Source organism: Sphingopyxis sp. GW821-FHT12F08 (assembly GCF_058806755.1).
The window spans coordinates 1-56,391 of the sequence record NZ_JBXAQA010000010.1 but is presented as its reverse complement, the minus strand read 5'-3'; the positions used below and the strand labels follow the sequence as shown (position 1 = coordinate 56,391).

Annotated in this window: 52 protein-coding genes, 1 tRNA gene and 1 pseudogene (1 of these 54 only partly in view); 26 read left to right on the top strand and 28 right to left on the bottom strand. The window is 66.8% G+C overall.

Translation table 11 applies throughout. The features are described from left to right. The 3 genes from cysK to AC1RNQ_RS21355 form a co-directional block, all read right to left on the bottom strand. Positions 1–548 carry the 5' portion of a cysteine synthase A gene (gene cysK, locus AC1RNQ_RS21365; RefSeq protein WP_493174518.1) on the bottom strand. It extends 373 nt beyond the left edge of the window, so only the first 548 of its 921 coding nucleotides appear in the window; the start codon lies at positions 546–548; its stop codon lies off the left edge, out of view. Continuing rightward, positions 545–1,213 (bottom strand): RBBP9/YdeN family alpha/beta hydrolase, encoded by a 669-nt coding sequence (locus tag AC1RNQ_RS21360; RefSeq protein ID WP_493174516.1) that lies wholly within the window; start codon positions 1,211–1,213, stop codon positions 545–547. Before AC1RNQ_RS21360 ends, cysK begins: the two co-directional genes overlap by 4 nt. 150 nt (positions 1,214–1,363) lie before the next feature. Beyond that, positions 1,364–2,674: an MFS transporter gene (locus AC1RNQ_RS21355; protein WP_493174514.1), complete on the bottom strand. Its 1,311-nt coding sequence runs from the start codon at positions 2,672–2,674 to the stop codon at positions 1,364–1,366. 306 nt (positions 2,675–2,980) lie between these two features. On the opposite strand from AC1RNQ_RS21355, the gene AC1RNQ_RS21350 reads away from it, so the two are divergent. The 3 genes from AC1RNQ_RS21350 (at position 2,981) to AC1RNQ_RS21340 (ending at position 7,877) form a co-directional block, all read left to right on the top strand. Then, positions 2,981–4,699: a DUF885 domain-containing protein gene (locus AC1RNQ_RS21350; RefSeq protein WP_493174512.1), complete on the top strand. Its 1,719-nt coding sequence runs from the start codon at positions 2,981–2,983 to the stop codon at positions 4,697–4,699. Positions 4,700–4,899: 200 nt separating this feature from the next. Continuing rightward, the gene (locus AC1RNQ_RS21345; protein WP_493174510.1) at positions 4,900–6,102 is read left to right on the top strand and encodes a TIR domain-containing protein; all 1,203 of its coding nucleotides are present in this window, start codon (positions 4,900–4,902) and stop codon (positions 6,100–6,102) included. Next, entirely contained in the window at positions 6,099–7,877 is a 1,779-nt protein-coding gene (locus AC1RNQ_RS21340) for a tetratricopeptide repeat-containing protein (RefSeq protein ID WP_493174508.1), read from the top strand. Before AC1RNQ_RS21345 ends, AC1RNQ_RS21340 begins: the two co-directional genes overlap by 4 nt. Positions 7,878–8,142: 265 nt before the next feature. Here the strand turns inward: AC1RNQ_RS21340 and AC1RNQ_RS21335 are convergent, their stop codons facing one another. After that, on the bottom strand, positions 8,143–9,444 hold the full coding sequence (locus tag AC1RNQ_RS21335) for an RsmB/NOP family class I SAM-dependent RNA methyltransferase (RefSeq protein WP_493174506.1): 1,302 nt from the start codon (positions 9,442–9,444) through the stop codon (positions 8,143–8,145). 37 nt (positions 9,445–9,481) lie between these two features. Between AC1RNQ_RS21335 and AC1RNQ_RS21330 the strand changes: the two genes are divergently transcribed. Then, entirely contained in the window at positions 9,482–9,691 is a 210-nt protein-coding gene (locus tag AC1RNQ_RS21330; RefSeq protein WP_493174504.1) for a DUF1674 domain-containing protein, read from the top strand. A 56-nt stretch (positions 9,692–9,747) separates the two neighbouring features. On the opposite strand, the gene AC1RNQ_RS21325 is transcribed toward AC1RNQ_RS21330, so the two are convergent. Both AC1RNQ_RS21325 and AC1RNQ_RS21320 read right to left on the bottom strand, forming a co-directional pair. Next, a complete protein-coding gene (locus tag AC1RNQ_RS21325) occupies positions 9,748–10,524 on the bottom strand; it encodes a SapC family protein (protein ID WP_493174502.1) in 777 nt (258 codons plus the stop codon). Between the two features lie 369 nt (positions 10,525–10,893). Continuing rightward, a complete protein-coding gene (locus AC1RNQ_RS21320) occupies positions 10,894–12,321 on the bottom strand; it encodes an FAD-binding oxidoreductase (protein ID WP_493174501.1) in 1,428 nt (475 codons plus the stop codon). 193 nt (positions 12,322–12,514) lie between these two features. Between AC1RNQ_RS21320 and AC1RNQ_RS21315 the strand changes: the two genes are divergently transcribed. Together AC1RNQ_RS21315 and AC1RNQ_RS21310 are read left to right on the top strand one after the other, a co-directional pair. Next, complete coding sequence (locus tag AC1RNQ_RS21315) at positions 12,515–13,036, top strand: hypothetical protein (RefSeq protein WP_493174499.1); 522 nt, start codon at positions 12,515–12,517, stop codon at positions 13,034–13,036. Positions 13,037–13,149: 113 nt separating this feature from the next. Beyond that, positions 13,150–14,547: a DEAD/DEAH box helicase gene (locus AC1RNQ_RS21310; RefSeq protein ID WP_493174497.1), complete on the top strand. Its 1,398-nt coding sequence runs from the start codon at positions 13,150–13,152 to the stop codon at positions 14,545–14,547. Positions 14,548–14,703: 156 nt separating this feature from the next. Here the strand turns inward: AC1RNQ_RS21310 and AC1RNQ_RS21305 are convergent, their stop codons facing one another. Continuing rightward, complete coding sequence (locus AC1RNQ_RS21305; protein WP_493174495.1) at positions 14,704–15,720, bottom strand: NADP-dependent oxidoreductase; 1,017 nt, start codon at positions 15,718–15,720, stop codon at positions 14,704–14,706. Positions 15,721–15,806: 86 nt separating this feature from the next. Between AC1RNQ_RS21305 and AC1RNQ_RS21300 the strand changes: the two genes are divergently transcribed. From AC1RNQ_RS21300 to AC1RNQ_RS21245, 12 genes and pseudogenes are all read left to right on the top strand, one after another. Further along, a tRNA-Ala gene (locus tag AC1RNQ_RS21300) sits at positions 15,807–15,882 on the top strand. A gap of 156 nt (positions 15,883–16,038) precedes the next feature. Further along, positions 16,039–16,281, top strand: a pseudogene (locus AC1RNQ_RS21295) (DUF6538 domain-containing protein); the annotation flags it as partial. Between the two features lie 737 nt (positions 16,282–17,018). Beyond that, positions 17,019–18,386 (top strand): CmpA/NrtA family ABC transporter substrate-binding protein, encoded by a 1,368-nt coding sequence (locus tag AC1RNQ_RS21290; protein WP_493174493.1) that lies wholly within the window; start codon positions 17,019–17,021, stop codon positions 18,384–18,386. Positions 18,387–18,420: 34 nt separating this feature from the next. Then, a complete protein-coding gene (locus AC1RNQ_RS21285; protein ID WP_493174491.1) occupies positions 18,421–19,416 on the top strand; it encodes an ABC transporter permease in 996 nt (331 codons plus the stop codon). Positions 19,417–19,421: 5 nt separating this feature from the next. After that, on the top strand, positions 19,422–21,110 hold the full coding sequence (locus AC1RNQ_RS21280) for an ABC transporter ATP-binding protein (protein WP_493174489.1): 1,689 nt from the start codon (positions 19,422–19,424) through the stop codon (positions 21,108–21,110). A 53-nt stretch (positions 21,111–21,163) separates the two neighbouring features. Next, a complete protein-coding gene (locus AC1RNQ_RS21275; RefSeq protein WP_493174487.1) occupies positions 21,164–22,372 on the top strand; it encodes an alginate export family protein in 1,209 nt (402 codons plus the stop codon). Positions 22,373–22,656: 284 nt separating this feature from the next. Beyond that, complete coding sequence (locus AC1RNQ_RS21270; RefSeq protein ID WP_493174485.1) at positions 22,657–22,923, top strand: hypothetical protein; 267 nt, start codon at positions 22,657–22,659, stop codon at positions 22,921–22,923. Then, positions 22,920–23,666, top strand: a complete 747-nt coding sequence (locus tag AC1RNQ_RS21265; protein ID WP_493174483.1) for an HAD-IIB family hydrolase — start codon at positions 22,920–22,922, stop codon at positions 23,664–23,666. Before AC1RNQ_RS21270 ends, AC1RNQ_RS21265 begins: the two co-directional genes overlap by 4 nt. A 193-nt stretch (positions 23,667–23,859) precedes the next feature. Beyond that, positions 23,860–26,130, top strand: coding sequence for a glycosyltransferase family 4 protein (locus AC1RNQ_RS21260; protein ID WP_493174481.1), 2,271 nt, complete (start codon positions 23,860–23,862; stop codon positions 26,128–26,130). Between the two features lie 12 nt (positions 26,131–26,142). Beyond that, on the top strand, positions 26,143–27,444 hold the full coding sequence (locus tag AC1RNQ_RS21255; protein WP_493174480.1) for a glycoside hydrolase family 130 protein: 1,302 nt from the start codon (positions 26,143–26,145) through the stop codon (positions 27,442–27,444). Then, a complete protein-coding gene (locus tag AC1RNQ_RS21250; protein ID WP_493174479.1) occupies positions 27,441–27,758 on the top strand; it encodes an NAD(P)/FAD-dependent oxidoreductase in 318 nt (105 codons plus the stop codon). Before AC1RNQ_RS21255 ends, AC1RNQ_RS21250 begins: the two co-directional genes overlap by 4 nt. Next, positions 27,703–28,179, top strand: a complete 477-nt coding sequence (locus tag AC1RNQ_RS21245) for a recombinase family protein (protein WP_493174478.1) — start codon at positions 27,703–27,705, stop codon at positions 28,177–28,179. The genes AC1RNQ_RS21250 and AC1RNQ_RS21245 overlap by 56 nt, the downstream gene beginning before the upstream one ends. Here the strand turns inward: AC1RNQ_RS21245 and AC1RNQ_RS21240 are convergent. The 9 genes from AC1RNQ_RS21240 to AC1RNQ_RS21200 form a co-directional block, all read right to left on the bottom strand. Beyond that, positions 28,138–29,301, bottom strand: coding sequence for an acyl-CoA dehydrogenase family protein (locus AC1RNQ_RS21240; protein WP_493174477.1), 1,164 nt, complete (start codon positions 29,299–29,301; stop codon positions 28,138–28,140). The two genes, AC1RNQ_RS21245 and AC1RNQ_RS21240, sit on opposite strands and share 42 nt — an antisense overlap. 294 nt (positions 29,302–29,595) lie before the next feature. Next, the gene (locus AC1RNQ_RS21235; protein WP_493174476.1) at positions 29,596–30,654 is read right to left on the bottom strand and encodes an aspartyl/asparaginyl beta-hydroxylase domain-containing protein; all 1,059 of its coding nucleotides are present in this window, start codon (positions 30,652–30,654) and stop codon (positions 29,596–29,598) included. Positions 30,655–30,696: 42 nt separating this feature from the next. Continuing rightward, positions 30,697–31,617: a DUF4349 domain-containing protein gene (locus AC1RNQ_RS21230; protein WP_493174474.1), complete on the bottom strand. Its 921-nt coding sequence runs from the start codon at positions 31,615–31,617 to the stop codon at positions 30,697–30,699. A gap of 136 nt (positions 31,618–31,753) precedes the next feature. Next, positions 31,754–34,045 carry an ATP-dependent helicase gene (locus AC1RNQ_RS21225; protein ID WP_493174522.1) on the bottom strand — a complete coding sequence of 764 codons (2,292 nt, stop codon included), beginning with the start codon at positions 34,043–34,045 and terminating at the stop codon, positions 31,754–31,756. Positions 34,046–34,129: 84 nt separating this feature from the next. Further along, on the bottom strand, positions 34,130–34,330 hold the full coding sequence (locus AC1RNQ_RS21220) for a DUF6961 family protein (protein WP_493174472.1): 201 nt from the start codon (positions 34,328–34,330) through the stop codon (positions 34,130–34,132). Between the two features lie 102 nt (positions 34,331–34,432). Beyond that, positions 34,433–34,636, bottom strand: coding sequence for a hypothetical protein (locus AC1RNQ_RS21215; RefSeq protein ID WP_493174470.1), 204 nt, complete (start codon positions 34,634–34,636; stop codon positions 34,433–34,435). A 53-nt stretch (positions 34,637–34,689) separates the two neighbouring features. Continuing rightward, entirely contained in the window at positions 34,690–34,833 is a 144-nt protein-coding gene (locus AC1RNQ_RS21210) for a hypothetical protein (RefSeq protein WP_493174468.1), read from the bottom strand. A gap of 34 nt (positions 34,834–34,867) precedes the next feature. Beyond that, positions 34,868–35,122 (bottom strand): translation initiation factor IF-1, encoded by a 255-nt coding sequence (gene infA / locus AC1RNQ_RS21205; protein WP_077029791.1) that lies wholly within the window; start codon positions 35,120–35,122, stop codon positions 34,868–34,870. Positions 35,123–35,125: 3 nt separating this feature from the next. Next, positions 35,126–35,332, bottom strand: coding sequence for a cold-shock protein (locus AC1RNQ_RS21200; RefSeq protein WP_493174465.1), 207 nt, complete (start codon positions 35,330–35,332; stop codon positions 35,126–35,128). A gap of 442 nt (positions 35,333–35,774) precedes the next feature. Between AC1RNQ_RS21200 and AC1RNQ_RS21195 the strand changes: the two genes are divergently transcribed. Then, entirely contained in the window at positions 35,775–37,043 is a 1,269-nt protein-coding gene (locus AC1RNQ_RS21195; protein ID WP_493174463.1) for an MFS transporter, read from the top strand. A gap of 168 nt (positions 37,044–37,211) precedes the next feature. On the opposite strand, the gene rsmD is transcribed toward AC1RNQ_RS21195, so the two are convergent. Next, entirely contained in the window at positions 37,212–37,754 is a 543-nt protein-coding gene (gene rsmD, locus AC1RNQ_RS21190; protein ID WP_493174462.1) for a 16S rRNA (guanine(966)-N(2))-methyltransferase RsmD, read from the bottom strand. Next, positions 37,754–38,611 carry a pseudouridine synthase gene (locus AC1RNQ_RS21185; protein ID WP_493174461.1) on the bottom strand — a complete coding sequence of 286 codons (858 nt, stop codon included), beginning with the start codon at positions 38,609–38,611 and terminating at the stop codon, positions 37,754–37,756. Before AC1RNQ_RS21185 ends, rsmD begins: the two co-directional genes overlap by 1 nt. Before the next feature lie 155 nt (positions 38,612–38,766). On the opposite strand from AC1RNQ_RS21185, the gene AC1RNQ_RS21180 reads away from it, so the two are divergent. The 3 genes from AC1RNQ_RS21180 to AC1RNQ_RS21170 all read left to right on the top strand — a co-directional run bounded on the left by AC1RNQ_RS21180 (position 38,767) and on the right by AC1RNQ_RS21170 (position 41,594). Then, the gene (locus AC1RNQ_RS21180; RefSeq protein WP_493174459.1) at positions 38,767–39,204 is read left to right on the top strand and encodes a response regulator; all 438 of its coding nucleotides are present in this window, start codon (positions 38,767–38,769) and stop codon (positions 39,202–39,204) included. Positions 39,205–39,434: 230 nt separating this feature from the next. Next, positions 39,435–40,847 (top strand): MFS transporter, encoded by a 1,413-nt coding sequence (locus AC1RNQ_RS21175; protein WP_493174457.1) that lies wholly within the window; start codon positions 39,435–39,437, stop codon positions 40,845–40,847. A 3-nt stretch (positions 40,848–40,850) separates the two neighbouring features. After that, positions 40,851–41,594, top strand: coding sequence for a tetratricopeptide repeat protein (locus AC1RNQ_RS21170; RefSeq protein ID WP_493174455.1), 744 nt, complete (start codon positions 40,851–40,853; stop codon positions 41,592–41,594). 148 nt (positions 41,595–41,742) lie between these two features. On the opposite strand, the gene AC1RNQ_RS21165 is transcribed toward AC1RNQ_RS21170, so the two are convergent. From AC1RNQ_RS21165 to purB, 8 genes are all read right to left on the bottom strand, one after another. Continuing rightward, the gene (locus AC1RNQ_RS21165) at positions 41,743–43,083 is read right to left on the bottom strand and encodes a bifunctional folylpolyglutamate synthase/dihydrofolate synthase (protein ID WP_493174453.1); all 1,341 of its coding nucleotides are present in this window, start codon (positions 43,081–43,083) and stop codon (positions 41,743–41,745) included. A gap of 149 nt (positions 43,084–43,232) precedes the next feature. Further along, positions 43,233–44,084, bottom strand: a complete 852-nt coding sequence (accD, locus tag AC1RNQ_RS21160) for an acetyl-CoA carboxylase, carboxyltransferase subunit beta (protein WP_493174451.1) — start codon at positions 44,082–44,084, stop codon at positions 43,233–43,235. Continuing rightward, on the bottom strand, positions 44,081–44,875 hold the full coding sequence (gene trpA, locus AC1RNQ_RS21155; protein WP_493174449.1) for a tryptophan synthase subunit alpha: 795 nt from the start codon (positions 44,873–44,875) through the stop codon (positions 44,081–44,083). Before trpA ends, accD begins: the two co-directional genes overlap by 4 nt. A gap of 199 nt (positions 44,876–45,074) precedes the next feature. Next, positions 45,075–46,295 (bottom strand): tryptophan synthase subunit beta, encoded by a 1,221-nt coding sequence (gene trpB, locus AC1RNQ_RS21150; protein WP_493174447.1) that lies wholly within the window; start codon positions 46,293–46,295, stop codon positions 45,075–45,077. Between the two features lie 102 nt (positions 46,296–46,397). Further along, positions 46,398–47,030, bottom strand: coding sequence for a phosphoribosylanthranilate isomerase (locus AC1RNQ_RS21145; protein ID WP_493174445.1), 633 nt, complete (start codon positions 47,028–47,030; stop codon positions 46,398–46,400). Positions 47,031–47,156: 126 nt separating this feature from the next. Next, on the bottom strand, positions 47,157–47,831 hold the full coding sequence (gene pyrF / locus AC1RNQ_RS21140; protein ID WP_493174443.1) for an orotidine-5'-phosphate decarboxylase: 675 nt from the start codon (positions 47,829–47,831) through the stop codon (positions 47,157–47,159). After that, complete coding sequence (locus tag AC1RNQ_RS21135) at positions 47,828–48,172, bottom strand: LapA family protein (protein ID WP_493174441.1); 345 nt, start codon at positions 48,170–48,172, stop codon at positions 47,828–47,830. Before AC1RNQ_RS21135 ends, pyrF begins: the two co-directional genes overlap by 4 nt. 267 nt (positions 48,173–48,439) lie before the next feature. After that, positions 48,440–49,753 carry an adenylosuccinate lyase gene (gene purB, locus AC1RNQ_RS21130; RefSeq protein WP_493174439.1) on the bottom strand — a complete coding sequence of 438 codons (1,314 nt, stop codon included), beginning with the start codon at positions 49,751–49,753 and terminating at the stop codon, positions 48,440–48,442. A gap of 197 nt (positions 49,754–49,950) precedes the next feature. Between purB and AC1RNQ_RS21125 the strand changes: the two genes are divergently transcribed. Further along, positions 49,951–50,511, top strand: a complete 561-nt coding sequence (locus AC1RNQ_RS21125; RefSeq protein ID WP_493174437.1) for an EF-hand domain-containing protein — start codon at positions 49,951–49,953, stop codon at positions 50,509–50,511. Positions 50,512–50,719: 208 nt separating this feature from the next. Here the strand turns inward: AC1RNQ_RS21125 and rnk are convergent, their stop codons facing one another. Both rnk and radC read right to left on the bottom strand, forming a co-directional pair. After that, a complete protein-coding gene (gene rnk / locus AC1RNQ_RS21120; protein WP_493174435.1) occupies positions 50,720–51,124 on the bottom strand; it encodes a nucleoside diphosphate kinase regulator in 405 nt (134 codons plus the stop codon). 421 nt (positions 51,125–51,545) lie between these two features. After that, a complete protein-coding gene (radC, locus tag AC1RNQ_RS21115; RefSeq protein WP_493174433.1) occupies positions 51,546–52,226 on the bottom strand; it encodes a RadC family protein in 681 nt (226 codons plus the stop codon). Positions 52,227–52,383: 157 nt separating this feature from the next. Between radC and AC1RNQ_RS21110 the strand changes: the two genes are divergently transcribed. Genes AC1RNQ_RS21110 through AC1RNQ_RS21100 form a run of 3 tightly spaced genes read left to right on the top strand, consistent with a single transcriptional unit; the run spans position 52,384 to position 56,180 of the window. Beyond that, the gene (locus AC1RNQ_RS21110; protein WP_493174431.1) at positions 52,384–55,542 is read left to right on the top strand and encodes an intermembrane phospholipid transport YdbH family protein; all 3,159 of its coding nucleotides are present in this window, start codon (positions 52,384–52,386) and stop codon (positions 55,540–55,542) included. 44 nt (positions 55,543–55,586) lie between these two features. Further along, on the top strand, positions 55,587–55,754 hold the full coding sequence (locus AC1RNQ_RS21105) for a YnbE family lipoprotein (RefSeq protein WP_493174429.1): 168 nt from the start codon (positions 55,587–55,589) through the stop codon (positions 55,752–55,754). Positions 55,755–55,778: 24 nt separating this feature from the next. Then, positions 55,779–56,180 carry a YdbL family probable chaperone protein gene (locus AC1RNQ_RS21100; protein ID WP_493174427.1) on the top strand — a complete coding sequence of 134 codons (402 nt, stop codon included), beginning with the start codon at positions 55,779–55,781 and terminating at the stop codon, positions 56,178–56,180. Positions 56,181–56,391: the final 211 nt, after the last annotated feature.

Below are 56,391 nucleotides of genomic sequence, written 5' to 3'. Positions count from 1 at the left end.
CCGGTGATATGGCCGCCGGTGCCGACCCCGGTGATCAGCACGTCGATCGGGCTGTCCTTGAAATCCTCGTAGATTTCGGGGCCGGTGGTGCGGACATGGACGTCGATATTGGCCTCATTCTCGAACTGCTGCGGCATCCACGCGCCGGGCGTGGTCTCGACCAGCTCGATCGCACGCTCGATCGCGCCCTTCATGCCCTTTTCGCGCGGGGTCAGGTCGAAGGTCGCGCCATAGGCGAGCATCAGCCGGCGGCGTTCGAGCGACATGCTCTCGGGCATCACGAGCACCAGCTTGTAGCCCTTGACCGCGGCAGCCATCGCGAGGCCGATGCCGGTGTTGCCCGACGTCGGCTCGACGATGGTGCCGCCCTGCTTGAGACTGCCGTCGCGTTCGGCCGCCTCGATCATCGCGAGGCCGATTCGATCCTTGATCGACCCGCCCGGGTTGCTGCGTTCCGACTTCACCCAGACCTCGGCGTCGGGGAACAGCTTGGCGACCCGGATATGCGGGGTGTTGCCGATGGTATCGAGGATCGAATTGGCTTTCATGGTCGGAATGCACTTTCCCTATGTTCGAAGCGCGGATCGCGGCGGACCCGGTTGGGCCAGTCGCCGGCCCGGACCCACAGCTTTTCATCGGCCAGGGCGGGCACGGGCGCGGGTTGTAACGAGGCGAGCAGATACTGTCCATAAGGCCAGTCGCCGATCCCCGAGTCGGCGTTGATATGCCCGAACGGTCCCGCGTTGACGAAGCGCGCATCCCATTGCCGCGACAGGCGCCACACATGCGCGGTCTTGGCATAGGGGTCGTTGTCGCTGGCGACGACGATCATCGGCGTGCGCGAGGTAAAGCTCGCGGGATCGGTGAAGCTCTGCGCGCGATTGTCGCGGCGCAGGTCGCCGAGGTCGGGCGGCGCGACGAGCAAGGCGCCGAGCACGCGCGCCCGCGCCAGCCCGCCCGCCGAGGCGAACCAGTCGGCGAAGGCGTGGCAGCCCAGGCTGTGCGCGGCGATCAGCACCGGCTCGTTCTCGGCGTCGATCGCGTCGGCGATGCGGCGCTTCCATGCGTCGCGGTCGGGGGCGCTCCAGTCGCCAAGGTCGATTCGCTCGCAATCGGCGAATTTATGCTCCCACAGGCTCTGCCAGTGGCGCGGGCCGCTGTTGTCGAGCCCCGGAATTGTCAGGATTTTGTGGCGGATCGGGGAAAATTGCATCTCGGATTCTCCATTGGTTGGGCCAGGGGAACCGCGGTGACGGGTGCAATCGAGATAACTCAACTAAAAAAATTGACAATCACTTTGTGGCGAAAGGAAGGCGACTTGCGACGAGTTGAAATCGCGCCTTCGGGCGGGCGCGAAAATGCGTCACTCGGCCTTTTTGAACTGCGGTTCGAAGGTGCGCGCGCGGCGCAGCTCGGGGAAGAGCCACGCCCAGAGCGCGGTGACGCCGACCGCCGCCGCGCCGCCCGCGACGACCGCGAAAACGGGACCGAAGGCCGCCGCCATCGACCCCGCGCGCATCTCGCCGAGCTCGTTCGACGCCGAAATCGCCAGCCCCGACACTGCGCTGACGCGCCCGCGCATATGGTCGGGGGTGTTGAGCTGGATCAGCGTGCCGCGCACGAAGACCGAGAACATGTCGGCGGCACCGAGCAGTGCCAGCATCGCCAGCGACAGCAGGAAGTTGGTCGACAGCCCGAAGGCCATCGTCGCGAGGCCGAAGACGACCACCGCCCACAGCATCTTGACCCCGACGTTGCGCTCGATCGGTCGCCAGGCGAGGCCGAGCGCGACGATAGCGGCGCCGACTGCGGGGGCGGCGCGCAGGAAGCCGAGCCCTTCGGAGCCGGTCATCAAGATATCGCGCGCATAGACCGGCAGCATCGCGGTCGCGCCCGACAGGATCACCGCGAACAGGTCGAGCGTGATCGTGCCGAGCAGGAAGCGCTCGCGCCAGGTGAATTGTAACCCGTCGGCCATTTCGCGCAGCGGGTGGCGGCGCACTTCGGTCGGCGGCGGCAGCACCGGGCGCACGCGGCTGATCGTGAAGGCCGAGATGGCGAGCAGCACCGCCGCGAAGATATAGACCGAGGTCGGGTGCGCGGCGTAGATCAGCCCGCCCGCGGCGGGGCCGATCACCGAGGCCGACTGCCACGCGATGCTGCTCATCGCGATCGCGCGCGGCAGCACCGCGGGCGGTACGATATTCGGCGCGATCGCGCTCATTGCCGGGCCGGAGAAGACGCGCGCGACGCCGTGCAGCGCGGCCAAGCCGAAAAGCAGGGGCAGGGTGAGCGCGTCGGTATAGGTGAACCAGCCGAGCGCGGCGGCGATGACGAGGTCGATGAGGTTCGAGAAGATCGCGACCCCGCGCCGCTCGAAGCGGTCGGCGACCCAGCCCGCGACGGGCGTGAGCACCGCGAGCGGCACGAACTGGAACAGCCCGAGCAGCCCCAATTGGAACGATGCCTCCTTGATCGACATGCCGTAATCGGTGCGCGCGGTGTCGTAGAGCTGATAACCGATCACCACCACCATCGCGATCGTCGCCATCACCGCGGTGAAGCGCGCGAGCCAATAATAGCGGTAGTCGGGGAAGCTGAGCGGCGAGGGGGCTTTGGACGGGGTTTCGGGCAGAACCGGTTCGTCGCTGTCGGGAGGAAGGATCGTCGCCATTGCCTTTCGCCCTAGCGGGCTTTGCGGGGGTGTCTAGGCCGATTGTGGGGAGGGGGAGGGCGGGGTGGGCGTAAGCGATCCTTCCCGGAACGGGGAGGGGGACCACCCGAAGGGTGGTGGAGGGGTACAGGAGATCATGCGCCGCGCCAGACTGCACGTGCCCCTCCACCATGCTTCGCATGGTCCCCCTCCCCCTGCGGGGGAGGATCGGCGACCACCCCAAACCCGCCGTTCGTCGATAAACAAGTGCCACCCATCCCCCATGGTGGCAGTACCCCGTCATCGTCATCGGGGGGGATACAGGATATGACACGCAAATTCGCAAGCGTCGGCACCGCCATGGCCGCAACATTGCTCGTCCTCAGCGGCTGCAACGCGTCGGACAACAAGTCGGCCTCGGCGCCGAGCGCCAAGACCTGGACCGCGTTCCGCGACCAGTTCCTCGCGGGCTATTTCCCGCTCAATCCCAATTTCGCGGTCTACCAGGGCAAGCACGAGTTTGACGGTAAGCTCCCCGACTGGTCGCCCGAGGGACTCGAGAAGCAGGCCGCCTTCCTCGAAAAGACCATCGCCGACGCCAAGGCCTTCGACGCCGAGATGACCGACGCCGAGAAATTCGAGCGCGACTATCTGATCAAGGTCGCCGAGGGGCAGCTCTTCTTCCTCCGCGATACCGATTTCGCGGCGAAGAACCCGTCCTTCTACACCGGCGCGCTCGACCCCAATGTCTATATCGCGCGCCCCTATGGCACCCCCGAGCAGCGGATGAAGGCGTTCATCGCCTATGCCGAGAATGTCCCCGCCGCCGCGGCGCAGATCAAGGCGAATTTGAAGCTCCCGCTCCCCGCGACCTTCGTCAAATATGGCACCGCAGGCTTCGGCGGCTTCGCCGATTATTACAAGGGCGACGCCAAGGCCGCCTTCGCCTCGGTCAAGGACGAAGCGCTGCAGAAGCAGTTCGACGAAGCCGTCGCCAAGGCCGGCGCGGCGATGACCGACCTCGCGAAATATGTCGGCTCGCAGCCGGGCACCGCCGACGGCTATGCACTCGGCGCCGACAAATTCGCCAAGATGATCCTGACCAATGAGGGTGTCGACACGTCGCTCGAGGAGCTCGAGCGGATCGGCCAGGCCGATCTCAAGCGCAATCAGGATGCGCTCAAGGCCGCCTGCGCCACCTATGCCGCGGGGATGACGATCGCCGAGTGCATGGCGAAGATGAACGCCGACAAGCCGACCGACGGCCCCGTCGCCGAGGCGCGGCGCCAGCTGCCCGCGCTCCGCGCCTTCCTCGTCGAAAAGGACCTCGTCACCATCCCCGGCACCGAACAGGCGCTGGTCGAGGAATCGCCGCCGTACAACCGCCAGAACAGCGCCTATATCGACATCCCCGGGCCCTATGAGAAAGGCCTGCCGTCGGTCTATTATATCTCGCCGCCCGATCCCGCGTGGGACCAGGCGACGCGCGATGGCTTCGTGCCGGGGCGCAAGGATTTGCTCTTCACCTCGGTGCACGAGGTGTGGCCGGGCCATTTCCTGAACTTCCTCCACTCGAACCGCGCGACAAGCATCTTCGGCAAATTGTTCGTCGGCTACGCCTTCGCCGAGGGCTGGGCGCATTATACCGAGGAGATGATGTGGGACGCGGGGCTGGGCGCGGGCGACCCCGAGACGCATATCGGCCAGCTGTCGAACGCGCTGCTCCGCGACTGCCGCTACCTCTCGGCCATCGGCCTGCACACCAAGGGCATGACCGTCGCCGAGTCGGAAAAGCTGTTCAAGGAACAATGCTATCAGGACGAGGGCAATTCCCGCCAGCAGGCGGCGCGCGGCACCTATGATCCCGCCTATCTCAACTACACGATGGGCAAGCTGATGATCCGCAAGCTGCGCGACGACTGGACCAAAGGCGACAAGACGAAGTGGAAGGCCTTCCACGACGAATTCCTCTCCTACGGCGGCCCCCCGATCCCGATGGTCCGCGCGGCGATGATGAAGGAAGCAGCGCCGAAGGCGGTGTTCTGACGCGAAATAGCCCTCTCCCCTTCAGGGGAGAGGGTTGGGAGAGGGGGAAGCATCCAATCCCCTCTTAACTCCGGCTAGCCGGTAAACCGGCAAGCCTGCATATCTCTCCCCTGAAGGGGAGAGAGCCGAGTGTGACCGCCGACACTGGCAATCGCCATCAACCCCCGCTAGCTTCACCCGCACAAACAGGGGGCTAGCCGATGGTCGACGTCTTCATTTCCTATTCGCGCGAGAACAAGGAGCGCGTCGCGCAGATTGCGCATGCGGTCCAGGCGGCGGGTTACGAGCTGTGGTGGGACGCCGAACTGCCGCCGCATCGCAGCTATGGCGACGTGATCACCGAAAAGATCGGCAGCGCCAAGGCGGCGATCGTCGTCTGGTCGCAGCAGTCGGCGCAGTCCGAATGGGTGCGTGCCGAGGCCGATGTCGCGCGCAACCAGAAGAAGCTCGTCCAGACGGCGATCGATGACGTCATGCCGCCGCTGCCCTTCAACCAGATCCAGTTCGCCGAGCTCGCCGACTGGAACGGCGAGGCGGACCATCGCGGCTGGCGCAAGGTGTTGATGAGCCTCGAGGATCTGTGCGGCCGCCCCCCGCTGACCGGCGGCGAGACGTCGGCCGCACCGCCAGCCCCGGCCCCGGCGCCCGTATCGGCTCCGGCAGCCGCACCTGCGCCGCCGCCCGAACCCGCAGCTGCGAAGGCATCGCCGCTCCCGTGGATCATCGGTGCGGTCGCCATCATCGGCGCCGCGCTCGCCTGGTGGCTGCTCCAGCCCACGCCGATGCGCACCATCGAGGGTAGCGGCCCTGCCTCAGGCGCGGGCAGCACGCCCGTCGCTGGCGCACCCGGCCCCGACGCCCCCGCGGCCCCCGGCGAGGCCTTCACCCTCGCCGCGGTGATCGACGATCCCGAGGGCTTCACCAACATCCGCGCCGAACCCTCGTCGCGTTCGGCGATCCTCGGCAAGGTGCTTGAGGGCGAGAAGTTCCTGACCTATCAACAAAGCGGCGCCTGGTGGCGCGTGCGCAAGGCCGACGGCACCACGGGCTATATGTTCCGCAAGCTGATCCGCGTGCTCGACGGCGCGAACCCCGATCCTGCGCCCACCGCAGGCCCGCCCATCGTCGCCCCCACCGGCGTCGGCGGCAGCGGGGTCGTCATCCCCGATTCGTCCGAGCGGCTGCTGACCGCGGACGACATCGCTTATTTTGGCGCCAACGAACTCCGCATCGCGCGCAACGAGATTTTCGCGCGCAACGGTTTCCGCTTCAAGGATCCGTCGCTGCGCGCGCATTTCGGCCGCTTCGCCTGGTACCGGCCCACCACCGACAATGTACAGCTCTCGGCCATCGAAAAGGCGAATGTCGCGCTGCTGAAATCGGCCGAAGCCGCCGCGCAATGAGCGAAGCGCCGGACTGCGCCGCCGCCGAGAAGGAGGTCGCGCTCCGGTTGCGGCACGGCGATGCGCTCAGCGCTTTCGACTGCGCCGCGGCGGCGCGCAAGCGCGGGCTCGAAAGTCCGCGGCTGCGCTACCTGATGGTCCGCGCGCTCGCGGCCTCGGGCGACAGCCTCGGCGCGATGCACCTCTACGAAAAGCTGGAACTCGCCGCGGACGGCGGCGCCGACAGCCTGTCGCTCGCCGGACGCATCTGGAAGGACGAGGCGTTCGATCACGAGGCGGCCGACCGGCGCCCCTGGCTCGAAAAGGCGGCCGCGGCCTATCAGCATGCGAGCGACGTGTCGGGCGAGAGCTTCCCCGCGATCAACGCCGCGAGCGTCTATGCGCTGCTTGGCGAGCGCGAACGCGCCGCGGCGCTGGCGGAACCGATCGCGGCGGCAGGGGCCGCGGGCGATTATTGGGACGCGGTGACGCTGGTCGAGGCGCTGCTGCTGCTCGGGCGGGGCGAGGAGGCCGTGGCGCAGGCCGCGAAAGCGGCGCAAATCCCCGACACGGCAATCGGCGACCGCGCCTCGACGTGCCGCCAGTTCGGGCGGCTCGCCGACAGCGGGGCGATCGACGCCGGCCATGCCGCGGCGGTGATCGCGCTGCTGCGCCCGCCGCCCGTCGCGGTCTATTGCGGGCGCATGTTCCGCGTCGGCGGAGAGGGCGAAGCGGGGGCGCTGCGCACCATTTCGGCCGCGCTCGACGCGCAGCCGCTGTCGGCGCTGATCGGCCCGCTCGCCTGCGGCGCCGACATATTGTTCGCCGAGCAGGCGCTGGCGCGCGGCATCGACCTGACGATCGTGCTGCCCTTTGCCGAGGAGGATTTCATCGCCCAGTCGGTGCGCTCGGGCGGCGACGAATGGGTCGCGCGCTACCGGCGTTGCTACGACGGTGCGGCGATGGTGCATTTCGCGAGCAATTCGCGCTTCGTCAGCGACGATTGCCAGTTCATCCTCGGCTCGCACACTGCGATGGGGATCGCCAAGCTGCGCGCGCGCGAGCTCGAGACCGAGGCGATCCAGCTCGCAGTGGTCGACCCCGCCATCGCCGCGCGCAGCGCCGGGGCGATCGCCGGAACCAACGCCGACATCGCGCTGTGGCAGGCGCGCGGCGGCCGCACCGTCACCATCCCGGTCGGCGGGCTCGACCGCGCGCTCGATTTCCCGCCCGCGCCGCGCCCGCCCGATCAGGTGCGCCGCGGCCTCTATGCGATTCTTTTTGCCGATTTTGCTGGTTTTTCAAAACTTGGCGAGGCGGAGTTGCCGATCTTTGCGCAGGAGGTGATGGGCGGCATCGGGCGCGTGCTCGACAGCTTCGGCGACGCCGTGCTGTTCCGCAACACCTGGGGCGACGCGGTCTATGCGGTCATCGCCGACCCCGCGACCGCCGCCCGAATCGCGCTCGCGATGCAGGAGCAGCTCGAAGTGCTGCCCCCCGCGCTCGGGCTCGAGGGCCACCGCGCGGGGATGCGCACCGGCATCCATTTCGGGCCGATCTACCGCGGGCGCGACCCCGTCGTCGGCAACGAGCTGTGGTACGGCACCGAGGTCACGCGCACCGCGCGGATCGAGCCGGTCACGCTGGTCGGGCAAATCTATTGCACCCAGCCGATGGCCGCGATGCTTGCGCTCGGCAGCGAAGGCGCGTTCAACTGCGACTATGTCGGCAAGGTCCAGCTCGCCAAGGACTATGGCGACCTCGCGCTCTACCGCCTGTCGCGCCGCAGGCGTTGAGTCCGAACTGGGTGTTTCCGCCTATGCCGATGTCTTGAAAGGGACTCGCACAAAGCCACGAAGCCACAAAGGCGTTCTGAATCCGTTCGCCCTGAGCTTGTCGAAGGGCCGTTCTTTCTTTTAGCGGCGCAACAAGAAAAACGGTGCTTCGACAAGCTCAGCACAAACGGTTCTGGAGAGGGTTCCTTCGTGGCCTCGTGGCTTCGTGCGAGATTTTTCGACGGTCCGGGCACGAGCGACGTTGCCCCACACAGCCAATCCCTGATCAGGACGGCGCGCGGAGCCGCGCGACGAAGAAGCCGTCGAGCCCGCCGGCATCGGTCAGCATGTCGGGCAGCGTCCGCACGAAGCCCTCCGCCGTCGGCGCGACCCCCGCGGGCAGTTCGTCGGCGCGCGCCGGCTCGATCGTCCATCCGGGATGCGCCGCGAGGAAGGCCGCGACCTGCTCCTCGCCCTCGGCGCGTTCGAGCGAGCAGGTGGCATAGATCAGCATCCCGCCGGGCTTCACCCACGCCGCCGCGCGGACCAGCAATTCGGCCTGCAGCGCCGCCATCTCGGCGATCTCGCGCGCCGCGATGCGGTGCAGCACGTCGGGGTGGCGACGGAAGATGCCGGTGGCCGAGCAGGGCGCGTCGAGTAGCACCGCGTCGGCGGCCTCGCCGGGTTCCCATTGGCGGATATCGCCCTGCACCACCGCGGCTTCGAGCCCGGTGCGGTCGAGATTTCCCTCGAGTCTCGTCAGTCGCTTGGCGCTCGAATCGACCGCGATCACCGACCAGCCGGCCGCGGCGAGCTGCATCGTCTTGCCTCCCGGCGCGGCGCAAAGGTCGAGCACCGTGCAGCCATCGCCCGCACCGAGCAGCCGCGCGGGGATGCTCGCGGCAAGATCCTGCACCCACCAGCCGCCCTCGCGAAAGCCCGGCAGGCTCTCGATCGCCTGCCCGCGCGGCAGGCGCAGGTGGAGCGATGCAAGGCTCGCGGCGTCTGGCCAGGCTGCCGCATCGGGTTCGGCCGTGAAGCTGAGGTCGAGCGGCGGCGCGGCGCTCCATGCGGCCTCGGCTGCAGACACCATCGCGTTGCCCCACGCCGCCGCCCAGCGTTCGGCGGTGGGCGCGGGCAGAGTGGCGCGTTCGGGCAGCGCCCATTCCTCCTGCTGCGCGCGCGACAATAGCGCATGCACCAGCCGCCGCGGCCCGCCGTCGACGAGCGGCAGCGCGGTCGAGACCACCGCATGCCCCGGGCTCTTCAGCACCAGCAATTGCGCGAGCGCGAGGCGCAGCACCGCGCGCGACTTGACGTCGTCGGGCAGCGGCTGCGCGGTCGCACCGTCGATCAGCGCGTCGATGTCGGTCATCCAGCGCAGCGTCTCGGACACGATCGCCACCGCAAAGGCACGGTCGGCGGGCGCCAGCCCCTGCGTCGCGGCGTGCGATGCGATGTCAAGCGGGTCGCCGCGGCGCAGGATCGCGTCGAGCAGGCGCAGCGCGGCGCGCCGCGGCGCGGTGCCGGGCGGATCGGCATCGGGCCGGCCGCGGCGGGCGTTGGGGCGGGGGCGGCGGTCAACCATGGTTGGCGAAACGGGCGAAAGGGCTTATCATGGCGCGATGACCCAGAGCAGCGATCAGGAGACTATCGGCGGCACCCCGCGCGCGACGAGGCGCCCCGCGCATGTCAAAGCCCCCGCGGGCTGGCAGAACAGCCCGGTTCCCGCGCCCGCGCCGATTGACGAGGAACCCGCCGAGGATCAGCCCGGCGGGCGCAACCCGGTGCGCTACGGCGACTGGGAGCTCAAGGGAATCGCGATCGATTTCTGAAACCGGGCGACGCGGGGCGGCGCGGAGTGCGCGGCCGATCCGCGTCGCCGGTCGCATCAGGCGGTCAGCGTGGCGGCGATCTCGGGCACCTTGCCGGCCTTGATCTGCTCGGCAAAGACTTCGCGCATCAGCTGCAGCGAGAAGAGGTGCGCGAAGATCAGGCCGAGCATGCCGTTCTGCATCATCTTGCGCAGCACGTCGCCGCGCAGTTCGCGCAGCTTGTTCTCGTCGACCATCTGGAAGCCGCGATAGATGAAGGGCTTGTCGCTGCCTTCGGGCTGGATGCTGACTTCGCCGTCCATCAGCAGGTCGGCCTTTTTCAGCTCTTCCATGAAGAAGCCGGTGCGCTGGCCGGCTTCCTCGAAATTCTTGCAGAATTCGAGCACCGCCTTGGTCGGCTCGCTCGGCTCGCCATTTTCGAAGAGCGCGTCGCCCTCGTCGAACTCGCCGAGCGCGCCCGAGGTCGGGTCGAAGCACAGCGACAGCTCGTCGCTGTCGGGGCGCAGCTTGGCGAGCAGGAAGGGATAGCGGCGGACATAGGCCGGGACATAGACCGGGTTGAGCAGCTTGCCGTCGTCGCCGACGAAGGTGTTGACCCCTTCGTTGAGGCCCATCAGCGCCAGCGGCACCGGATTGTCGCCCGCCGAAAAGACGATCGGGTAGAAGCGGCTCGCCGAAACAAATTCGTCGGAGGTCAACGGTACTGCGTGCTGGTTGATCAGGAAGTCGGCCTTGTCGAGCGCGCGCGCCCGGAAATTGGCGTGATCGACGCTCGAAAGCGGCACGAGGTCCTTGTAAAAGAGCGGCAGATTGGCAGCGGGCGCAGTGGCCATGATCGAACTCCGAAAACATTGAGCCCGCATGCGGGCGAAAAAAAGCGATTGCGCGCCTTATTGGCCCCGGCGCTGCGGCGCAAGGGGGCGATGACGGAGTGGGTGTGTTAGGTGGAGGGATTTTGGGGTTTGAGATGCGAGGCGAGGGCGGTTTGGAGCGATCCTCCCCGGAACGGGGAGGGGGACCAGCGAAGCTGGTGGAGGGGCACAGGCGGCTTGCCTTGCCGCTGAAGTGGGGTGCCGCGGTTATGTCGCCGGAAAGAACGGCTCTCGGGTCTGGCGCTGCGCAAACCTCCCGTGCCCCTCCACCACCCTTCGGGTGGTCCCCCTCCCCCGTTGGGGGAGGATCGTTTGCGGTCGCAACCCCACCTAGATCCCAATCAACTTCCCCGGATTGAACAACCCCAAGGGATCCAGCCCCGCCTTGACCCCGCGCAGCGCCGCGAGCCGCGCCGGACTGTCGAGCGCCGCGAAGATATCGCGCTTCATCTGCCCGATGCCATGCTCGGCCGAGATCGAACCGCCCAGCTCGATGACATGGGCATAGACGACCCGGCTCGCCGCCTCGCCATGCTCCGCCAGCCAGGAGGCCCCGTCCACGCCCGCCGGCGGCTGGACATGATGATGGATATTGCCGTCGCCGAGATGCCCGAAGGACAGCGCGCGCGCGCCGGGGAAAGCCGCGGCCAGCCGCGCGGGATTCTCGGCGATGAAGCGCGGCATCGCCGGGACGGGCACGCTGACGTCGTGCTGGATCGCCGGCCCCTCGGCGCGCTCGGCCTCCGAAATCGAATCGCGCAGCCGCCAGAAATCCTCGCTCTCGCGCTCGCTCCGCGCGATGGCGGCGTCGGCGATCAGCCCGCTCTGGAGCGCGATCGCGAGCGCCGCCTCCAGCCGGGCGGGAAGCTCGTCCGCCGCATCGCCCGCCAGCTCGACCAGCGCGTGCCACGGCTGGTCGGCGCCCAGCGGACGGCGCGTCTGCGGGATGTGGCGCAGCACCGCGTCGAGGCACGTCTGCGGCACTATCTCGAATCCTTCGAGCGGGGCGCCGATCGCGGCGTCGAGCTCGCGCAGCAGGACCAGCGCCTTGTCGGGCGAAGCGACCCCGACCCACGCGGTCGCGCGCGCGCCGGCGGCGGGGACGAGGTGCAGCGACGCCGCGGTCACGATCCCCAGCGTGCCCTCGGCCCCGCAGAACAGATGGCGCAGGTCATAGCCGCGATTGTCCTTCTTCAGCGGCGCCAGCCCGTCGAAGATGCTTCCGTCGGGCAGCACCGCCTCGATCCCCGCGACGAGCGCGCGCATGGCCCCGTGGCGCAGCACCTGCGTCCCCCCGGCGTTGGTCGACACCAGGCCGCCGATCGTCGCCGACCCCTTGCCGCCGAGCGTCAGCGGAAAGCGCAGCCCCTCGGCCAGCGCGGCATGGTGGAAATTTTCGAGGATCACCCCCGCCTCGGCGACCGCGATCCGCGCCGCGGCGTCGATGCTCCGAACCCGGTTCAGCCGCCGCGTGCTCAGCAGCAGCTGATCGCCACTCGCATCGGGGGTCGCGCCGCCGACCATGCCGCTGTTGCCGCCCTGCGGCACGATCGCCACCCCCGCCTCGGCGCACAGGCGCACCGCCGCTGCCAGCTCCTCGGTGCTCGCGGGCGACAGCATCGCGGCCGTGCGGCCATGGTAACGCCCGCGCCAGTCGGTGAGCCAGGGGGCGAGGGCATCGGGATCCTGCGCGAACCCCTTGGGGCCCAGCAGCGCCGCCAGCCGGTCCAGCAAGGCTTGCGACGGCGCCGCCGTCATCGCCCGCCGCTCCGGGCGACGTGACGATTCGTCAAAATGGGTCGACAACAGTTCATTTGCTGTTCAATCATAAGCGCTATGGGGGAGCCAATGGACGAGCGGGGCTTGCACGTCCAGCGGTTTGGATTCGGGAGCTTCGGGTGGATTTCGCTGATCTTCGACGTGCCATAGGGGCGACCCACCCGCTGTGGTGATGGTCGCCGCCCTGTTGCTTGCCGCCGCTGCGCCCGCGGCCGATGCGGAAGTGCCCGCCGCCGCGCCCGAGCCGCTGGCCGCGATGGTGCCGCTGCCCGAAAGCCCCGACACCCCGATATTCCAGGTCGTCATCGAGCAACAGCTGATCATCCGCGTCCCCGCGCAGCGCAGCCAGCTCAACAATTTTGCCGCCAGCCGCAGCGAGGCACCGCGCGTGCGCCAGCAGGCGCCCGTCGTGTGGAAAGAGAAAAAGGCGCCCAAATGCGTCGCGATGCGCAACATCGTCGGCATGCAGGCGGTCCAGCGCGACAGCATCGACCTGATCACGCGGCAGAAGGAGCGGCTGCGCGCCCAGCTCAACCGCGGCTGCCGTGCGCTCGATTTCTACGCGGGCTTCTACATGAAGGGCAACAAGGACGGGAAGCTCTGCGAGGATCGCGACGAAATCCACGCCCGCACCGGCGCCAAATGCGAGGTCGACAAGTTCCGCCTGATGGTCGCGGTGCGCGACGACGATTGATCGCGGTTTTCGACCAGCTTTCCTTGACTTTCCACGCTTAGTTCCGCAAGGGCGCCACAGCATCGGCCAGCGTGGGCGGCCGGACGCTCCACCTTTCCGGACACGATGACCCTATGAAATTTGCCGACCTCGGCCTTTCCGACGAACTGATGCGCGCGATCGACGAGTCGGGCTATGACACCCCGACCCCGATCCAGGCGGGGGCGATTCCCTCGGTGCTGATGATGCGCGACATGATCGGCATCGCCCAGACGGGCACGGGCAAGACCGCGTCCTTCGTGCTGCCGATGATCGACATCCTCGCGCACGGCCGTGCCCGCGCTCGCATGCCGCGCTCGCTGATCCTCGAACCGACGCGCGAACTCGCCGCGCAGGTCGCCGAGAATTTCGAGAAATACGGCAAATATCACAAGCTCTCGATGGCGCTCCTCATCGGCGGCGTGCAGATGGGCGACCAGGTCAAGGCGCTCGAAAAGGGCGTCGACGTGCTCATCGCGACCCCCGGCCGCCTGATGGACCTGTTCGAGCGTGGCAAGATCCTGCTCACCGGCTGCAACCTGCTGGTGATCGACGAGGCCGACCGCATGCTCGACATGGGCTTCATCCCCGACATCGAGAATATCTGCACCAAGCTGCCCGCGAATCGCCAGACGCTCTTGTTCTCGGCGACGATGCCGCCGCCGATCAAGAAGCTCGCCGACAAATTCCTCTCGAACCCCAAGACGATCGAGGTCGCGCGCCCCGCGAGCCGCAACGAGAATATCGAGCAGTTCCTCGTCAAGACCAGCGAGCGTGGCAAGCGCGACACGCTGCGCGGGCTGATCGAATCCGAAAAGGTCGGCACGGCGATCGTCTTCTGCAACCGCAAGACCACGGTGCGCGAGCTCGCGAAAGCCTTGCAGCGCGACGGGTATAAGGCCGGCGAGATCCAGGGCGACATGGACCAGTCGAGCCGCACCGCCGAACTCGACCGCTTCAAGACCGGCGTCATCAACATCCTCGTCGCCTCCGACGTCGCGGCGCGCGGGCTTGACGTCAAGGGCGTCAGCCACGTCTTCAACTTCGACGCCCCCTGGCACCCCGACGACTATGTCCACCGGATCGGCCGCACCGGCCGCGCGGGGGCGCAGGGCCGCGCCTTCACGCTGATCACCCCGTCGGACGACGAGGCGATCGACAATATCCAGAAGCTCACCGGCTACAAGATCCCCGTCCACGACACCGGCAAGGCCGACGCCGCCCCGGCAAAGGCCGAGCCGCGCGAAGACCGCGAACCGCGCCGCGAACGCCCGGAACGCGGCGGTCGCGGACGCGCAAAGCCCGCCGCCGAACCGAAGCGCGCCGAAGTGCCGCGCGCCGAACCTGCCGCCGAAAAGCCCGCGGCGCGACCCGCGAAAAAGGCCGACGACCGCAAACCCGCACCGGCGAGACGCCAGCAGGACGACGATGGTCCGGATGACGGCTGGAACGGCCCCATGCCCGACTTCCTGCAGTTCGGTTTCGGTAGCTAGCCGATCCTCCCCGGAACGGGGAGGGGACCATGCGAAGCATGGTGGAGGGGCACGTGCAGTCGGGCGCGGCGTTTGACCTCCCGTGCCCCTCCACCACCCTTCGGGTGGTCCCCCTCCCCCTGCGGGGGAGGAGCGCTTAACGAGCCGCCCGCCCCCTCAAACCCGAACCAGCATCTTCCCCATATTCGCCCCCGCGAACAGCCCCAGGAACGCCTCCGGCGCCGCCTCGACCCCTTCGTGCACCGTCTCGCGCATCGACACCGCGCCGCTGGCGATCAGTCCGCCCATGTCGGCGTAGAATTCCTCCATGCAGTCGAAGAACTGGTCGGTGTAGATGAAGCCTTCCATGCGGATGCGCGCGGGGATGCTGCGGATCAGATATTTCATCTCCTGCGCGCGGCCGTCGTTATAGACGTCGATCATCCCGCAGATCGCAAAGCGCGCGAAGTCGTTCGCCACCGCGAACGCCGCGTCGAGATGCTCGCCGCCGACATTGTCGAAATAGACGTCGATCCCGGGTTTCCCCAGCTTCTCCAGCGCCGCCGCGAGCTGCGGCAATACCGGCCCCGCCTTGTAGTCGATCACCGCATCGGCGCCCAGATCGAGGGCCCACGCGCATTTGTCGGCGCCGCCCGCCGATCCGATCACGGTCATCTCGCGCGCCTTGGCGATCTGCACCACCGCCGAGCCGACCGCGCCCGCCGCCGCCGACACGAACACCGTATCGCCCGGCCTGGCCGCCGCGACGCGCAGCAGCCCGATCCACGCCGTCCCGCCGGTCAGTCCCATATTGTGGAGGAAGGTCTGCGGCGACATGCCCGCGTCGAGCGCCGTGCGCGGCAGCTTGTTCGGCGACATGTCGAGGCCGATCACCCCGCCGTCGCGCCAGCCGCCCATGTGCAGGATCAGGTCGCCGGGGGAAAAGCCGTCCATGCTGCTCTCGACCACCTCGCCGATCGCGCCGCCGGTCATCGGCTGGTCGATCTGGAAGCTCGCCGCATAGCTTTTCGCGTCGTTCATCCGCCCGCGCATATAGGGATCGACCGACAGCCAGCGATTCTCCACGCGCAGCTGGTCGGGCTGGAGCGGCGCATCGGCGATTTCGCGCAGCGCGAAATTGTCCATCGTCGGCAGGCCCGCCGGTCGGCTGGTCAGGTGCCACGCTCGCGCCATCATATCCCCCTCAATCTATGTCGGTCGCCCGATCGTCAGAATATTATTGTCAGTGCGATCCAGTGCGGTTAAGAGCCGCCCGTCGCGGGGCCGTAGCTCAGATGGGAGAGCGCTGCAATCGCACTGCAGAGGTCAGGGGTTCGATTCCCCTCGGCTCCACCAAAACCGCGACCAACCTATTGATAATTCCAATAGGTCAGACAAGTCAGACACTTAGCCTTTTCGCTTGGTCCACACCAATGGTACATAAGGGGCATGAAAGAAGTGGCTGACACATATCGGCTGATGCGCCGGAAAAACATCTGATACTATCGTAGGCGCGTTCCCACTGAGCATGCTCATATCTTTGGGACGGTTATCAAAGAGTCGCTCGGAACGGCTAACAAGATCGAAGCGAAGAAGCGCCGAACCGTAAAGGATTTGGAATGGGACGCGCAGTTCGAGAGCATATCCAAATCTCATGATGCGCAGGGCGACGCCGCGGCGCCTCCTCCGATCACGATTGACCTCGTCATTGAATATCTTAGGCAAGCAGTACGAAGCAGAGACGCCCGCCCATAATTCACCCTGTGGCATTTCACGGGCAAACCACCATTTACCTGCCAAATCGACAACACGCTTAGGCGACCGGCTTGCGCCTGATTTCGGTCGTTGCAAAACTCTCGAGAGGCGCTTGAAAGCAGCCATTCGATAATGGAATGAAACAGCCGCAATCGGCCACGCCGCGACATCAGCAGTCTCGGTTCTGTCCAAATTTTGACATTCGGAGTGGTGGGAACGGAAAAGTAGTCGTGCGACCTGCGGGCTGGCGGCATGAAGCGAACTGACGCAACGTCTCGAACACCGGCTGATCATCGGCGGGAGAATTCCTGATCCATGGCGCCTGCGGACGCCGCTCTGCTCGACGACCGAGCCCGATATTCGATTCGGAATCTTGTTATGCGCTTTGCGAAAATCCCTGCCTCCAACGGAGTTCGCCCGCCATTTCCAATCGCGCTCCCGGGTAACCCACTATGATAAAGCGGGAATAAAAATGTTGCACTGCGCAAAAAATCATCTTGCGCTGCACAAGAATCGGTGACAGCTTTATGGCGTCTTGACGAGAGAGTTGAGACAGAAAATTACCGAAGGCGTCCAATGACGGGCGCCGACGGAGCGCTTCCGGCTTTTCGGGACGCGCAGGCAATGACGCCGCCCGAACCGGTTCTGACCGGATTCGAGGCGGCTTTTTTCATGTCTTTTTTAACCGCGAAGGGGGCGGATCGATGACGGCTGCACGTTTGGTTTCTATTTCGGCGATGGCTGCGGTTTCCTTGGCACTGGCTGCCTGCGGCGGCGGGGCGCCGACCGAAGCGAAGAAGGAGGGCGCGGCGGCGGGCGCGGTCGAAAAGCCGGCGCTCAAGCTCGGCTTCATCAAGCTTACCGACATGGCTCCGCTCGCGATTGCGAAAGAGAAGGGCTTTTTCGCCGAAGAAGGGCTGAGCGTCACGCTCGAGCCGCAGGCGAACTGGAAGGTGCTGCTCGACGGCGTCGTCGGCGGCCAGCTCGACGGCGCGCACATGCTCGCGGGCCAGCCGCTCGCGGCGGGCGCCGGGATTGGCGTGAAGACGAGGCTCGTGACCCCGCTCAGTCTCGACATCAACGGCAAGGGCATCACGCTGTCGAACAAAGTCTATGCGCTGATCGCACCGACCCTGCCCAAGGGGACCGACGGCAAGCCGCAGCACCCGGTCTCGGCCGCCTCGCTCAAACCGGTGGCCGACAAGATGAAGGCGGAGGGCAAGCCCCTCAAAATGGGCATGGTCTTTCCGGTCTCTGGCCATAATTATGTGCTGCGCTACTGGCTGGCGGCCGGCGGGATCAGCCCTGGCTATTACCTGCCCGGCGACACCGCGGGTGTGACAGGCGCCGACGTCCAGCTTTCAGTGACGCCGCCGCCGCAGATGCCCGCGACGATGGAAGCTGGCACAATCGACAGCTATTCGGTCGGCGAGCCGTGGAACCAGGCCTCGGTCGCCAAGAAGATCGGCTATCCGGTCATCGTCGATCCCGATATCGCGGGCCTCACCGGCGACAAGGTGTTCGGCCTGACCGAAGATTTCGTGAAAGCGAACCCCAAGACGGTGAAGGCGCTGCTGCGAGCGATCATCCGCGCGCAGATGTGGCTCGACGCCGATGGCGGCAAGAACCGCCCCGAGGCGATCGAGATCCTCTCGCGGCCCAATTATGTCGGCGCTGAGAAAAAGGTGCTCGCCGCGTCGATGTCGGGCAAGTTCACCTTCGGTCCCGGCGACACGCGCGCGACGCCCGAATTCAACCTCTTCTTCGATCAGGGCGCGAGCTATCCCTGGTATTCGGATGCGATCTGGTTCCTGACCCAGATGCGCCGCTGGGGCCAGATTCCCGAGGCCAAGCCCGACAGCTGGTATCTGGAAACCGCGAAGTCGGTCTATCGCCCCGACCTTTATATGGCGGCGGCGGACTCGCTGGTCGCCGACGGCAAGGCCCCGGCTGGCGCCTTCCCGAAGACCGACGGCTTCCGTGTCTACACCCGCAAGGCAATCGATGGCGTGTCCTTCGATGCGCACAAGCCCGCCGCCTATGCCGCGAGCTTCACGATCGGGCTGAAGCCCGGTCAGACCGTCTCCGCCGCCGGTGTGAAATAGGACCCCAGATAGGACCCCAGATAGGATCAATGTCATGGCAATCCCCGCGCTGAAAATCGTCGAACCGGACATGGACACCGCCGCACCCGCTCCTGTGCCGGAACAACCGTCCCCGCCCGCGCCGGCGTCTTCGGCGCGGGGGCTTGGCCGAAGCTTCGCCGGCCCGCTGGCCAAGGCGTTCGACACGCTCTGGCCGCCGGCCCTTGGCATCGCCGCCTTTCTTGCACTCTGGGCGCTGCTCGCGCCGCAGGTGAAGACCTCGCTCGGCACGCTCCCTGGGCCGGGCGAGGTCTGGACCGCCTTTCTCGCTTTGATGGGCGAGCATGCGGCGGCGCGCGCCGAGGGCGCGGCGGCGATCGCGGCCGGCGGCTTCTATTCGGGCGCGCCCACCTTCATCGACCAGATCTACACCTCGCTGAAGACGGTCGCGATGGGCTTCATTCTCGCGAGCTTCGTCGCGGTGCCGCTCGGCCTTGTCGCCGGCATGTCGCGCCGCGTGAATGCGGCGATCAATCCGCTGGTCCAGGTGATGCGCCCGGTCAGCCCGCTCGCCTGGCTGCCGATCGTGACGATGGTCGTCTCGGCCTCGATCACCAGCGCCGATCCGCTGCTGGCCAAAAGCTTCGTCATCTCGGCGGTCGTGGTCATGCTCTGCTCGCTGTGGCCGACGCTCATCAACACCGCGGTCGGCGTGTCGAGCATCGACAAGGATCTGCTCAACGTCGCCCGCGTGCTGCGGCTCGGCTGGATGGCGAGGCTGACAAAGCTCGTCCTGCCCTCGGCGATGCCCTATATTTTCACTGGGATGCGCCTGTCGCTCGGCGTCGGCTGGATGGTGCTGATCGCGGCCGAAATGCTTGCGCAGAACCCCGGCCTCGGCAAGTTCGTGTGGGACGAGTTCCAGAATGGCAGCGAACGCTCGCTCGCGCGGATCATGGTTGCGGTGGTCGCCATCGGCCTGATCGGGGTGGTGCTCGACCGGATCATGGGGACGCTCCAGTCCTTCGCTTCGCGCCGTTCGGCCCGGTGAGCGCCATGACCGCACAGCCCATCCTTTCGCTCCGCAACCTTACCAAGGGCTATGTCGCCGCAAACGGTGGCCTGACCGAGGTGCTGAAGGGCGTTGACCTCGACGTCGCCGAAGGCGAGTTCGTCGCGATCCTCGGCTTCTCGGGATCGGGCAAGACGACGCTGATGTCGATCCTGGCGGGGCTCGTCGAACCCGATGGCGGCGAAATGCTGATCCGCGGAAAAGCCGAAAACGGTCCGGGCGCGAACCGGGGCCTTGTCTTCCAGTCCTACTCGCTCTTCCCCTGGCTTTCGGTGCGCGGCAATGTCGCGCTCGCGGTCGATGCCGTCCACAAGGACATGCCCGCGGCCGAGCGTGCGGCGCTGATCGACCGGACCATCGCGCTCGTCGGCCTCGCGCACGCCTCCGACCGCAAGCCGGCCGAGCTTTCGGGCGGCATGCGCCAGCGCGTCGCGGTCGCCCGCGCGCTCGCGATGAAACCCGAAATCCTGCTGCTCGACGAGCCGCTGTCGGCGCTCGACGCGCTGACCCGCGCCAAGCTGCAGGCCGAGATCGAGCGCATTCGCGCGCAGGAGAAGCGCACGATCATCCTCGTCACCAACGATGTCGACGAGGCGCTGCTGCTCGCCGACCGCGTCGCGGTGCTCGAGCCCGCGCCATCGGCGAAGATCGGCCGGATCTTCGATGTGACGATCGCCCGGCCGCGCGATCGCACCGCGCTCAATCATGATGCGACCTACAAGGTGCTGCGCAACAGCATCGTCGCCTATCTCGGCGGCCTCAACGACGCGCGCGCCGCGCTTGCCGGCGCCGAAGGCGGGACGTTGCCGAACGTTGCGCCGATCGACCTTTTGAAACCGCCCAAGGCCTATCTCGACGCCGCGCAGGGGGCGATCGATCGCCGCTACCTCGAATTCTTCAGGGTCGGCAAAACTTACCCGACGCCGAAGGGGCCGCTGACTGTCGTCGAGGACTTCAGCCTGCTGATGGACAAGGGCGAGTTCGTCTCGCTGATCGGCCATTCGGGCTGCGGCAAGTCGACCGTGCTCACCATGGCGGCGGGGCTCAACGCGATTTCGGACGGCGGCATCGTGCTGAACGGGCACGAGATCGACGGCGCCGGCCCCGACAAGGCGGTGGTGTTCCAGGCGCCGTCGCTGATGCCCTGGCTCAGCGCGCGGCAGAATGTGATGGCGGGCGTCGCGCGCGTCTATCCGCACGCGAGCCGCGCCGAACGGCGCGCGATCGTCGACCATTATCTCGAACGCGTCGGGCTCGCCGACAGCCTCGACAAGCTCGCGTCCGAAATGTCGAACGGCATGCGCCAGCGCGTCGGCATCGCGCGCGCCTTTGCTTTGAGCCCCAAATTGCTGCTGCTCGACGAGCCTTTCGGCATGCTCGACAGCCTGACGCGCTGGGATCTGCAGGACGTGCTGATGGAGGTGTGGGAACGCACGCATGTTACCGCGATCTGCGTCACCCACGACGTCGACGAGGCGATCCTGCTCGCCGACCGGGTGGTGATGATGACCAACGGCCCCAATGCCACGATCGGCAAGATATTGGAGGTCGACCTGCCGCGCCCGCGCGACCGCAAGGCGCTGCTCGAGCACCCGCAATTCTACCGATACCGCGAGGAGGTTCTGCAGTTCCTCGCCGACTATGAACATGGATCGCACGCCGAAGCAGCGTGAGGCCAAGAGACCGAGGATGCCCTGGTACGATTTCCGTGATGGGGGAAAGAAAGATGATGAAATATAATATCGGGTCTGCGCTGACGTTGGTTTTGTTCGCGGGCGCGACGCCGGCGATGGCCAAGGAATTGGAATTCAAGCCGCTGATCGACACGCGGCTGCGCTATGAAAGCGTCGAGCAGGACGGCATCGCGCGCGATGCCGATGCGGTGACGGCGCGGATGCGCGCGGGGTTCGAGCTGAAGAAGGATGATTTCGCCTTCCTCGCCGAAGCCGAGGCGACGCTGGCGATCAAGGGGCAATATAACAGCAGTGTCAACGGGCGGACCGCCTTTCCGGTGGTCGCGGACCCCGAGAATGTCGAGCTCAACCGGCTCCAGCTCCAGTATCGCGGCCTGCCCAAGACGGTGGTGACGCTCGGGCGCCAGCGCATCAACATCGACGACCAGCGCTTCGTCGGCGCGGTCGGCTGGCGGCAGAATGAGCAGACCTTCGACGCGGTGCGCGTCGAAACCGCGGCGCTCGGCCCGGTGACCGCGGACATCACTTATAGTTGGTCGAACCGCACCATCTTCGGCATCGACAGCCCGATCCAGGCGATCTCGGGCGACAATGTCTTCGCCAATGTCGGCGCCAAGCTCGGGCCGGTCACCGTCAAGGGCTTCAGCTATCTGGTCGATCAGGACGAACCCGGCCGCCGCCAATTCTCCAGCCAGACCTATGGCGTGCGCGCCGCCGCGGGTTTCAAGCTCGGCGCCAAGGCCAAGCTCAACCTGATCGGCAGCTATGCGCGCCAGTCGGACTGGCACACCAACCCCAATGATTATTCGGCGGATTATTGGCTGGGCGAGGCGGGGCTCGAAGTGTCGGGCTTTACGATTACCGGCGGTTATGAGGTGCTCGGCGCGGACAGCGGCGCGGCCTTCACCAGCTTCCAGACCCCGCTCGCGACGCTGCACAAGTTCCAGGGCTGGGCCGACAAGTTCCTCGTCACGCCCCCGAACGGCATCCGCGACCTTTACGCGAGCGGCGGCTACAGCTTCAAGAAGGCCGGACCGCTTGGCCCCGTGTCGATCCTTGTCGCCTGGCACCAATATGACAGCGACCGGCTGTCGATCGACTATGGACAGGAATGGAACGCCCAGATCGGCTTCAAGCCGATGAAGAAGGTCGCGATGACCCTCAAATATGCCGACTATGACGCCAAGGGCTTTGCGACCGACACGCGCAAATTCTGGGTCCAGCTCGATTATGTCCTCTAGATTCCCGTGAAGCCTCCGGGTGCGCGGTGCCGGCGGCGCGCGCCCGGCACGGGAGCGGGAGCGCCCAGCCATTCGTCCCCGGTCTGGGCGCTCCCGCCATCGAGTCCGGTTGCCTCCATCTTTGGCCGGAAGTTGACCGTCCGCTTCCGGCCAACAGAAGACTGATGAAATAAGTTCGCCGGAGATTGCAATGCCCGGCGGAGACCCCATATGCTGGGTATTGCCGTGCTGACCTGCGCGCCGGCAACTGAGAGACCATTGAGCTCCCCGCCAAAGGAGCCCATATGGACCTCAACGAACTTCTCTATCACCATCAAATGGCATTGATGTCCGTCAGCGAGGCCGGGCGTGCCGGGCATGCGACGGCAAACTTCGATCTCCCGCTTTATTATGCAAGGCGCATCAACGACTATCGCGAAATTCGCGGTTTGACCGGCAATCTGATCATAGCCGGCGGATCGCCGGTTGACGCGGAGCCATTCGGTCGTGCCGAACCTGATCGATATGTCGGCGACATGCTGCCCGTGGCGCAAACGGCTATTCTCGCTTGAAACGGCTGATCGCATTCGATCTCGACGGTACCCTTGCCGAGAGTAAGCAGCCGCTCGGTGACGCGATGGGGGAAGCGCTCGCCGACCTTCTCGGTGTCGTGGACGTTGCCGTCATCTCGGGCGGTGATTGGCCGCAGTTCGACAAGCAGATCGCCTCGCGCCTTCCGGCTCGCGCCGACCGTTCGCGATTGTGGCTCATGCCTACGACCGGCACGAAGCTCTACACCTTTCGTTCCGATGTCTGGCAGGCGGTCTATGCGGAACTCTTCGCCGACGATGAGAAACAGCGCATATTCGAGGCCTTCGATGCCGCGCTCGAAGCCACGGGCTTCGTTCCCGAAGCGGTCTGGGGCGAGCGCATCGAAGACCGCGGCAGCCAGATCACCTTCTCGGCGCTTGGCCAGCAGGCACCGATCGATGCCAAGGAGAAATGGGATCCGGACTTTGCGAAGCGCAAGATCATCCAGCATGATCTTCGCGGGCGCCTGCCGGGCCTATCGATCAATATGGGCGGGGCGACGTCGATCGACATCACCCGCGAAGGGGTCGACAAGGCCTATGGGCTGACCAGGCTTCGCGATGAGAGTGGCATCCCGTTCGACGCGATGATGTTCATCGGCGACGCGATCTTCCCCGGCGGCAACGACTACCCCGCAAAGACGCTCGGCCTCGACACGATTTGCGTGCGCGATCCGCGAGAAACCCTCGCGGTCATCGCATCGATCATCGTTTGTCTGAAATGATCCGGGCCTCGGCAAGAGCGATTCCTCCGCGGCCAAAGCGTTCTTTCAGGCCGGCGCGTTGCGCGGGTCCGGCGGAACCAAAGTACCGTTAATTTGTTGTAATTCCGGACGCACCGCGGCTCGCCGCGCGTCCCAAAAATCAACTCTCTTTGGGTGAGGCCTTCTGCCGCTTCATTTTGGAAGGTAAAAACCTGTGTACGAAGCTCCCGATCGCACGCCGTTCGACGAAGGCCTTGAGGCTTGTCAATCGCTCCGCCCCGTCGTCGCGCCGACCCTTCGGCTCGCACTGATCGGCGGTTTCCTTCCGCGGCGCTGCGGCATCGCGACCTTCACCGCCGACATTCACGCGTCGCTTCAGGCGGCCGCGCCGGAGATCGCCGTCGATGTTTACGCTATGGCACCCGCAGCGGTCCCGACCATATTCGATCCGGTGGTTCGTGCTGCGATCACAGAGGGTGATGCCGACAGCTTTATCGACGCGGCAAAACAGATCGAGGCGAGCTGCGCCGACATCGTCTGGCTGCAACATGAGTTCGGCCTCTTCGGCGGAGTGGCAGGGGATATGGTGCTTGAACTGGTGGACCGTGTTTCCGCGCCGCTGATCGTCACGCTTCACACGGTGCTCGCCGAACCCGACGCCGAGCAGCGCCGCGTCATCGAGCGGTTGATCGCGCGCGCGACCAAGCTCGTCGTGATGTCCGAACGCTCGCGCGACTTGCTGCGCAACGTCTATCATGCCGATGAAGACCAGATCGTGCTGATCGCGCATGGCGTCCCCGACCGCCCGTTCGGGCGTGCGTCGCAGTTCAAGCCGCAGTTCGGCTTTGCGGGCAAACAGGTCGCGCTGACCTTCGGACTCCTGTCGCCCGGAAAGGGGATCGAGGCGGTCATCCAGGCATTGCCCGCGATCGTCGAGGATCACCCCGACTTTCTTTATTGTATCGCGGGGGCCACGCATCCCAATCTGCTGGCGCATGAAGGCGAAGCCTATCGCGACCGGCTCCAGGCGCTCGCCGTCTCGCTCGGGGTCGATGCGCATGTCCGCTGGATCAATGCGTTCATGGAAACCGAGGACCTGCTCGATCTTCTCGAGGCCGCCGACATCTATGTCACGCCTTATACCGGCGCGCAGCAATCGACGTCGGGCACGCTCTCCTATGCGATGGCGCTGGGCAAGGCCGTGATCTCGACGCCTTATGTCCATGCGGTCGAGCTGCTCGCCGACGATCATGGCGTGCTGGTACCTTTCAACGACAGCGAAGCGATCGCGAACGAGATCCGGTATCTGCTCGGCGATGCCGACCGGCTGCTGACGCTGCAGCGGCGCGCCTATCAACGCAGCCGCGACATGATCTGGCCTGTGTTCGCGGAGCGAACCTGCGCGCTGATCGGGGAGAGCCGCGTCGTGCCGAAAGCTGCGCCCATTCCCGACCGGATCGGCATCGACGGGTTGCTGCGCATTTGCGACGATACCGGGATCCTCCAGCACAGCGTTCATATGATCCCCGATCGCGCGCACGGCTATTGCGTCGACGACAATGCGCGTGCGCTGATGCTGATGCACCGGCTGGACGACGACGCGCTCGATAGGTGCGGACAACTGACTTCGGTTTTTGCGGCGTTCGTGCAGCATGCGTGGAACCCGGACCGCGGCGAATTTCGCAACTTCATGGGCTTTGGGCGCAACTGGCTCGAGGATGTGGGGTCCGAGGATAGCTGCGGGCGAACCCTCTGGGCGCTCGGCGCGACGGTGCGCGACGCGCGCGACTCCGGTCTGCGGCAGTGGGCGTATGAACTGTTCGAGCGCACCGCGGCATCCGCGCTGGATTTCCGGTCGCCACGTGCGATCGCCTTTGCGATGCTCGGAGCCGACTTTATCCTCGCGTCGCATCCCGGGCATGATCTGGCGAACCGGATATTGTGCGGCGGCGCCGACCGGCTGATCACGCTCTATGAAGCTGCGGCACGGCCAGACTGGCAATGGTTCGAACCGGTGCTCGCCTATGACAATTGTCGTCTGCCCGAGGCGATGCTCCGCGCGGGCGTGCGGCTGGAGCGTGCGGACGTCATCGCGTGCGGGGTCGAGACGCTGCGGTGGATCAACGACGTCCAGATTTCGCCCCACGGTCATTATCGCCCCGTCGGTTCCGACAGCTTCGGCCGTGCCTATGACCTGCCGCGGCCATTCGACCAGCAACCCCTTGAAGTGTGGGCTGCGATCGATGCCGCTTCGGCCGCCTATGACGTGACCGGCGACGATATCTGGCTGGCGCATGCGCGGCGCGCCTATGAATGGTTTTCTGGGCGTAACGACCGCGGTGTGATGGTCGGCGATGCGCTCGCGGGCACCAGCAAGGACGGGTTAAATCCGCGCGGGCTCAATCTGAATGAGGGCGCGGAGTCGGTTCTCGCCTATCAGCATGCGACCTATGCCATTCGGGATTTCATCCGGAAGGTCGGCTGAAAGGATATTAGCTTGCACCTCGTCCAGCATGAATTGCGGTTGCACGCCGACCCGACGCGCGTCGTCGTGCGGCCCTTCCACCTGGCCTGGCAGGCATCGGGTCCCGATCTCGAGCGCGTGCAGCGGCTGGCGCGTGAGATCGTTGCGCTCAATCCGCGCACGGTGCGTGCGGAACTCGGTGTGGTGCTGCGCGATTTTGCCGATCGCCACTGGCAGATCGAGAAAGTGTTCGAGGATCGTTTCAACGAGATCGAACCCAAGCTTGGCCTCGAAGGCCTCGCGCTCAAACGCGAAACCCGGCTGCTGATCGGTGCCTATTTCTGTCACGAATATAGCTATGCCGCGGCGGCGTTGATGAACCCCAGCGTCGTACGTCATCCAGATCAAAGTGGCCTGCAGGAAGGGAGCATCCGCATACTGCTTTCGCTGCGCGCGGTCGGCGAGGGCCATATTTCGACGATCGCCTTTCGCGAGGGCATTATCACCCACGATCGCGAACTGACCTTGCTGCCGCAACCAGGCTTCGCCACCGCGGCGATGCTGGGTCCGCACCGCGACGACAAACCCGACGATGTCGTCTCACTCTACCGTCAAAAGGACAGCACCTTGTCGGGCACGGTAATCTTTCCGATCACCGAGGCGCAGCGCAACGGGCTCGAAGATTTGCGGCTGCTCGAGTTCGAGCGCGACAGCGGCAAGAGTGAATGGATCGGGACCTACACGGCATATAGCGGCCGCGACATCCAGTCCGAACTGCTCCGCACGCGCGACTTCAGGGATTTCACGCTGACCCCCATCAAGGGCAAGGCAGGACGCAACAAGGGCATGGCGTTGTTCCCGCGCAAGATCGACGGGCAATTTTGCATGATCGGCCGCCAGGACGGCAAGAATCTCTATCTGCTGCGTTCGGACACGATTGATCAGTGGGAGGATGGAGAGTTGCTGCTGGAGCCGCGCTTTCCATGGGAGCTCATCCAGATCGGCAATTGCGGCGCGCCGATCGAACTCGACGAGGGTTGGTTGGTACTGACCCATGGCGTCGGCGCAATGCGCAAATATGCCATCGGTGCGGTGCTCCTCGACAAGGCCGATCCTTCGAAGGTGATCGGCCGGACCTCAAATCCGATCCTCTCCGCCGCCGACGAGGACCGCGAAGGCTATGTCCCCAATGTCGTCTACACCTGCGGCGCGATCCGCGTCGGCGACGATATTTTCCTGCCCTATGGCGTGGCCGACAGCTCGGTCTGCTTTGCGTTCGTCGCGATTACGGAAATCCTCGCAGCCATGGAATATTCGGCGCGGGCCGTAAGATGAATTCGCTTTCGGCCGGCGAAGGGTCGGCGCTCGATATATTGATCGTCGGCGCGGGCCCCGCCGGACTGACCGCCGCTATGTATCTCGCGCGCTACCGGAGAAAAGTACGCGTCGTACATGACGGACGTTCGCGCGCCCTGTGGGTGCCGCGGTCGCGCAATATCCCCGGATTTCCAGACGGCATCGTCGGGGCCGATCTCATCGCGCGCATGGCCGAGCATGCGGTGCGCTACGGCGCCGAGATAGTCGAGGGCCGCGTTGTCGAGATCGCTCGGGACGAGGGTAAATGGCGAGCGCATCGCCGAGTTCGTTGAAGTGGAAAGCGGTGCTCGAAACACGCGGCCGATTCTTGTGCAATCAATTGCACTCTGTCGAAGGGAGCGGGCGACGCTTCTGATAGCAAAGCTCGATCGCCTCGCGCGCAATGTCGCGTTCGTTTCGTCGCTGATGGAGAGTGGCGTCGAATTCGTGGCCGCCGACGCGCCTTACGCGAACAGGCTCATGATTCACATTCTGGCGGCCTTCGCCGAACATGAGCGGGAAATGATATCGCCGCGGACCAAACTCGCGCTGGACGCTGCGAAGGCTCTGCACCCGGTGATCCGGGAGAATGGTCTGTTGCTTCGGATTTCTATCTCGTCGGCTCCACCAGCGACCCTTTTCTTCCACGTCCGAACGACTTACCCGCGGGCCTCAGCCAGCATAGTCGCGAATCATATTCTTCGCGATGACTAGCTGCTGGATCTGCGTCGTCCCTTCATAAATGCGGTAAATGCGGCAGTCGCGATAGAAGCGCTCGGCGAGATATTCCTTGAGGTACCCCGCACCGCCGTGGATCTGGACGACGCGGTCGGCGACGCGCCCGCACATTTCGCTCGCGAACATCTTGGTCGCCGCGGCCTCGACGATGATCTTTTCGCCCCGGTCGGCGCGCGCGCAGGCGTCGGTCAGCATGCATTCGGCGGCATAGATTTCGGCCTTGCTGTCGGCGAGCATCGCCTGGATCAGCTGGAAATTGGCGATCGGCTCGCCGAACGCCTTGCGCTCCATGGCATATTGCAGCCCCGCGTCGAGCATCCGCTTGGCATAGCCGACGCTCGCCGCCGCCACCGAAAGCCGCCCGTTGTCGAGGCTCTGCATCGCGGCGCGGAAACCGATGCCTTCCTCGCCGCCGAGCAGCGCGTCGCCGTCGACATGGACGTCCTCGAGGATCACGTCGGCGATCTGCGACCCCGCCTGGCCCATCTTGCCGTCGGGCTTGCCGATCGACACGCCGGGCGCGTCGCGGGGGACGAGGAAGGCGCTGACATGCGCATTTTTGGGCAAAGCCTCGGCATTGGTGCGCGCCATCACCAGGATGACATCGGCGAAGGGAGCGTTGGTGATGTAGCGCTTGGTGCCGTTGAGGACATAGCCGTTGCCGTCGCGCACCGCGCGCGTCTTCATCGCCGCGCTGTCCGACCCGCTGTCGGGCTCGGTCAGGCCAAAGGCGGCGATGGTGCCGGTCGCGAGCTTCGGCAGCCAATGCTCCTTCTGCGCCGCGGTGCCGAAGCCGGTGATCGACTTGCACACCATGCCGATGTTGATCGACAGGATCGAGCGATAGGCGGGCGAGGCGTAAGCGATTTCCTTGATGAAATTGACATATTGGCTGGTGTTCATCCCCGCGCCGCCATATTCGGGCGCCATGGTGATGCCGAACAGCCCCATGTCGCGCATCTCGGCGAGGATGTCGTCGGGAACCCGGCCAAGCTCCTCGAGCTGCTCCTCCGCGGGAATCAGCCGCTCGCGCACATAGCGCTGCAGCTGCTCGATGAAGGCTTCGTAGATATCGGCGTCCATTCCCGGGTTGGTCATCGGTCTTTCCTCTGTTCTCTCGTTATTTGAAATGATTTGGCGAGCCTGTTGTCGTGCTGCCGCCTGGCTGGTCGTTTCGGACACAAGCGATCCTCCCCGGAACGGGGAGGGGGACCACCCGGAGGGTGGTGGAGGGGTACGCGAGGTTTGCGCGGCGCGGAAAGGAAGGGCTGTCATATATAGCGACGGGGCTGTCGCGCCCCACCTCACCGACAAGACACACAGCCTGTACCCCTCCACCAGCTCCGCTGGTCCCCCTCCCCGTTCCGGGGAGGAGCCTCATCACCGCTCCCATCATTCCGCGTAACTGTCGATCGCGGAGAATATCCGCGTCAGTTGCGCGCGCTCGTCGGCGTCGATGTCGGGGCGCCAGATTTCGAAGAGCATCACCGTGCGGTCGCTGCTCCCGCGGTTCCACGCCTCATGCTCGAAACTGTCGTCGAAGATCATCAGCTCGCCCATGCGCCACACGCGCGTCTCGGCGCCCACGCGCAGCCCGCACCCCTCGGGCACGATCAGCGGCAAATGGCAGATCAGCCGCGTGTTGAGCATCCCGTGGTGCGGCGCGATATGCGTGCCGGGCGTCAGCCGCGAGAAGAGCGCGAGCGGCGCGCGTCCGGGGATCACCGGCTGCGGTGCCAGCGCCAGCGCGGCGAGCGCCTGCGGACACAGCGCCGCCATGCCCTCGGTCACCGCACCGTCCTTCCACAGCCACGCCGCGCCCCAGTCGGGCTTGTCGAGCAACGGATTGTTCGGGGGAGGGCGATCGGCACTCGCGGTCACATAAGGACCGAAGCGATCGGCCGCTCCCGCGATCAGCGCTTCCAGCTCGCCGCGGATCGCATCGGTCGCCGCCTCGACCGCGGGCACCCAGTCGAACTCGGCGCGCTCGAAAAAGCCGCGCTGCGCGAGGCCGGGGAAATAGAACATGCTCGGCTGCTGCAGATACAGCGGTTGCTCCCCCGCCAGCAAACGCAGCGCCTCGGCGACGCGCGGGGTCGCCCTGGCCGCATCGATCCCCGCGCCGCGCAGCTGCCCCAGCAGATGATCGGTAAAGGCCCGTTCGGTCGCGGCCAGAAAGGCCTCGGCGCGCTGGAGCCCCGGATGCAGCGCCGGCGCGACGCTGTGCGCCTGCGCCGCGGTGGCGAGCGCGAGGCGATAGAAGCTCCCTGCGGCGCGGTCGTCGGCCAGCCGCCGCTTGAGCTCGGCCATCGCGAGGATCGCGGCGATATTGCCGCGGTCGGCGCGGATCGCCCCGTCGAGCGCGGCCGCCTCGGCCGCGTCATCGCCGCGGCGATGGGCGTCGCGTGCCTGGTCCAGCCATGATGCCTGCCCCGTCATGGCCTTCGCCATAATGCGGCAGGGCAGCTTTGCAAGCGACGCCCATGCCTGTCGTCAGTTCGTCGGCGTGTCGGGCGCCGGCTTGCCGCCGAGCCGGCGGCGCAGTGCGACGACTGCGTTGCTGCGCCAGATCAGCACGAGCAGGCCGAACACCAGCGCCCAGGGCAGCACCGCGGCGCCCAGGGTGAGCACGAAGGAGAGGGCGGTGCCGCCGCTCAGCATCAGCGTCTCGCCCGCGTCGGCGAAGGGATTCTTGTGCCCGATCCCCGGCAGCCCGCCGGTGCCGACATAGTTGAACACCACCGTCGTCGTCGCGATGCGCGCCTCGCCCGCCTTGCGCGTCGCGCGCTGGTCGCTCAGCTCGCCTTTCAGCGCCGAAATCTGGCCCAGGATCTCGGCGCGCTCGCTCTTGTCGAGCCCGCCCGCCTTCAGCCGCGCCTCGAGCCGCTCGACCTCGGCCGCCGCGCCCGCGCTGCGCACTTGCGACGCCTCGATCGCGCTGCCGACATCCTCGCCCGCGACGCTCGCGTCGGCGAGCACGCCCTCGGCCTTTTCGACGCTCGCGATCGCATCGGCGCCGAAGCGCCGCGCGATGCCGGGGTCGAGCTTGAACTGCGTCTGCGCCTCGACGCGCTTTTCGTCGCCCAGCTGGTAGCGCACGTCGACGATGCGGCAGCGCGCGGTGCCCAAAATCTCGCACGCCTCGGCATGCTCCTGCTGGACTTTGGAGATCAGCCCGTCGTCGAGCCGGAAGGAATAGCTGTAGTCGAAGGCGACCCCGGGCGCCGAAGAGATGGAGACGCCGGGCGTCGCTTCGTCGGTCGATCGCGCCGCGGGCGCGCCGCCGCCCTCGACGCTTTCGGCCGCGGCATCGGCACCGGGGGAGGAAGAGGCAGCGGATTCTTCGGCCGCCTGCTTTTCACCGCAGCCGACCAGGGCGAGCGCCATCGTGCCCGCTAAGAGCTTCTTTTTCATCGAAGATTCTCCCAAAACGCGACTCGACGGCCGCGCGTGATGGAGTATCATAACTAATCTGGTTGACAATAGGGTTTGTGGGGGTGGGGGATTGGGGCTAGGCGATCCTCCCCGGCACGGGGAGGATCGGCCCCTGTCAGCCCGCCTTCACAAAACTGTCGAGCACCCGCTTGCTCCCCGCCTGCTCGAACTCGACCTCCAGCTTGTTGCCGTCGATGTCCGCGATCTCGCCATAACCGAATTTCTCATGGAACACGCGCATCCCGATCGCCAGGTCGGCGCGCGGCTTGGCGCCCACCGACGCCGCCGGCCCGCGCTCGCTCGGCGCCGGCGCGCGCGTCACCGTCGACGACGCTGCAACCGCGCGCTGCCACGCCGGTCCGCGCGTCATCGTGCGCGCGCTGCTCCGTTCGGCGACATGCGCGAAGGGATCGCCCTGCGCCGACCAGTTCGCGCGCCACAGGCTCTGCCCGCCGCCGAAGCTGTTTTCCATGTCGACATGTTCGGGCGGGATCTCGGCGATGAAGCGGCTCGGGATGCTGCTCATCCACTGGCCATAGATGCGCCGGTTCGCCGCGTGATAGATGCTCGCGCGCTCGCGCGCCCGCGTGATCGCGACATAGGCGAGGCGGCGCTCTTCCTCGAGGCTCGCGGTCCCCCCCTCGTCCATCGAGCGCTGCGACGGAAAGACGCCATCCTCCCAGCCGGCGAGGAAGACATGGTCGAACTCGAGCCCCTTGGCGGCGTGGATCGTCATGATCGTCACCGTCTCGCTGTCGTCGTTCTGGTCGCGGTCCATGACCAGGCTGACATGCTCGAGGAACGCCTCGAGCGAGTCATACTCCTCCATCGCGCGCACGAGTTCGGACAAGTTTTCCAGCCGCCCTGCGGCCTCGACGCTGCGGTCGGCCTGCAGCATTGCGGTATAGCCCGATTCGTCGAGGATCAGCTGGGTCAGTTCGGGATGCGACAGCGCGTTCGCCTTCGCCGACCAGCCGCGCACCTGCGCGACGAACCCCACGAGTTGCCGCCGCGCCTGCGGGGTCAGCTCGTCGGTCTCGGTGATCCGCGCCGCGGCGTTCAGCAGCGGCAGCCGCTCGGCGCGCGCGAACTGGTGGATCCGCGCGATCGCCTTGTCGCCGAGCCCGCGCTTGGGGACATTGACGATCCGCTCGAAGGCAAGGTCGTCCGCCGCCGACTGCACGAGCCGCAGATAGGCGAGCGCATCGCGGATCTCGGCGCGTTCGTAGAAGCGGAAGCCGCCGACGATGCGGTACGGCATGCCGATCGCGATGAAGCGGTCCTCGAACTCGCGCGTCTGGAACTGCGCGCGCACGAGGATCGCGGTGCGGTCGAGCGACACGCGGCGGTGCTGCAGCGTCTCCAGCTCCTCGCCGATCCGCCGCGCCTCCTCGGGCCCGTCCCACACCCCGACGACGCGGAGCTTGTCGCCGGGCTCGAGCTCAGTCCACAAAGTCTTGCCGAGCCGCCCCGAATTCTGCGCGATCAGCGCCGAGGCGGCCGCCAGGATCTGCGGCGTCGAACGGTAATTCTGCTCGAGCCGGATCACCGTCGCACCCGGGAAATCCTTTTCGAAGCGCAATATGTTCGCGACCTCGGCGCCGCGCCACGAATAGATCGACTGGTCGTCGTCGCCGACGCAGCAGATATTTTTCCGCGCTTGCGCGAGCAGCCGCAGCCACAGATATTGGCTGGCGTTGGTGTCCTGATATTCGTCGACGAGGATATATTTGAAGCGGTTCTGATATTGCTTGAGCACGTCGCGGTGCGTCTTCAATATTACCAGCATGTGCAACAGCAGGTCGCCGAAATCGCAGGCGTTCAGCGTCTTCAGCCGCGCTTGATAAAGAGCGTAAAAATGCTGCCCCTTGCCGTCGGCATAGGCTTCCTTGTCCGCGGCATCGAGATCGCCGGGAACGAGCCCGCGATTCTTCCATTTGTCGATCAGCCCCGCGAGCTGGCGCGCGGGCCAGCGCTTCTCGTCGAGCCCTTCGGCCTGGATCAGCTGTTTCAGGACGCGGAGCTGGTCGTCGGTGTCGAGAATGGTGAAATTGCTCTGCAGCCCGACGAGTTCGGCGTGCCGGCGCAGCATCTTCGCCGCGATGCTGTGAAAGGTGCCGAGCCACGGCATGCCCTCGACCGCATCGCCGATCATCCGCCCGATGCGCTCGCGCATCTCGCGCGCGGCCTTGTTGGTGAAGGTCACCGCCAGGATCTCGGATGGCCAGGCGCGCCGCGTCGCGATGATATGCGCCAGCCGCGCGGTGAGCGCGGCGGTCTTGCCGGTGCCTGCGCCCGCGAGCATCAGCACCGGGCCCTCGGTGGTCAGCACCGCCTGCCGCTGCGGCCCGTTCAGGCCGGCGAGATAGGGCGGGTCCGACGGGTCGGGTCGGGTCAGGTCGGGCATCGAGGCGGGGCTGTCGTTCACGCGCGAACGATTAGGGAACAGCGCCGCCGCTGTCCAGTGCGCCGGCGGCGCATCGAACGGCGGTCAGGCGGAACGGGTATAGATCTCGTCGACCAGGTGAAGTTTGCGCAGGCGCACGCCGACTTCGGTCCAGAGCTTGACGCCGGGTGCGTCCTCGTTTTGCCGGGACGCGTCGATGCGTCCTGCAACATAAGCACTCGCCTGATTGCCATGGGTGCGTTCGACTTCGAGAGCGCGCGACCAGATATCGTCTTCGGCGTCCACGGGGGAGCGCTCCTGCGGCCGCCCGAGCGAGCAGCCTCTGCCCGCGCGCCTACGCCTTTTCGGCAGGCCTGTCTGATTTATCTGCGTCGCGCGGTTCGGGAATCATTCGATCCCGGCCGCGTCGGCTTCCTTGCGCGCGACCGCCTTGGCGCGGGTCGCTTCGGTCAGCACGAGCTTGTCGGCCATCGAGTGCCAGGCGGCCGCGGCGCGCAGATTGCGGTCGCGGACCTGGGGGAGGGCGGACGCGTTCGCTTCGCCGGCGCATTTTTCGGCCTGCGAGCGGTAGAAGTCACTGGTGGCCGACATGGTCGCTCTCCTGTGGTGGTCTGTAACGATCGCCCCCACGGGCGATCGGTCGATCAATCGATCATGTCGGCGATCAGGCGCCGAAGTTCGCGCCGCGACAACGTTGAGCGCCGGCGGCGGACGGTCGGCTTGACCGTCATCGCCTTGCCCGCCAGCGGCAAAGCCAGGGCGGGGAAGATATTATTACTCTGAAACATTTTATCCAATTTCTGTTGTTTTTGGTTTTTGGGCTCAGCGCCGCTGGCGCTGTCCGGTGACCGGGGCATTGCCGCGCTCGCGATAGACGAGCCGGCCCTTGCTGAGGTCATAGGCGGTCATTTCGATCCGCACGGCATCGCCGACGACCGACCGGATGCGAAAGCGTCGCATCCGGCCGGCGGTATAGGCGATGATGCGGTGACCATTTTCCAGCACGACGCGAAAACGCGCATCGGGCAGGATTTCATCGATCACACCATCGAAGGTGAGGATTTCCTCTTTGGCCAATAATCAGGCCGATTCGAGGTTCACGGCCGAGGTCTTGCCGTTCTTGCCGGTTTCCAGTTCGTACGAAACGCGCTGGTCCTTGTTGAGCGTGCCCATTCCGGCGCGCTCGACGGCAGTGATGTGGACGAACGCGTCGCCCGAGCCATCTTCATTCGAGATGAAGCCATAGCCCTTGTCGGTGTTGAAGAATTTGACGGTGCCGATCGGCATGGGGTGTTTCCTTTCACGAAAACAGGGAATCCACCGGCAAAAGCACCGGCGGAGCTGGTAGCGTGTGAAGGGAAGTATCAGCCCCCGAAAGGGTATCAAATTTCCGTCGCAGGCGACGTTAGCGAGGACGGAGATAGGGGCCAGTTCGCGAAAAGTCAAGGATTTAGCGGAGTCGCGGGTAAGCGATCCTCCCCGGAACGGGGAGGGGGACCAGCGAAGCTGGTGGAGGGGCACAGGCGGCTTACCTTGCCGTGAAGGCGAAGTGCGACTGTTAGGCCCCTCGAATGTGAACACCTTCTGTCCACGCTGCGGAAACCTCCCGTGCCCCTCCACCACCCTCCGGGTGGTCCCCCTCCCCGTGCCGGGGAGGCCCCTAAGCTACTTGCCCCCCTCCCATTCCTTGTCCAAAGCACCCCCGACAATCGAGGGGAGAGCAAGCGCCATGGATCTGGCACCCTATCGCCGCCACCGGCGCATCCTGACCGCGAGCCTCGTCGGCACCGCGGTCGAATTCTACGATTTCTACATCTACGGCACCGCCGCCGCCCTGGTGTTCGGCCCGCTCTTCTTCCCGTCGGAATCGCCCTCGGCGCAGCTTATGCTGAGCTTCATGAGCTTCGGCCTCGCCTTCTTCGCGCGCCCCGTCGGCGCGATCGTCTTCGGCCATTATGGCGACCGCATCGGGCGCAAGTCGACGCTCGTCGCCTCGCTGATGCTGATGGGCGTCTCGACGCTGCTGATCGCCTTCCTGCCGACCTATGCGATGGTCGGCTGGGTCGCGCCCTTGCTGCTCTGCATCCTGCGCTTCGGTCAGGGCTTCGGGCTCGGCGGTGAGTGGGGCGGGGCGGCGCTGCTCGCGGTCGAGAATGCCCCGCCGGGCTGGCGCGCGCGCTTCGGCATGGTGCCGCAATTGGGCGCCCCGGTCGGTTTCATCGCTGCCAACGGCCTGTTCCTCCTGCTCGGCCTGTGGCTCAGCGACGCCGATTTCGCCGTCTGGGGCTGGCGCATCCCCTTCCTGCTCTCGGCGGTGCTCGTCGGGCTCGGCCTCTGGGTCCGGCTCAAGATCGGCGAAACCCCCGATTTCGCCGAAGCGCTCGAAGCCGACCGCCCGGTGAGCGTCCCCATCGGCGAGCTCTTCAAGCGCCACCTGCTGCCGACGCTCGCGGGCACCTTCGCGGTCGTCGCCTGCTTCGCGATCTTCTATCTCTCGACCAGCTTCGCGCTCGCGCACGGCACGACGACGCTTGGCTATCCCAAGGAGCAATTCCTGCTGATCCAGCTCGGCGCGATATTGTTCATGGCGGGCGGGATCATCTTCGCGGGCTATTGGAGCGACGCGGCGAGCCCGCACAAGGTGCTCACCTGGGGCTGCGGCGCGACGATCCTGATCGGCTTCCTCTTCGGCCCCGCGCTCGCGTCGCAGAGCTGGGGGCTGGTCTTCGCCGGCCTCGCGTCGGCGCTGTTCGTGATGGGCCTCGTCTACGGCCCGCTCGGCGCCTGGCTCACCGGGCTGTTCCCTGTCGAGGTGCGCTACACCGGCGCGTCGATGACCTTCAACGCCGGCGGCATTTTGGGTGGCGCCGCGGCCCCGATCGTCGCGCAGGCGCTCGGCGACTGGCGCGGGACGGCGGCGGTCGGGCTGTATCTGGCGCTGGCGGGCGTGGTGAGCTGGCTCGGCCTGCTGATGGTGCGGAGCAAGGCCACGGCCTGACCGCACCCCAACCGGCGTCATCCCCGCGAAAGCGGGGACCCGCCTTTCTTTCTTCCTTCTTTGTGCCTTCGTGCCTTTGTGTGAGATTATTGGAGCTTCACACAAAGGCACGAAGGCACAAAGAAAAAGGCAGATCTCCGCTTTCGCGGGGATGACGGGTGGAGGAAATCAAACCGCCCGCAACAACGTCAGCTTCGCCTTGCCGACCTTGCGCTCGGCGTCGATTGCGAACCCCGCGACCTCGACCTTCTCCTTTTCGCCGGTCTCGATCGAAATCCAGCTGTCCGCCCCAACCCAGCCGAGCCGGTTCAGCTTGTCGAGCGCGACGCTCGCGGCGCCGGTGTCATAGGGCGCATCGAACAGCAGCAGGTCGTAACTGCGCTTCGCCGGCCCCAGACTCATCACCGATCCCGCGCGCACATCGGCGCGCGCCGCGGCGCCCAGCGCGCCGAGATTCGTCTTCAGCGCATCGATCGCCTCGCGATCCTGCTCGCCGAACAGGCAATGCCCGGCGCCGCGCGACAGCGCCTCGATGCCCAGCGCCCCCGACCCCGCGAACAGGTCGGCGGCGACCAGCCCCTCGAAACTCCCGAGCCGGCTCGCCAGCATCGAGAACAAGGTCTCGCGCGTGCGGTCGGCGGTCGGCCGCGTCGCGTCATTCTTCGGCGCCACCAGCTTCCGGCCGCGCCATTCGCCCGAAATGACGCGCATCAGCTAAGGTGCCGCCGGAATTTGAACAATTCGTCGCGCGGCACGACGTCGACGTCGCCCATCTCCAGCCCCGCGAGCGTGAACTCGCCGTAACGCGTGCGGATCAGTCGGCTGACCTGCAGCCCGAAATGTTCGAGCACCTTGCGCACTTCGCGGTTCTTGCCCTCGGTCAGCGTCATTTCGACCCACTGGTTGCGCCCGGTGCGGCGCTCCAGATTGGCGTCGATCTTGCCGTAGCGCACGCCGTCGATCTCGATCCCCATCGCCAGCTCCTCGAGCTGCGCCTGGCTGATGTCGCCGAATGCGCGCGCGCGATAGGTGCGCTCGACGCCGCTCGCGGGCAGCTCGAGCTGGCGCTTGAATTCGCCGTCGTTGGTCAGCAGCAGCAGCCCCTCGGTATTATAGTCGAGCCGCCCGACGGGCATCAGCCGCGGCAATCCCTTGGGCAGCAGGTCATAGATCGTCTTGCGCCCCTTGGGGTCGCGCGCCGCGGTGATACAGCCCGCAGGCTTGTGGAAACGATAGAGCCGCGTCGACACCGGCTTCGCCACCGGATTGCCGTCGACGGTCAGCCCCTCCAGCGAAGTCAGCAGCGGCGCGGGCTGGACGACCACTTCGCCGTTCAGCGCGATGCGCCCCTCCTCGACCATCCTTTCGACGTCGCGGCGCGACCCGACGCCGGCGCGCGCGAGCAGCTTGGCGATGCGCTGCGGCCCATCCTCGCGCTCGGTTTCGGCGGGTGGCTTGCGCGGGGGGGCATCGGCGCGCGCGGCGCGGCGGCCGCGCGGCGCATCGCGCTTGTCGTCGGCAGGGCGCGCGACGCGCGGGCCGGACCGGGGAGGGCGGGGGGGCTTCATGGGAACGGATGTGGCTTTCTTGTCGTTATTCGGGGCAAGAGTGTTGCCCTGTGATCACGCTCATAGCCGGAAAAGCATCACTTCGTCGATGGCAAGCAGAAGCAATCTTGCGGGACAGAGCGGAGCGAGTCATGGCGTCGTTAAAGGGAGTAGTCATGCTGTTCGCGTCGCGTCCGTCGTGCATCAAGCGGCTGCTGGTCATCGAGGATGACCCGCTGGTCGCGTTCGACAATGAGCGGACGCTGAAGCACAGCGGCTACACCGTCGTCGCTTCGGTCGATTCGGGCGAGGCCGCGGTCGCGCTGATGGCGACCGAACAGCTCGACGCGCTCGTCCTCGACCTCGGCCTCGCCGGCGACATGACCGGCCGCGAGGTCGCCCGCCTCGCACGCGACCGCGGCATCGCGGTGCTCCTCGTCACCGGCCAGTGCCCCGAGGATGCGTCGGAGATCGCGCTCGCCTGCCTCAACAAGCCGCACAGCGCGTCCGCCTTGGTCGCGGCGTTGAAGGCACTAGAGGCGATGAGCTGCAAGAACGAAGCTCCGCGCAAGGTCAGCGGGCTGACGACCTACTGGCGCCCCGAGGCGGCGTAGCAATTCGATCCTCGCCATCGCGAAGCAAAGGGGAGAGGGACCGCTCGCGAAGCGAGTGGTGGAGGGGGCAGCGACGCCCGCGCCATAGCCCCTCCGTCAGCCGCTACGCCGCTGCCACCTCCCCATCGCTGCGCGACGGGGAGGATAACGAATTACCCGCTTCCAATTTGAAGCCGAAGCTTTAGGCCTTCCCTTCGAGGATCCGCACCGGCGGACAAGGGGAGACCAGCGTGCAGCCTGAAACCGTGACGCCGCCGCCGCGCAGCTGGATCGACAGCATCCGGCCCTATCTTGAACGCGCGCCGCTCGCGGCGCTGCTGCTCGGCATCTCTTCGGGCTTTCCCTATGCGATGATCGGCGCGACGCTCACCACGCGGCTGTCACAGGACGGCTTCCAGAAATCGTCGATCACCGCCTTCTCGCTCGCCTTCCTCGTCTATAATCTGAAGCCTTTGTGGGCGTGGGTGGTTGACGCCGTGCGGCTGCCCGGCGCATCGCGGCTGGGGCAGCGCGTCAGCTGGATGATCCTCGCCGCGGTGCTCGTGATGCTCGCGGTCGGCAATCTTGCGATGGTCGACCCCCAGCATGTGGGGCGGTCACCTGTCGGCCAACTGATGCTATGGTTCGGGCTCGGCCGCGAGGGCGAGTTCGCGGCGCTGTTCGAAATGGCGGTGGGCGCGGTGCTCGTCGGCTTTGCCGGCGCGACCTTCGACGTCGTGATCGACGCCTATCGCATCGAGATATTGAAGCCCGAACAGCTCGGCGTCGGGTCGGGGATGTCGCAATATGGCTGGCGCATCGGCTCGGCCGCGGCGGGCGCGCTCGCGCTCTATATGGCTGCGCGGCAGGGGTGGGAGGCCGCCTATTTCGCCTGCGCGCTCTTCGCCTTGCCAGCGGTGATTGCGGTTTTCTGGGCTGGCGAGCCCGAACGCCATCGCGAGGCGGTGACACGCGAGGGGCGCCCCGGGATCGTCGCGGGCATCGTCGGACCCTTCGTCGAATTTTTCAGCCGCAATGGTGCCTGGCTCGTGCTCGCCTTCATCTTGCTGCACAAGATCGGCGACACGCTGAGCCAGCTGACGCTCCGCCTGCTGCTCGACGACCTTGGCTTTTCGAACGACGAGATCGCGATCTATGACGTCGGCATCGGCTTCTGGGCCTATCTCATCGGCATCTTCATCGGCGGCATCCTCTATGCGCGCATGGGCATGAAGCGCTCGGTGATGCTCAGCCTGATCCTGATGGCGGTCAGCAATTTCAGCTTCGCGGTCCTGGCAGCGTCGGGGCACAGCAATTGGGGCCTCGCAGCGGCGATGACCTTCGAGAATATCGCGAGCGGTATCGGCGGCGTCGTCGTGGTCGCCTATTTCTCGGCGCTCTGCGACCTTCGTTTCACCGCGGCGCATTATGCGCTGATCAGCTCAGCAGCGAGCATCGTCGGGCGCTTCCTGACCGGCACCACCGCTGGCGCGATGATGGAGGAGTTCGGCAATGTGAACTTCTACCTCTTCACCGTCGTCGCGGCGCTGCCGGGGATACTGTTGTTCTGGTGGTTGATGCGCGCGGGGCTGGTCGACCTGTCGGTCGGCACGGCGGGCAAGGTCGAGGCCGGGGAGGAACCGGCGCCCAAACCTGCAGCCTGACCGATGCTCTGGTTCCTCGTCGTTATCGCGCTGCAGATCGCGTGCATCGTCCATGTCTTCCGCCACGGGCGCAACACCGCGTGGGTGATGGCGATCGCCTTCCTGCCGATGATCGGCATGATCGCCTATTTCATCGTCGAGATCATGCCCGGCCTGTCGCGCGACCGCCGTGTCAATCAGGTCAAGACCAATATCGCCGACAGCATGGACCCCGAGCGCCATGTGCGCGCAGCGCGCGACGCGGTCGCGTTCAGCGACACCATCGCCAACCGGCTCGCCTATGGCGACGCGCTGATGGCGCGCGAGCGCTACGACCAGGCGCTCGAACAGTTCCGCGCCGCCGAGCGCAAATCGCCGCACAACGACCGCGCGATCGGCACGCGCATCGCCGAGGCGGCCTATGAAGCGGGACATGTCGACGAAGCGCTGACGGCGCTCGATCGTCTGCCCGAGACCGGCTCGCAATCTGAGCGCGACCGTCGCGACCTGCTCCGCGCGAAAGTCGTCGAGCAGGACGGACGCAGCGCCGACGCGCTCGCGCTCTACAGCAGCATCGTCGACCGCGTCCCCGGCGACGAGGTCCGCTGCCGCATCGCCGCGCTGCTGATCGCCGCCGGCGACAAGGCCGGCGCGCGGACGGTGCTGCAGGAGGTCGAAATGCGCAAGAAACGCACCCCGCCCGCGATGCTCAAGGCCAATGCTGAAATGTACGACTGGGCGAAACGGATGCTGGCGGAGCTGGGGTAGGGCGAGGAGCGATCCTCCCCGGAACGGGGAGGGGGACCATGCGAAAGCATGGTGGAGGGGTACGCGCAGTCGAACGCTCTGTATGACCTCCTGTGCCCCTCCACCACCCTTCGGGTGGTCCCCCTCCCCCTGCGGGGAGGATCGCTACCTAAACCGGCATCTCGCCATTCGCGCCCAGCACCACCCCGGCAAGATACAGCGACCCGCAGATCAGCACCTCGCCGCGCGGACGGTGCGCCGCGATATGGCGCAGCGCCGCCTCGACATCGCCGCACGGCTGCGCATCGACGATGCCCAGCCCGTCCTGCGCCCAGCGGCACAAATCCTTGGGATCATGATGTTCGTGCCCCGGGATCGGCACCGCCTGGAAGGACGCGATGCGGTCCGCAAAAGGCTGCAGGAACCCCATCGCATCCTTGTTGCGCAAGAGGCCGCACACGATGTGCAGCGGCGCCTTGTCCGCCAGCGCGCGTCCGAGCGCCGCGCCCGCGTCGGGATTATGCCCCCCGTCGAGCCAGACCGCGCTATCCGTGGGCACCAGCCGGGTGAGCGGGCCCTCGGCGAGCTTCTGCATCCGCCCCGGCCAGAAAGCCGCGGCAACGCCCGCGGCGATCTCGGCCTCGCCCGGCCGCGGATGCGGCGCGATATTGAGCATCGCGATGGCAAGCCCGGCGTTGCGCTGCTGGTGCGCGCCCGGCATGCGGCTGTGCAACACCTCGCCGATCGAACCGAAGCTCGAGCTCCAGCGAAACCCGCCCTCCGCCGCTTCGACCTGCCAGTCGCGCCCTTCGGAAAACAAGGTCCCGCCGACCGCCGCGGCGCGTCCGCCGATGACGTCCATCAGCGGCTCGGGATAATCGAGCGTCGCCAGCGCCGCGCCGCGCTTGAAGATGCCCGCCTTCTCCCACGCGATGCGCACCGCGGGATCGTCGGGCGTCCCCGCCTCGGGCGCCAGCAAAAACGCCTCATGATCGATCCCCAGCGACGCGATCCCGCACACCGCGGGCGCCGCGATGACATTGGTCGCATCGAGCCGCCCGCCAAGCCCGACCTCGATAATGCAATCGTCGGCAGGACCGCGCGCAAAGGCGAGGAAGGCGGCGGCGGTGGTGATTTCGAAGAAGCTCGCCTGCAAATCCTGCGCGACATCGAGCACCTCGTCGAGCAGCGCCGCGAGTGCCGCATCCTCGATCAGCGCCCCCGCGATCCGGATCCGCTCGTTGAAGCGCACGAGATGCGGGCTGGTGTAGCTGTGCACCCGCCGCCCCTGCGCCTCGAGGATCGCGCGCAGATAGGCGCAGGTCGACCCCTTGCCGTTGGTCCCCGCGACATGGAAGGTCCGCGGCAGCCGATCCTGCGGATTGCCCAGCCGCGCGCAAAGTTCGGTGATCCGCTCGAGCCCCAGAACATCGCGCCCCGGCGACAGCGCCGCGAGCCGGTCGAGCTGCGCCTGGACGGCGGGATCCTGGGAGTGTGCGTGGTCGGGCATCTTTTCCTCCCCTCCCTGCAAGGGAGGGGCTGGGGGTGGGTGCGCGGCAAAGCCGCGCTGCTACGTCGAGGTTGAAATCGTCGATCGGGGCATCGAGCCCCGACCGCCGAGACCCACCCCTAACCCCTCCCTTGCAGGGAGGGGAAGAACTAAGCCGCCTTCTCGGGCGCCAGATAGCCGATCAACCGCCCCAGCGTCGCGGGCAGGTCCTTCCGGTGCACGACCATGTCGATCATCCCGTGATCGAGCAGATACTCCGCCCGCTGGAACCCCTCGGGCAATTTCTCGCGGATCGTATTCTCGATCACGCGCTGGCCCGCAAAGCCGATCAGCGCCTTGGGCTCGCTGATCTGGATATCGCCGAGCATCGCATAGCTCGCGGTGACTCCGCCCGTCGTCGGATCGGTCAGCAACACGATATACGGCAGCCCCGCGCGGCGCAGCCGCGCCAGCGCCACGGTCGCGCGCGGCATCTGCATCAGCGACAGCGTGCCTTCCTGCATGCGCGCGCCGCCCGCGGCGGTGATCGCCACATAGGGAGCGCCGCGCCTGATCGCTTCCTCGACCCCCGCGACAAAGGCTTCGCCCACCGCGACCCCCATCGACCCGCCCATGAAGGCGAAATCCTGCACGCCGATCACCGCCGGATGCCCGTCGATCCGCCCGAAGGCGTTCTGGTACGCGTCGCGGTCGCCGGTCTGCGTACGCGCGGCCTTGATGCGGTCGACATATTTCTTGGTATCGCGGAACTTCAGCGGATCCTCGGGCGCCGCGGGGGCGGCCAGAATCTCGTGCAAGCCGCCGTCGAACAGCTGCAAAAACCGCTCGCTCGCGCCGATGCGATCATGATGGTCGCAGCGCGGGCAGACGTTCAGATTGTCCTGCCATTCCTTGACGAACACCATCTGCTGGCATTCGCGGCACTTGTGCCAGAGGTTGTCGGCGGTGTCGCGCTTCGCCGCGAAGGGCAGGGCGTTGCGCACGCGTTCGAGCCAGCTCATGCGGCGATCTCCTTTGCGCCGTGGATAGCATCGGCGAGTGAACGGGTGAAGGCCTCGACATAAGGCGCCGCACCGTCGCCATGCTCGGCAATGATGTCGATGAAGGCCGATCCGACGACGACGCCGTCGGCAACTTTGGCGATCTGCGCGGCCTGTTCGGGGGTGCGCACGCCGAAGCCCACCGCGACGGGCAGGTCGGTCGCACCCTTGAGCCGCGCCACGGCCTCCTCGATGCTCGCCTGCGCCGCCTGCTGCAGCCCGGTGATCCCCGCGACGCTGACATAATAGAGGAACCCGCCCGCGCCTTCGAGCACCGCGGGCAGCCGCGCCGGATCGGTCGTCGGCGTGGCGAGGCGGATCGGCGCGACCCCGGCCGCGCGCAGGCTCGGCCCGAGTTCGGGGTCCTCCTCGGCGGGAATGTCGACGCAGATCACCCCGTCGACCCCGGCCTTGGCACATTCCGCGGCGAACCAGTCGGCCCCGCGCACCGTCATCGGATTGGCATAGCCCATCAGCACCAGCGGTACATCGGCATGCCGCGCCCGAAACGCGGCGGCCATCGCGAAGATATCGGCGGTCGTCGTCCCCTTGGCGAGGCTGCGCAGATTGGCTGCCTGGATCGCGGGCCCATCGGCCATCGGATCGGTAAAGGGCATGCCCAGTTCGATCACATCGGCGCCCCCGGCGACCAGCGCGTCGAGGTTCGCGGCGGTATCGCCGTCCCCCGCGGTAATGAAGGCGACGAGCGCGGTGCCCGGCTTGGCAAAGGTGGTGGCGAAGCGGGTGCTCATTTTCCCTCTCCCCTTGCGGGAGAGGGTTGCGAAGACTTGCCAGCTTGCTGGCTAGTCGTAGCTGGGTGAGGGGTATGCGATCGCGATGCGATCGCGCGAGCCGAAGACTCGCTCACCCTCATCCAACTGCGCCTAGGCGCCTTCGGCGCCAAGGCTTCGTATCCTTCTCCCCTCGAGGGAGAAGGTGTTGCATAGGCGCTCACAGCTCCACCCCCAGCGCATCCGCCACGGTGAAGATGTCCTTGTCCCCGCGCCCCGAGCAATTGACGATGATCACCTTGTCCTTGCCCAGCGTCGGCGCGATCCGTTCCGCCGCCGCGATCGCATGCGCCGATTCCAGCGCCGGGATGATCCCCTCGAGCTTGGTCAGCTTCTGGAAGCTCGCCAGCGCCTCGGCGTCGGTCACCGGCTCGTAGCGCACCCGCCCGATGTCGTGCAGCCAGCTATGCTCGGGCCCGATCCCCGGATAGTCGAGCCCCGCCGAGATGCTGTGCGCTTCGGTGATCTGCCCGTCTTCGTCCTGTAGCAGATAGGTTTTGTTGCCGTGCAGGATGCCCGGCCGTCCGCCCGCCAGGCTCGCGGCATGCTTGCCGTCCAGCCCTTCGCCCGCGGCCTCGACCCCGACGATCTCGACGCTCGCATCGTCCAGAAACGGATGGAACAACCCGATCGCGTTCGACCCGCCGCCGACCGGCGCGATCAGCATGTCGGGCAGCCGGCCCTCGGCCTCCAATATCTGCGCCTTCGCCTCGTCGCCGATCACCGACTGGAAGTCGCGGACGAGCTCGGGATAGGGATGCGGACCCGCCACCGTGCCGATGATATAGAAAGTATCGTGGACGTTCGCCACCCAGTGGCGCAGCGCCTCGTTCATCGCGTCCTTCAGCGTCCTGGCGCCGCTCTCGACCGCGACCACCTCTGCGCCCAGCAACTTCATGCGGAACACGTTCGGTTGCTGCCGCGCGACGTCGACCGCGCCCATGAAGATCGTGCAGGGCAGGCCGAACAAGGCCGCGACGGTCGCGGTCGCGACGCCATGCTGCCCCGCGCCGGTCTCGGCGATGATCTTGGTCTTGCCCATGCGCTTCGCGAGCAGGATCTGGCCGATGCAATTGTTGATCTTGTGCGCGCCGGTGTGGTTGAGGTCCTCGCGCTTCAGATAGATCTTCGCTCCACCCAGATGATCGGTCAGCCGCTCGGCCAGCCACAGCGGGCTCGGGCGGCCGACATAATGTTTGAGCAGCCGGTCGAATTCGGCGCGGAATTCATTATCGACATGTGCCGCGCGATACTCGCGCTCGAGGTCGAGGATCAGCGGCATCAGCGTCTCGGCGACATAGCGGCCGCCGAACTGGCCGAAATGGCCCCGCGCGTCGGGGCCGGTGCGAAGGCTGTTGGGCAGGGTCTGGGAAGCAGTCATGGTCGTTTCCATCAGCAAAAGGATAAGGCGCTCGCGAAGAGACGGGGGTCTCAGGCGATCAGCGCCATCGTTTCCCGATGCGCACGACGGATGGCGACGGCGTCAGCATGTCGCGACCGCTTTAAGGAAAGCGGCGATCTTGTCCACATCCTTGACGCCCGGCGCGCTTTCGACCCCCGAGGAGACGTCGACCAGCGGCGCCCCGGTCGCCGCGATCGCCGCGCAGACGTTCGCCGCACTCAGTCCGCCCGCGATGCCCCACTCGATGCGGTGCTTGTGTCCGACCAGCAGCGACCAGTCGAAGCGCGTACCCGTGCCCCCCGGCATCGCCTGCGCGGGCGCATCGTAGAGCAGCCGGTCGACGACGCCCTCATATTGCAGCGAGCGCGTCAGCGTGCCCGCATCCTTCAGCCCGACCGCCTTCCACGCCTCGGTCCTGGTGTTCGTCTTGACCGCATTGATCCACTCAGGCGTTTCGCTGCCGTGGAACTGGATGATGTCGGGGCGCACCGCGCTCCACGCCGCGCCGGTCACCTGCGGCCCGGCATTGACCAGCAGCAGCGCGACCTTGACGCGGTCGCCCGCATATTTCCTGAGCTCGGCGGCGGTGTCCAGATCGACGTAGCGCGGGCTCGGCTCATAATGGTTGAGCCCGATATGCGTCGCGCCGTGCTCGATCGCGGCGTCGATTTCGGCCCGGGTCTTGAGGCCGCAGATTTTGACGAGAGGGGGCATGATTGTCTCTACTGAATCGTCACCCTGGCGAAGGCCGGGATCTCGACATAGCGTCGGGACGCGAGGGTGAGACCGTGATCGGAGTCACGTGCCTCCGATCACCCTTCGCCGGGGTGACGGGTTAAATCAAAGCGTCGACTCGATCTCGCGCGCCGCAAGATCGGGGTCCGCCGACTGGCTGATCGGGCGCCCGACCACCAGGATCGACGCGCCGTCGCTCATCGCCTGCGCCGGGGTGACGACGCGCTTCTGGTCGCCGGCCTTGCCGTTCGCGGGGCGCACCCCGGGGACGACGAAGAAACCGCCCGGCCACGCCTTGCGCGCCGCCTTCACTTCCTGCCCCGAGCATACGATCCCGTCGCAGCCCGATTCGCGGGCCAGCGCGGCGAGGCGCACGACCTGGTCGTGCGGGCTGCCGCCGACGCCGATGTCGCCCAGATCGGGCGCGTCGAGGCTGGTCAGCACGGTGACCGCGACGACCTTGGTGTTCTGTCCCGCCGCCGCCTTGGCTTCCTCGAGCATCGCGCGCCCGCCTGCGGCGTGCACGGTCAGGATCGCGGGCTCCAGCGAACGCAGCGCCTGGATCGCCTTCGCGACGGTGTTCGGAATGTCGTGGAGCTTCAGATCGAGGAAGATCGGCAGCCCGAACTTGGCCATCTCGTGCACCCCGTGATGCCCGTTGGCGCAGAAGAATTCGAGCCCCAGCTTCAGCCCGCCGACATGGCGGCGCACCTTCTGCACCAGCGTCAGCGCGGCGTCGAGATGTGTCGTGTCGATGGCGAGATAGAGCGGCGAGGTCATGGCTTGTCCGTGGTGAAAAGATCGGTCGGGGCAGGCGAGGGGGCGGGGTCGGTAGCGGGGACCGCAGGCGTCTCCGCCGGGCGGTTCGCCATCGCACGCAGGTCGGCGAGTTGGCGCTCGCTATGGTCGAGCCGGCGTTTCAGCGACCAGCGCGCGGCGCGCAGCGCGATCCACAGCGGCACGCTGCCGATCAGGAACGCCGCGAGGATGAGCACGGGCAGCTTGGTGTCGAGCACCGAGCCCGGCCAGATGGTGACGGTGATCGGGATCCAGTTCGCCATCGCAAAGATGACCAGCACCGCGGTCAGCAGCACCCAGATGACCGTCCGAACAATTCCCACGCGGCTTGCTCCCTATTGTTGGCGACTTGGACGGAGCCTAGGCGAGTTCGACGTGGGATTCCAGAGGGGGCGATCGATCCTCCCCGGATCGGGGAGGGGGACCATCGAAGATGGTGGAGGGGCACAGGCGGTTCGCCTTGCCGGCGAGGTGGTGGACGGCGATTCCGGCTTGGGGTCGGGAAGGCGCATTCGGCTTGGCGTAGCGCAAACCTCCTGTGCCCCTCCACCACCCTGCGGGTGGTCCCCCTCCCCCGGTGGGGGAGGAGCCTAGCCCACGAACACCCGCGCAAAAATCGTATCGACATGCTTCAGATGATAGCCCAGGTCGAACAGCGCCGTCAGCTGTTCGGCCGACAACCGCGCCGTTACCTCGGCATCGCCCTTGAGCAATTCGAGCAGCGACAGCGCGCCGTCGCTCTCCCACACCTTCATCGCGTTGCGCTGGACCAGCACATAGCTTTCCTCGCGGCTCGCGCCCGCCTGCGTCAGCGCCAGCAACACGCGCTGCGAATGCACCAGCCCGCCCATGCGGTCGAGATTCTTCTGCATCCGCGCAGGGTAAACGAGCAATTTGTCGACCACCCCGGTCAGCCGCGCGAGCGCGAAGTCGAGCGTGATCGTCGCGTCGGGGCCGATGAAGCGCTCGACCGACGAGTGGCTGATGTCGCGCTCGTGCCACAGCGCGACATTCTCCATCGCGGGGATCGCGGCGCTGCGCACCATGCGCGCCAAGCCGGTGAGGTTCTCGGTCAGCACCGGGTTGCGCTTGTGCGGCATCGCCGACGAGCCCTTCTGCCCCGGCGAGAAATATTCCTCGGCCTCGAGCACCTCGGTACGCTGCAGATGCCGGACCTCGACCGCCAGCCGCTCGATCGAGCTCGCGATCACGCCCAGCGTCGCAAAGAACATCGCATGCCGGTCGCGCGGGATCACCTGCGTCGACACCGGCTCGACCGACAGCCCCAGCTTGGCCGCGACATGTTCCTCGACCCGCGGGTCGATATTGGCGAAGGTGCCGACCGCCCCCGAAATCGCGCAGGTCGCGATATCGGCGCGCGCCGCGACCAGCCGCGCCTTGCAGCGGTCGAATTCGGCGTAAGCTTCGGCCATCTTGAGCCCGAAGGTCACCGGCTCGGCATGGATGCCGTGGCTGCGCCCGATCGTCGGGGTCAGCTTGTGCTCGTACGCGCGCTTCTTGATCGCCCCGAGCAGCGCGTCGAGATCGGCCAGCAGGATATCGGCCGCCTGCGTCAGCTGCACCGCCAGGCAGGTGTCGAGCACGTCGCTCGATGTCATCCCCTGGTGCATGAAGCGCGCCTGCTCGCCGACATTTTCGGCGACCCAGGTCAGGAAGGCGATGACGTCGTGCTTGGTCACCGCCTCGATCGCGTCGATCGCCGCGACGTCGATGACGGGGTTCGTCGCCCACCAGTCCCACAGCGCCTTCGCCGCGTCCTTCGGCACCACGCCCAGTTCGGCGAGCGCGTCGGTCGCGTGCGCTTCGATCTCGAACCAGATGCGGAAGCGGTTCTCGGCCGCCCAGATCGCGGTCATCTCGGGCCGGGCGTAACGCGGAACCATGGTTTTTCCCTTCTTTAGGATCAATTGATCGCGGAATCGGTGCGGCAACGCGACGGGGCGCGCCCTAGCAGGGACGAGCCGCGCCGCCAATCGTCCCCGCGATGCAACTTTCACATTTCCGACACGGTTGATCGCATGCCCCTTCAGGAACCAGGCGGCGCGCAAGGCGAAGCGTCGCTACCAACAGGAGAACTACCATGTTGAAAACCATGCTTTTGATCGGCGCTGCCGCCGTGAGTTTCCCGGCGCTGGCGCAGAACCAGCCCGCCGACACTGCCACCCCGCCGGCGAGCCAGCCGTCGGAACCGGCACCCGAAAATACCCAGCCGGCGCCGCCGACCCCGGCGGCAGAACCGGCGCCCGCTCCGGATGCGGCGGCGCAGCCGGCCCCGGTACCCGCCCCGGCGCCCGACGCTTCTGCAACCCCGCCGGCGGCCGCCGAGCCCGCGCCCCCCGCTGGCGACGCGACCACCACCGCGCAGTCGGCCCCCAGCGGCACCGCCGCCACCCCGACGCAGGTCGCGCAGATCGTGAACACGGAGTTCCCGACCTACGACGCCGATTCGAGCGCCGAGCTCAGCGAAGTCGAATTCGGTACCTGGATGAAGAAGCTGCGCGCTGCCAGCGAACCCACGGTCGACGTCGAATCGGCCGAAGTGAAAACATGGATTGGCCAGGCCTATGGCGCTGCCGATGCCGACAAGAACGGCACCGTCAGCAAGGAAGAGCTGACCGCTTTCCTGTCGAAAGGCGCGTAAGCGCCCCTGACTGGGTGGTGAAGCCGTCGGAGAAATCCGGCGGCTTCATCGCGTTTGGGGGAGGGGAGGTGCGATCCTCCCCGGCACGGGGAGGGGGACCATGCGAAGCATGGTGGAGGGGTACGTGCAGTCGAGCGCGGCGCATGACCTCCTGTACCCCTCCACCACCCTTCGGGTGGTCCCCCTCCCCCCTGCGGGGGAGGATCGGCTACGGCTGCTTCACATCCACGATCGTCAACCGATGCTCCGCCCCGCCGCGATCGGGCCACAGGATCGACTGCCCGGCACGCAGCCCGATCAGCCCCGCGCCCACCGGGGTCAGGATCGACACCCGCCCCGCCGCAATGTCGGCCTGCCCCGGATAGACCAGCTCGACGGACCGCTCGGTCCCCGTCTTCTCGTCACGGAACCGCACTTCGGACCCCATGGTGACGACATCGCCGGGCATCGTCTCGGCGCTGCAGATTTTCGCGCGGTCGATCTCGCCGAGCAGCATCTCATAGATGCGATTGAGCTCGTGCTGCTGGAGCAGCGCGAGTTCGGTCAGCCGGTCGGCTTCGGTGTCGATCATGCGGATCGCCGGGCGCGCGGCCCGGGCTTGTGCTTTGGTCATGGTGCGGACTTTCCGGAAGGGGACGCGCGCACGCGGTCCTTCCGCGCACGGCTCATAAAGATCGGAAACTAGCCCCGGGACCCGGGGCGAACGCGCCGGAACCCGGGGCTAGAGGCCCGCGAGAAGCTGTCCCCCGTGAAACCGGAAGCGGAGAAGGCCGCGTCGAATCTGCATGGTGGTGAGGATGCCGGGTACGGGGAGGGAAGTCAAATGGGGGGCGGGAGCGGGGACGGGCGGGAGCGGACGAAAGCGATCCACCCCCAACGGGGGAGGGGGACCACCCGAAGGGTGGTGGAGGGGTACGGGCAGTCGGACGCGACGCATGACCTCCCGTACCCCTCCACCATGCTTCGCATGGTCCCCCTCCCCGTTCCGGGAGGGTCGGCGATGGCCGCTCCCCACCCCGAAGCCGCCCCCAACCTCACAACAACCCCATCCCCCGCATGCTGCGATAATCGCTCCCTCCCACCACGATATGGTCGTGCAGCACGATCCCCAGCTTGCCCGCCGCCGCGGCGATCTCGCGGGTGATCGCGATGTCCTGGCGGCTCGGTTCGGGGCTGCCGCTCGGGTGGTTGTGGACCAGGATGATCGCCGAGGCGCCGAGTTCCAGCGCGCGCTTCACCACCTCGCGGACATAAATCGCCGACTGGTCGATCGACCCCTCGCTCGCCAGCTCGTCGCGGATCAGCATGTTGCGCGCGTTGAGGTACAGCACGCGCACGCGCTCGATGCCCTGCGAACCCATGTCGGCGCGCAGATAATCGAGCAGCGCGTCCCAGCTCGACAGCAAGGGCCGTTCGGCCAGCTCGCCCTTCAGCATGCGCAAATTTGCCGCCTGCACGATCTTGAGCGCCGCGATCGCGCCGTCGCCCAGCCCGTCGACGCGGCGCAGCGCATCGGGATCGGCGCCGAGCAACTGCGCCAGCGAGCCGAATTCGCGCAGCAACGCCTTCGCCAGCGGCTTGGTGTCGCGCCGCGGGATCGCCAGCGCGAGCAGATATTCGACCAGCTCGTAATCGGCGAGCGCCTCGCCCCCGCTGTCGAGCAACCGCGCACGCAATCGCGCGCGATGCCCTGCATGATCCGGTGCGTCCCCCATCGCCTCCCGAATAGCAGCTTGTTAGCCGCACTCAACGGCCATAAGGTTTTGCCGCGACGACACCGTCCTGTTTTCTGCAGCCTTTTGCGCCATTTCGGCGTTATCTCGCGGCACAGGGCGAACCCGTCGGGGCGCATAAGGAACGAATAGCCGCGCGATGACCGACGCCGCCGATACCGAACCCGCGCCCAGGCGCCGCCGCCGCGTCAGGAAGCGCTGGCTGACCGGCGGCGCGCTGCTGGCGCTGGTCGGCGCGCTGTGGCTGGCGCGCGAGCCGATCGCCGACAAATTCGTGCGCGAGCAGCTCGACGAGCTCGGGGTTCCCGCAACCTACACGATCGAGAAGATCGGCTTCCGCACCGAACGCATCTCGAATGTCGTGATCGGCGACCCCAAGCGCCCCGATCTGACCGCGCGCGTGGTAGAGATTTCGCTCGGCTACGGCTGGGGCGGTCCTTACGTTTCGTCGATTGCCGCCGACGGGGTGCGCCTCTATGGCCGCTTCGAGGGGGGGCGGCTGTCGCTCGGCGCGCTCGACAAGTTCCGCGATCCCACGAGCACCGACCCCTTCGCCTTGCCCGACCTGTCGGCGACCCTCACCGACGCGCGCGCGCGGGTCGAGACCCCATGGGGCAATGTCGGCGCGGCATTGAACGGCCGCGGCCACCTCCAGCGCAATTTTGCCGGAACCCTCGCGCTCGTTGCCCCGCGCGTCGCCGCGGCGGGCTGCACGGGAAGCGACTTCAGCTTCTACGGCCCGCTCACCATAAGCAGCCTCAAGCCGCGACTCACCGGCCCACTGCGCGGCCGCTCGCTCGCCTGCGCTAACGGCAGCGTCATCGCACAGTCGCCGCAGGTCGCGCTCGACGTCGCGCTCGGCGAAGACCTCACCAGCTGGGACGGCAAGGCCGATGCGACGCTCGCCGCGCTCGCCGCCGGCCCGGTGCGCGCCGAACGTGTCGCACTGCGCGCGGGCTTCAAGGGCAATGCCGACAAGACCGCGCTGACCTTCGATGGCGAAGCGCTGCGCCTTGCCGGCCCCGATTTCGCCGCGAGCCGCGTCGACCTCGACGCCAGGGGCGAAGTCGGCAAGGCCGCACCCAAGCTCGCCGGCACGCTGACCTTCGCCCGCGCTTCCGCCAGCGCGCGCCTCCGCCAGCGCATCGCCGCCAGCACCAAAAACCTCGACGGAACCCCCATCGGCCCGCTCGCCTCGAAAGCCACCGCAGCCGTCGCCGCGATGCTCGGCGATATCGGCGGCAAGGCCGATTTCGCGCTGGCAGGCGCGGGCGATACCGCGCGCATCGAACTCCTCGCCCCCGATCTCGTCGCCGAAAGCGGCGCGCGCCTCACCGGCAATTCGGACAGCCGCATCGCCTACCTCTACGCCGCCGCGGCGCCCGCCTTCACCGTCCAGGGCGGCTGGGCCTTCGGCGGCGGCGGGCTGCCCGAGGGCACGCTCGCCCTCGACCACCGCGCCGACGGCGCACTCACCGGTCTCGCGCGCCTCGATCCCTATGAAGCCGGCGGCGCGCGCCTCGCGCTGCTCCCGGTGCGCTTCTCGGGCGGCCGCGACGGGGCGATGCGCTTCGCCACCACCGCCGAGCTCAGCGGCCCGATCGCCGACGGCCGCGTCGAGCGGCTGCGCGTGCCGCTGAACGGCGCGCTGAGTTCCACTGGCACGCTCTCCCTCGCGGGCGGCTGCAGCCGCGTCGCCGCCGATCGCCTCACGATCAGCGGCTTCCGCCTCGCCGCGCCGACGCTCGACCTCTGCAGCCGCGCCGGCCAGCCCCTCCTCGCCGCGGGCCCGAACGGCCTCAAGGGCCATATCCGCATCCCGCGCATCGCGCTTAACGGCACCAGCGGCGCCTCGCCCTTCGCCGTCATCTCGGGCCCCGGCGACATCGACCTCGCCACCCTCCGCTGGACCCTCGCGCTCGCCGACGTCCGGCTGGGCGAGGGCGACGGCGTCACCCGCTTCAGCGCCCGGCGCCTCACCGGCCGCGCCACGCCGCAGGGCATGGCCGGCGAGCTCAGCGGCGCCGCGGGCAGGATCGGCGCGGTCCCGCTCGAGATGAGCGAGATCGGCGGCCGCTGGACCTTCGCGAACGGCACCCTCGGCCTCGACGGTTCGCTCCTGCTCACCGACGCCGAACCCGAAGCCCGCTTCGCCCCGCTGATCGCGAACAACGCGCAGCTCCGCTTCCGCGACGGCACGATCGACGCCACCGCCGCCTTCAACGAGCGCACCACCGGCACCCATATCCTCGACACCGTGATCCGCCACGAGCTTGCCGGCAGCACCGGCCACGCCGACCTCAAGGTCCCCGAGCTGCGCTTCAACGATGCTTTCCAGCCCGACCAGCTCAGCCGCCTCGCGCTCGGCGTCATCGCCAATGTCCAGGGCGCGGTCGTCGGCGACGGCCGCATCGACTGGTCGCCCGCCGGGGTGACCAGCCGCGGCACCTTCGCCACCGCGAACACCAACCTCGCCGCCGCCTTCGGCCCCGTCACCGGCGCGACGACGACGCTCGTCTTCGACGACCTCCTCGGCCTCAAGTCCGCCCCGAACCAGACAATTGCGCTCGCCGAGGTCAACCCCGGCATCCCGGTCACCGGCGGCGAGATCGAATATCAGCTGCTCGGCGACAACCGCGTGCGCATCCAGGGCGGCAGCTGGCCCTTCGCCGGCGGGCGGCTCGAGCTTCACCCGACAACGCTCAACTTCAACGCCGACCAGCCGCGCCGGCTAAGCTTCGACCTCGTCGGCGTCGACGCCGCGATCTTCCTCCAGAATTTCGGCTTCGAGAATATCAACGCCACCGGCAAGTTCGACGGCACGCTCCCCGTCGAGTTCGACGGCCTCGGCGGCCGCATCGTGAACGGCCGCATCGACGCGCGCGCGGGCGGCGGCACGCTCGCCTATGTCGGCGAGCTCTCGAACCACAATCTCGGCACCATCGCGAATTTCGCCTTCGGCGCGCTGCGCAGCCTCAAATACGACGACCTCACGATCGTCCTCAACGGCGACCTCGACGGTGAGATGGTCACCGACATCCGCTTCGGGGGCATCGGGCAGGGCGCGGGCGCGACGCAGAATTTCATCACCCGCCAGGTCGCCAAGCTGCCCTTCGTCTTCAACGTCAAGATCCAGGCACCCTTCCGCCAGTTGATCACCTCGGCGAAGGGGCTTTATGATCCGACCGTCTATATCGAACAGAATCTCGGCGCGCTGATCCAGGCGCAGCAGGATGCCGCCGCCGCCGCGACCGACCCGCCCACCGTTCAGCCTCCAGCAAGCGAGCCCGTGCAATGAAGACGACAGGAAGAGAAGCGAGGAGGCTGGCCATCGGCGGTCGGTTGGCGGGATTGATCATCGGCGCGGTAGGCCTTGCCGGCTGCGTCCAGATCGAAACCCCCGACAAACCGATCGAGATCAACCTGAACATCAACATCAAGCAGGAAATCGTGTACAGGCTTGATGGCGACGCCAAGAAGCTGATCGAACAGAATAGCGAGATATTCTGAGGTCTTGAGTGACTAGGGAAAAAGATGATGAGCATGAAGATGTGGAAACCGACCGGACTTGCGATGGCCGCCGTTGCCGCGACCGCCGCCGTGGCGCTGATGGTGCCCTCGGCGATGGCGCAGCGCGACCCCGCCTATGAGGCCGCCCGCGCCGCGGGCCAGGTCGGCGAACAGCCCGACGGCTATCTCGGCTATGCGTCGAGCCCGACCCCCGCGGTGCGCGCGATCGTCGACGACATCAACATCAAGCGCAAGGCGGCCTACACCAGCGGCGCCCCCGCGGGCAGCACGGTCGAGCAATTCGCCTTCGTCACCGGCTGCAACCTGATCAACAAGACCCGGCCGGGCGAGAAATATATGGCCCCCGACCGCAGCTGGAAGACCCGCGACGGCAGCCCCCCGGTCCGCGACTCGCGCTGCCCGTAAAGCCCATTGAAACGCACGGTGCCCCGGGGGCACCCCATGCCGCCGCGCCCCTAAACGCGGCGGCATTTTTGTTGGGCGAGGGGAGGGGGACGGTCCGCTTTCGGGGTGGGTTTAAGACATTAACCCCCTCCTCATTCAGAGGAGGGGCAGAGAGACTTGGTCCGGCGCAGCCGGGCCTTTAGTCGAACGGGGTGGTGGCCGAAGGCTTACG

Excerpts from the sequence above, each read along its gene's own strand:
- AC1RNQ_RS21360 (WP_493174516.1), bottom strand. The coding sequence starts at position 1,213 with ATGCAATTTTCCCCGATCCGCCACAAAATCCTGACAATTCCGGGGCTC.
- AC1RNQ_RS21355 (WP_493174514.1), bottom strand. The coding sequence starts at position 2,674 with ATGGCGACGATCCTTCCTCCCGACAGCGACGAACCGGTTCTGCCCGAA.
- AC1RNQ_RS21350 (WP_493174512.1), top strand. The coding sequence starts at position 2,981 with ATGACACGCAAATTCGCAAGCGTCGGCACCGCCATGGCCGCAACATTG.
- AC1RNQ_RS21345 (WP_493174510.1), top strand. The coding sequence starts at position 4,900 with ATGGTCGACGTCTTCATTTCCTATTCGCGCGAGAACAAGGAGCGCGTC.
- AC1RNQ_RS21340 (WP_493174508.1), top strand. The coding sequence starts at position 6,099 with ATGAGCGAAGCGCCGGACTGCGCCGCCGCCGAGAAGGAGGTCGCGCTC.
- AC1RNQ_RS21335 (WP_493174506.1), bottom strand. The coding sequence starts at position 9,444 with ATGGTTGACCGCCGCCCCCGCCCCAACGCCCGCCGCGGCCGGCCCGAT.
- AC1RNQ_RS21330 (WP_493174504.1), top strand. The coding sequence starts at position 9,482 with ATGACCCAGAGCAGCGATCAGGAGACTATCGGCGGCACCCCGCGCGCG.
- AC1RNQ_RS21325 (WP_493174502.1), bottom strand. The coding sequence starts at position 10,524 with ATGGCCACTGCGCCCGCTGCCAATCTGCCGCTCTTTTACAAGGACCTC.
- AC1RNQ_RS21320 (WP_493174501.1), bottom strand. The coding sequence starts at position 12,321 with ATGACGGCGGCGCCGTCGCAAGCCTTGCTGGACCGGCTGGCGGCGCTG.
- AC1RNQ_RS21315 (WP_493174499.1), top strand. The coding sequence starts at position 12,515 with ATGGTCGCCGCCCTGTTGCTTGCCGCCGCTGCGCCCGCGGCCGATGCG.
- AC1RNQ_RS21310 (WP_493174497.1), top strand. The coding sequence starts at position 13,150 with ATGAAATTTGCCGACCTCGGCCTTTCCGACGAACTGATGCGCGCGATC.
- AC1RNQ_RS21305 (WP_493174495.1), bottom strand. The coding sequence starts at position 15,720 with ATGGCGCGAGCGTGGCACCTGACCAGCCGACCGGCGGGCCTGCCGACG.
- AC1RNQ_RS21290 (WP_493174493.1), top strand. The coding sequence starts at position 17,019 with ATGGCTGCGGTTTCCTTGGCACTGGCTGCCTGCGGCGGCGGGGCGCCG.
- AC1RNQ_RS21285 (WP_493174491.1), top strand. The coding sequence starts at position 18,421 with ATGGCAATCCCCGCGCTGAAAATCGTCGAACCGGACATGGACACCGCC.
- AC1RNQ_RS21280 (WP_493174489.1), top strand. The coding sequence starts at position 19,422 with ATGACCGCACAGCCCATCCTTTCGCTCCGCAACCTTACCAAGGGCTAT.
- AC1RNQ_RS21275 (WP_493174487.1), top strand. The coding sequence starts at position 21,164 with ATGATGAAATATAATATCGGGTCTGCGCTGACGTTGGTTTTGTTCGCG.
- AC1RNQ_RS21270 (WP_493174485.1), top strand. The coding sequence starts at position 22,657 with ATGGACCTCAACGAACTTCTCTATCACCATCAAATGGCATTGATGTCC.
- AC1RNQ_RS21250 (WP_493174479.1), top strand. The coding sequence starts at position 27,441 with ATGAATTCGCTTTCGGCCGGCGAAGGGTCGGCGCTCGATATATTGATC.
- AC1RNQ_RS21240 (WP_493174477.1), bottom strand. The coding sequence starts at position 29,301 with ATGACCAACCCGGGAATGGACGCCGATATCTACGAAGCCTTCATCGAG.
- AC1RNQ_RS21235 (WP_493174476.1), bottom strand. The coding sequence starts at position 30,654 with ATGGCGAAGGCCATGACGGGGCAGGCATCATGGCTGGACCAGGCACGC.
- AC1RNQ_RS21230 (WP_493174474.1), bottom strand. The coding sequence starts at position 31,617 with ATGAAAAAGAAGCTCTTAGCGGGCACGATGGCGCTCGCCCTGGTCGGC.
- AC1RNQ_RS21225 (WP_493174522.1), bottom strand. The coding sequence starts at position 34,045 with ATGCCCGACCTGACCCGACCCGACCCGTCGGACCCGCCCTATCTCGCC.
- AC1RNQ_RS21215 (WP_493174470.1), bottom strand. The coding sequence starts at position 34,636 with ATGTCGGCCACCAGTGACTTCTACCGCTCGCAGGCCGAAAAATGCGCC.
- AC1RNQ_RS21210 (WP_493174468.1), bottom strand. The coding sequence starts at position 34,833 with ATGTTTCAGAGTAATAATATCTTCCCCGCCCTGGCTTTGCCGCTGGCG.
- AC1RNQ_RS21200 (WP_493174465.1), bottom strand. The coding sequence starts at position 35,332 with ATGCCGATCGGCACCGTCAAATTCTTCAACACCGACAAGGGCTATGGC.
- AC1RNQ_RS21195 (WP_493174463.1), top strand. The coding sequence starts at position 35,775 with ATGGATCTGGCACCCTATCGCCGCCACCGGCGCATCCTGACCGCGAGC.
- rsmD (WP_493174462.1), bottom strand. The coding sequence starts at position 37,754 with ATGCGCGTCATTTCGGGCGAATGGCGCGGCCGGAAGCTGGTGGCGCCG.
- AC1RNQ_RS21185 (WP_493174461.1), bottom strand. The coding sequence starts at position 38,611 with ATGAAGCCCCCCCGCCCTCCCCGGTCCGGCCCGCGCGTCGCGCGCCCT.
- AC1RNQ_RS21180 (WP_493174459.1), top strand. The coding sequence starts at position 38,767 with ATGCTGTTCGCGTCGCGTCCGTCGTGCATCAAGCGGCTGCTGGTCATC.
- AC1RNQ_RS21170 (WP_493174455.1), top strand. The coding sequence starts at position 40,851 with ATGCTCTGGTTCCTCGTCGTTATCGCGCTGCAGATCGCGTGCATCGTC.
- AC1RNQ_RS21165 (WP_493174453.1), bottom strand. The coding sequence starts at position 43,083 with ATGCCCGACCACGCACACTCCCAGGATCCCGCCGTCCAGGCGCAGCTC.
- accD (WP_493174451.1), bottom strand. The coding sequence starts at position 44,084 with ATGAGCTGGCTCGAACGCGTGCGCAACGCCCTGCCCTTCGCGGCGAAG.
- trpA (WP_493174449.1), bottom strand. The coding sequence starts at position 44,875 with ATGAGCACCCGCTTCGCCACCACCTTTGCCAAGCCGGGCACCGCGCTC.
- trpB (WP_493174447.1), bottom strand. The coding sequence starts at position 46,295 with ATGACTGCTTCCCAGACCCTGCCCAACAGCCTTCGCACCGGCCCCGAC.
- AC1RNQ_RS21145 (WP_493174445.1), bottom strand. The coding sequence starts at position 47,030 with ATGCCCCCTCTCGTCAAAATCTGCGGCCTCAAGACCCGGGCCGAAATC.
- pyrF (WP_493174443.1), bottom strand. The coding sequence starts at position 47,831 with ATGACCTCGCCGCTCTATCTCGCCATCGACACGACACATCTCGACGCC.
- purB (WP_493174439.1), bottom strand. The coding sequence starts at position 49,753 with ATGGTTCCGCGTTACGCCCGGCCCGAGATGACCGCGATCTGGGCGGCC.
- AC1RNQ_RS21125 (WP_493174437.1), top strand. The coding sequence starts at position 49,951 with ATGTTGAAAACCATGCTTTTGATCGGCGCTGCCGCCGTGAGTTTCCCG.
- rnk (WP_493174435.1), bottom strand. The coding sequence starts at position 51,124 with ATGACCAAAGCACAAGCCCGGGCCGCGCGCCCGGCGATCCGCATGATC.
- radC (WP_493174433.1), bottom strand. The coding sequence starts at position 52,226 with ATGGGGGACGCACCGGATCATGCAGGGCATCGCGCGCGATTGCGTGCG.
- AC1RNQ_RS21110 (WP_493174431.1), top strand. The coding sequence starts at position 52,384 with ATGACCGACGCCGCCGATACCGAACCCGCGCCCAGGCGCCGCCGCCGC.
- AC1RNQ_RS21100 (WP_493174427.1), top strand. The coding sequence starts at position 55,779 with ATGATGAGCATGAAGATGTGGAAACCGACCGGACTTGCGATGGCCGCC.